Source organism: Halomonas sp. SCS19, from assembly GCF_040147015.1.
GTDB classification, from domain to species: Bacteria; Pseudomonadota; Gammaproteobacteria; order Pseudomonadales; family Halomonadaceae; genus Halomonas; species Halomonas litopenaei.
Genome location: NZ_JAMSHN010000001.1, coordinates 2,517,603 through 2,573,548 on the forward strand (window position 1 = coordinate 2,517,603; position 55,946 = coordinate 2,573,548).

Genomic DNA, 55,946 nt, shown 5'->3' on the forward strand with positions numbered 1-55,946 from the left:
CCATGGAAGCCGTCGATCGTGCCGACGGCGAGATCTTCGCCCAGACCGTGGCGGCCAACGGAGCCCCGGGCTACTGGAGTCTGATGATCACCCACAAGGACAGCGACATCGAAAGCGTCGATGACGTCCTGGCCAACGCCTCCGAGCTGGTGTTCGGCAACGGCGATCCCAACTCCACCTCCGGCTATCTGGTGCCGGGCTACTACGTCTTCGCCAAGAACGGTGTCGACGCCTCGTCAGCCTTCAAGCGCACCCTGAACTCCAGCCACGAGACCAACGCCCTGGCGGTGGCCAATCAGCAGGTCGACGTGGCCACCTTCAATACCGAAGGCATGGAGCGTCTGGAAGTGACCGCGCCGGACAAGGCCGAGCAGCTGCGGGTGATCTGGAAGTCGCCGCTGATCCCGTCCGACCCGCTGGTGTGGCGCGGCGACCTAGACGACGCCACCAAGGAAAAGCTGCGTGAGTTCTTCCTGAACTACGGCGATGACGCCGAAGAGCAGCAGATTCTCGAGCCGCTGCAGTGGTCTGGCTTCGATGCCTCCGACAACGACCAGCTGTTGCCGATCCGTCAGCTGGCGCTGTTCAAGGAGCGCTCCGAGGTGGCCAAGGACGAAAGCCTGGACGAAGGCGATCGCGAGGCCCGACTGGCCGAGATCGACAGCCAGCTCGACGATCTCGATGCGCGCATGAAGGAAGTGCAGGCCGCCGAGGCGATGCCCGAGGATGCCGCCACCAACGCCGGCTGATGTGACGCCAGGCCGCGCCGGGACGAAGGCCCGGCGCGGCCTGGACCGCTCACGCTGTCACCGCTTTCTCAAGTTCCCCCAGGAAAACGCATGACCACCCAGACACAACTTTCCGGCATCAGCCTGCCGCCCAAGCGTAGCTGGACCACCCTGGCGCTGTGGGGCGTCGGCCTGGCGGTGCTGGCCTGGTCCTGGCAGGGCGTCGAGATGCGCCCGAGCCTGCTGGTGACCAACGCCGACAATATGGCGACCCTGGCCGGCGACTTCTTTCCCCCGGCCTTCGGCAACCTCGGCCACTACATCGAGCAGATGCTGGTGACCATCCAGATCGCCATCTGGGGCACCCTGCTGGCCATCCTGGTCGCCATTCCTGCGAGCCTTCTGTGCTCCGAGAATCTGGTGCCCTGGTGGGTCTACCAGCCGGTGCGCCGACTGATGGACGCCACCCGTGCCATCAACGAGCTGGTATTCGCCATGCTGTTCGTGGTGGCGGTGGGGCTTGGGCCTTTCGCCGGAACCCTGGCGCTGTTCATCCACACCACCGGGGTGCTGGCCAAGCTGTTTTCCGAAGCGGTGGAAGCCGCCGAGGCCGGGCCCATGGAAGGCATTCGGGTCACCGGAGCAGGGCGCATCGAGGAGATCGTGTTCGGTCTGATTCCCCAGGTGCTGCCGCTGTGGATCTCGGTGAGCCTGTATCGCTTCGAGTCCAACATCCGCTCGGCCACGGTGCTCGGCATGGTCGGTGGCGGCGGTATCGGGGTGGCGCTGTGGGAGACCATGCGCGGATTCCAGTACGCCGAGACGGCCACCATCATGCTGGTGATCATCATCGCCGTGACGGCGCTGGACATGGCCTCGCAGTTCGTACGCAAGCGCTTCATCTAGGCTGACACAGCAGAGCCGAGTAAGCAGACCAGAACGGCTGGTCTGCCGGTGGCTTCGGCCACCACCCGATACCTTCTTTTTTGGAGCGAAGATGTCTAGACAAGTGACCGAGGCAGGCAGCCCGCCGCGCTATCGCCAGTTGGCCGATGTCCTCTCGCGCGAAGTCCGGGCGCAGTACTCTCCCGGCGATCTGCTGCCCAGCGAAGCGGCGCTGTCCAGGCGCTTCGGCGTCAACCGCCACACCGTACGCCGGGCGCTGGACGAACTGGTGGCCGCCGGCATGGTGACCCGTCACCAGGGCCGTGGCACCCAGGTGGTGGACCGCCGCCTGGACTATGCGGTCAACGCCGCCAGCAAGGTCACCCACAACCTGGCGGAACTGGGCCTGGCCACCGAGACCTGCTGCCTGACCCAGGGCCTGGCGGTGCCGCCGGAGGCCATCGCCCAGCGCTTTGCGCGTGGGCCGGGCGAGAGCCTTCTGTGTGTCGACACCATGCGCCATGTCGACCGGGCCCCGCTGTTGCGGCTGCGCCACTGGTTCGACCCCGAACGGGTGCCGGGCTGGCTAGATCGCTATCGCGGTGGTTCGACCCGGGCGCTGCTGGACCAGCACTACGGGCTGCGCCTGAGGCGCTCCCGGGTGCGCCTGGAAGCGGTCCAGGCCGACGCCGACGACAGCCGCATGCTGCAGTGCGCCCGCCTGGCGCCGCTGGTGGTGCTGACCAGTGACAACGTCGACGCCGATGGTCGTCTGGTGGAGATCTCCGTCAGTCGGGCACGGGCCGATCGGCTGGCCTATCACTTCGACTTTCCCGCGGACGAGCGTCCGCAGTCCCACGACGACGAGGGCTTCTCATGACACCGACCATGACCCCGACGCAACGTCATCGCCTGCTCGCGTTGACTCCTTTCGACCGTCTTGCGCAAGGCTGGCAGTCCCTGGGCATCCAGGCGAGCCACCGCTGCGTGCGTGGCCCCGAGACCGGCATGGCGATGGTCCGTGGCCGCATGGGCGGCAGTGGATCGGCCTTCAACCTGGGCGAGATGACCCTGACCCGGGCCAGCGTCGCCCTCGATGACGGCACCCTTGGCCATGGCTGGGTGCGTGGTCGCGACAAGGCCCACGCCGAGCTGATCGCCCTGGTCGACGCCTGCGCTCACCACGACCACTGGGCCAGGCGTATCGACAGCGAACTGATGGCACCGCTCGAGCAGGCACTCGATGAGCAGCGCAACCAGGCCTCGCAGACCGCCGCCGCCACCCGCGTCGACTTCTTCACCATGGTAAGGGGCGAATGAACATGACTCAGCAGACCTCCGAGGCCGTCCGGCCCCACGACTGGCCGGGACTCGCCGATCCCGTTCACGACAGCCAGCGGCTGTTTCGTCAGCTGCTCGGCGCCATGTCCGAGCCCGGCACCCTGACCGAGCTTGTCTTGCCGGAGCTGCCGGCCGGCGCGGCGATCTCGCCCGCCGCCTGGGGCGCGCTGCTGGCGCTGTGCGACCTCGATACCCGGGTGTGGGTGGACGAGGGGCTTGCGCGCGCCAACCTCGCCGCCGCCCTGGCCTTCCACACCGGGGCGCGACTGACCGACGACCCGGCCCAGGCCGACTTCGCCCTGGTGACCCCTGACACCCTGTCCCGCGAGGACGGCTTCGCGCTGGGCTCGGACGCCTGGCCCGATCGCAGCACCACCCTGATCGTGATGGTCGAGGCGCTGGCGCAGGGCGAGGACTGGTGGTTATCCGGTCCCGGGGTACCCGGTCAGCGCGGCCTTGCGCTGGGTAACGCCGAGCGCGTGCTGCCGTTGATGCGTGTGCTCGCCGCCAATCGTGCCCACTTCCCCCGGGGGCTGGACGCCTTTATCAGCAGCGGGACGCGACTCACTGCCATCGCCCGTAGTACCCGTCTGTCGGGAGCTGGCTTGTCCGGCGCAGGATTGTCCGGCGCAGGATTGGCGGGAACAGACGACGCCGAACGCCAAGAGGAGACCGCCTGATGTATGTCGCCGTGAAAGGAGGCGAGAAGGCCATCGCCAACGCCCATCGCTGGATGGCCGATCGTCGTCGTGGAGCGCGCGACCAGCGCGAACTCGAGGTGTCCCAGGTCCAGCAGCAGCTGGGGCTGGCGGTGGACCGGGTGATGGCCGAGGCCTCGCTGTACGATCCCGAGCTCGCCGCCCTGGCGCTCAAGCAGGCCAGCGGCGACACCGTCGAGGCGGTGTTTCTGCTGCGCGCCTATCGCACGACCTTGCCGAGGCTGGCCGAGACGCTGCCGGTGGATACCGGCGCCATGCGCATCGAGCGTCGCATCAGCGCCACCTTCAAGGACGTGCCCGGCGGCCAGGTGCTGGGCCCGACCTACGACTACACCCACCGGCTGCTCGACTTCATGCTGCTGGCCGGCGTGGAGGTCGAGACCGATACACCAGCGCCGCAGGGTGCCGAGGAAGGTCTCGAGGCCTGCCCCCAGATCCTTGACTGTCTCAACCATGAAGGCCTGATCGAGCGGGAAGAGGACGACGGCAGCGAGCCCTACGACATCACCCGCGATCCCCCCGACTTTCCGGTGGATCGCGCCACCCGGCTGCAGATGCTGGCGCGTGGCGACGAGGGCTACCTGCTGGCGCTGGGCTATTCGACCCAACGGGGCTACGGGCGCAACCACCCCTTCGCCGGCGAGATTCGCCAGGGTGCGGTGGAGGTCGAGATCGAGGTCGAGGGCTTCGACGGGCCGGTGTGCGTCGGCGAGATCGCCATGAGCGAGTGCCAGATGATCAACCAGTTCGCCGGCAGCGGTGACACCGCCCCCCAGTTCACCCGGGGCTACGGCCTGGCCTTCGGCCGCAACGAGCGCAAGACCATGGCCATGGCGCTGGTCGACCGCGCCCTGCGCGCCGAGGAGCTTGGCGAGCCGATCCAGAGCCCGGCCCAGCAGGCCGAGTTCGTGCTGGCCCACGCCGACAGCGTCGAGGCCTCGGGCTTCGTCTCGCACCTGAAGCTGCCGCACTACGTCGACTTCCAGTCGGAGCTTGAGCTGATTCGCCGCCTGCGTCGAGAGCACGCCGAGCGTACCGCCGCCACGGCCGAGGCCGTGTCCGACACCCAAGCCGCCAGCGCACGTCCTGCACCAGGCGATGGCGACAGTACCCGTTCTGAAAAAGCCCAGACCGCAAACGCCCAGGCCAAGAACGTCCAGGAGAACGTCCGATGAACACCGCCATCGACAGCGGCTACAACTTCGCCTACCTGGACGAGCAGACCAAGCGCATGATCCGTCGCGCCCTGCTCAAGGCGGTGGCGATCCCCGGCTACCAGGTGCCCTTCGGCGGGCGCGAGATGCCGATGCCCTACGGCTGGGGCACCGGCGGTATGCAGTTGACCGCCAGCGTGCTGGGCGCCGACGACACCCTCAAGGTGATCGACCAGGGCGCCGACGACACCACCAACGCGGTCAGCATCCGCGCCTTCTTCGAGCGCGTCGCCGGGGTCGAGACCACCACCGCCACGGCAGAGGCCAGCGTGATCCAGACCCGTCACCGGATTCCCGAGAAGACCCTGCGCGCCGACCAGATCCTGATCTTCCAGGTGCCGATTCCCGAGCCGCTGCGCTTTATCGAGCCCAGCGAGGAGGAGACCCGGGTCATGCACGCGCTTGAGGAGTACGGGGTGATGCACGTCAAGCTCTACGAGGACATCGCCCACCACGGCCATATCGCCACCACCTACGCCTACCCGGTGAAGGTCGACGGGCGCTACGTGATGGACCCCTCGCCGATTCCCAAGTTCGACAACCCCAAGCTGCACATGAGCGAGGCGCTGATGCTGTTCGGCGCCGGCCGCGAGAAGCGCCTGTACGCGATTCCGCCACACACCCGGGTGGAGAGCCTCGATTTCGAGGATCACCCCTTCGAGATCCAGGCCTGGGACGAGTCCTGCGCCATCTGCGGGGCCACCGACAGCTACCTGGACGAGGTCATCATCGATGATCAGGGCGCACGCATGTTCGTGTGCTCGGATACCGACTACTGCAACTCCCGCAGCGAGGAGAAGGCATGAAGCGCCCACAGCTTGAACGTCCCGCCCTGCTCGAGGCCCGCGCCATCCAGCGCCTGTACGGCCCCGGCAAGGGCTGCGAGGAGATCGATTTCACCCTGCACCAGGGCGAGGTGCTGGGCATCGTCGGCGAGTCCGGCTCGGGCAAGTCGACCCTGTTGCGGGTGCTCTCCGGGCTCGAGGCGCCGGATCGCGGTCAGGTGGTCTATCACGCCGGGGAGGCCGGCTCGGTCGGCGGCAGACCCGGCAAGGACGAAGCGCTCGACCTCTATGCCATCAGCGAGGCACGCCGCCGCGCCCTGCTGCGCATGGAGTGGGGCCTGGTCCATCAGAACCCCCGGGACGGCCTGCGCCTGGGGGTCTCCGCCGGGGCCAACGTCGGCGAGCGGCTGATGGCGCTGGGCCAGCGCCACTACGGCGAGCTGCGCGCCGCCGGCCAGGACTGGATGGGCCGGGTCGAGCTCGACCCGGCGCGCATCGACGACGCGCCCCAGACCTTTTCCGGCGGCATGCAGCAGCGCCTGCAGATCGCCCGCACACTGGTGACCCAGCCCAGGCTGGTGTTCATGGACGAGCCCACCGGCGGCCTCGACGTCTCGGTCCAGGCGCGGCTTCTGGACATGCTGCGCACCCTGACCCGGGAGCTCGGCCTGTCGGTGATCCTGGTCACCCACGACCTGGCAGTGGCCAGGCTGCTGGCCCACCGCCTGATGGTGATGCGCCGGGGCAGAGTGGTGGAGGCCGGGCTGACCGATCAGATCCTCGACGATCCGCAGCATCCCTACACCCAGCTGCTGGTGTCTTCGGTGCTGACGCCATGAATTCGCTTGCTCAGGAGTCCAAGATGACGTCCCCCTTTCTTACCGCCCGGCGGCTCGACAAGACCTTCGTGCTGCACGCCCAGGGCGGCCAGGCGCTGCCGGTGATGCGCGGTCTCGATCTGTCCCTGTCGCCGGGCGAGTGCCTAGTGCTGGCCGGGCGCAGTGGCATTGGCAAGAGCACTCTGTTGAAGATGGTCAACGGCAACTACCGGGTCAGCGGCGGGCAGCTGACGCTGCACTTCGAGGACGGCGAGCTCGAGCTGTCGGCGCTGCCGGCCCACGCCTGGCACCTGCTGCGGCGCGACGTGATCGGTTACGTCAGCCAGTTTCTGCGGGTGGTGCCCCGGGTCTCGGCCCGGGAGGTGGTGATGGAGCCGCTGCTGGCCCGGGGCTGTGAAGCCGGCGAGGCCCGCACCCGTGCCGAGGCCCTGCTGGCGCGGCTCAATCTGCCCGAGCGGCTGTGGGAGCTGGCGCCGGGCACCTTCTCCGGCGGTGAGCAGCAGCGGGTCAATATCGCCCGTGGCTTTATCGCCGAGCACCCGCTGTTGCTGCTCGACGAGCCCACGGCGTCGCTGGACGCCGCCAACCGCGAGGTGGTGGTGCAGTTGATCGAGGAGGCCAAGGCCCGTGGCACCGCCATGCTCGGCATCTTCCACGACGAGGAGGTGCGCGAGCGGGTCGCCGATCGCCTGCTTGAGCTGGAAGGGCATATGCTGCTTGGTGGCACCGACGCTGACCGCACCGCGTCAGACCATACCTCATTTCGTCAGACCGACTCCGGGGAGTCCCTTTCATGAACCAGGATCAGATTCTGACCAACGCCAGGCTGGTGCTCGACGACGAGGTGGTGCACGGCAGCCTGGTGATCAAGGACGGCGTGATCAAGGCGCTGGAACGCGGCCCGGTGTCGCTGCCGGGGGTGATCGACTGCCAGGGCGATATCCTGATGCCTGGCATGATCGAGCTGCACACCGACAATATGGAAAAGTACTTCCAGCCAAGGCCCAAGGTGTCCTGGCCGGGCCGCCAGGCGGCGCTGGCCCACGACGCCCAGATGGCCGCCAGCGGCATCACCACGGTGTTCGACGCGGTGTCGATCGGTGACGTCGACGAGCAGAGCATGCGCCACGGGGCCCTCGACGAGATGGTCTCGTCCCTGGCTGCGATCAACGACAACGGCATGGCCCGGGTCGACCACCGTCTGCACCTGCGCTGCGAGGTGTGCCACCCGGATACTCTGGCGCGTTTCAAGAGCTTCATGGACTCGCCGCTGCTGGGGCTGGTGTCGCTGATGGATCACTCGCCGGGCCAGCGCCAGTTCGCCAGCCTTGACGCCTACCGGGTCTACTACCAGGGCAAGTACGGCCTGGACGATGCCAGCCTCGAGGCCTTTATCGAGAAGCAGCTGGCCAACAGCGCCGCCTATTCCAGCGCCCACCGTCGCGCCATCGCCGAGCTGTGCAGCGAGCGCGGCCTGGCCCTGGCCAGCCATGACGACGCCACCGTCGCCCATGTGGCGGAAAGCCTCGAGTACGGCACCCGGGTAGCGGAGTTTCCCACCACCCGGGAGGCCGCCGAGGCCTCCCATCGTCACGGCATGGCGGTGATGATGGGCGCCCCCAACGTGGTCCGCGGCGGCTCCCACTCCGGCAATATCGCCGCGGCCGAGCTGGTGCGCCTGGGCGTGCTCGACATCCTGTCCTCCGACTACTACCCGGCGGCGCTGCTCGATGCGGTCTTCCGTATCGCCGCCATGGAGGACGGCTACGACCTGCCCCGCGCGGTGGCCACGGCCTCGCGTAGGCCGGCCGAGGCCGTGGGCCTGGACGATCGCGGACGCATCGCTCAGGGGCTGCGCGCCGACCTGGTGCGGGTGCGCGAGGTCGACGGCCATCCGCTGGTCCAGCGCGTGTGGTGCGCGGGCAGGCAGGTGCACTGATGCTGGTCTACCTGATCGGCGCCAGCGGCGTGGGCAAGGACAGCCTGCTCGACGCCGTGCGAAAGCGGCGCCCGGACCTGCTGGTGGCGCACCGCTACATCACCCGGCCAAGCGGCGTCGGCGAGGACTCGGTGGCGCTGTCGCCGGCCGAGTTCGAGGCCCGGCGGGCACGCGGCCTGTTCTGCCTTGACTGGGTCGCCCACGGGCTTCACTACGGCGTTGGCATCGAGGTGGAGGCCTGGCTGGCGGCCGGGGCCACGGTACTGCTCAACGGCAGTCGTCGCGAGCTCGCGGCCGCCCGTGCGCGCTTCGGCGAGCGCCTCACGCCGGTGGTGGTGACCGCCCCGCCCGGGGTGCTGCGTGAGCGGCTCGCCAGGCGCGGGCGCGAGAGCGACGATCAGATCGAGGCGCGCCTTGCGCGCCACGCCGAGGTGGAGGCCGAACTCGAGCGCTGCCATCCGGCGCTGGATCGCGTCGACAACGGTGGCAGCCTGGACGAGAGCGTCCGGGCGCTGGAGGCGATCATCGCCTCCCGCCTCTGACGGAGCCGGCGTCGAGTCTGTCGGCGCCGGCCTTGTGTCGATCGTCGACTACAGCGGCAGTGCGTACCACCTCATCAGCGCAAGCGGCTTGTGCCTCTTGCTTCAGCTCGGAGACTTCCATGGAGTTTCGCTTCAACGGCACCGGAGACAGCGCCCAGGTGCCTCGCTTCGGCTGCGACTGTCGCGCCTGCACTCGGGCCAGGGTGTTCACCAGCCATCAGCGTGGCCCCTGCTGCGCCGAGCTGAGCGTGGACGGCCGGCGCTACCTGCTCGACGCCGGGCGCATGGACCTGGCCCATAGCTGCGAGCTGGAGCGTCCCGCCGCCTTCTTCGTCACCCACTACCACGCCGACCATGTGCAGGGGCTGTTTCACCTGCGCTGGGGGACCGGCACGTCGATCCCGGTCTACGGTCCCAAGGATCCCAGCGGCTGCGCCGATCTCTATCGCAACAGCGGCATCCTCGACTTCCAGCCGGGGCTCAAGCCGTTCAAGCCGCTGGACTTCGATGGGCTGTCGGTGACCCCGGTGCCGCTCAATCACAGCAAGCCGACGCTCGGTTACTGCCTGGATGATGGCGGCACCCGCCTGGCCTACCTGACCGACACCCAGGGTCTGCCCGGCGCCACCGAGCGTTTTCTGCGCCAGTGGGACGCCGACGTCGTCGTGCTCGACGCCTGCCACCCGGCCAGCCAGCTCGAGACGCGCAACCACAACAGCATCACCCAGGCGCTGGAGATCATCACCCGGCTCGACCCGCCCCGGGCCTATCTCACCCACATCAGCCATGAACTGGACGCCGAGCGTCTGGACCAGCCGACCCCCTTGCCGCCCAAGGTGCGCATCGCCCGGGATGGCGAGACGTTGGAGGACTGGGATCGCCTGGACGCCGTCTGCTAGCCAGTTGCGGCCTTGGCTTCCTTCATGCTGACGTATCTGCGAGAGCACCCCTGATCATGTCCGATGTCCCCACGCCGTCTGTGTCTGACGGCTCCTTATCTTGTGAATCGCCCAGTGACTCGCCCAGTGGCTCATCCAGAGACTCATCCAGCGCGCTGGACCAGCCGACGTCCCCGCGTCTGTCCGAGCGGCCCAACGTCGCTACCGACGCTCGCCTGCACCACAGCGAGCTTGGGCGCTTCACCGAGGTTGGCAGTCGCTGCGTGTTCAACCATGTCAGTCTCGGCGACTACAGCTATATCGAGCGTGACGGCGACGTCATGTTCGCCACCATCGGCAAGTTCACCTCCATCGCTGCCAGCGTGCGCATCAATCCGAGCAACCACCCCTGGTGGCGGCCGACCCTGCACCACTTCAGCTATCGCCCCGGCAAGTTCGGCTTCAGCGACGAGGCCCTCGACGCCGAGGTATTCGCCTGGCGCGAGGCCGATCGGGTGGCTATCGGCCACGACGTCTGGATCGGCCACGGCGCCATCGTGCTGCCCGGCGTGACCATCGGTCATGGCGCCATCGTCGGCGCCGGCAGCGTGGTGACCAGAGACGTGCCGGCCTACCACATCGTGGTGGGCAACCCCGCCCGGGTGCTCAGGCCACGCTTCGATGATCCCGCCATCGCCGAACGGCTCGAACGACTGGCCTGGTGGGACTGGCCGGACGAGCGTATCAAGGCCCATCTGAAGGGCTTTCAAGGCAACGTCGAGGACTTTCTGGCCGAGGCGGAGCGGGGGACATCCAGGTAGGGACAAGAGGGGCTGGCGGTGTGGGGGAGGCTTCATGACCCCTAGTCGGTTGGACATTGACGTTATAGGGCGCCGACATACGCCAGCGACTTTGCTGAATTGAAACGATTGATGACGCTTTGATGGCAGCGTTGTGAATCGCCGCCTAGCTTTCCTGAATCGTCGGGGGGAGCGCTCGAGCAGTGGCCAGGGCTCGCAGATTCTCTCCGGCTCTGTCGGCGACCGACCCTGCTCAGGAGTGCCCCTTTTGATCCACCGCCTCTTTTCCCCAGTGCAGCGCCCCCCGACCCTGACGGAGGCGCTGGTATCGCTGATCGCCCTGGTGGTCGGCATCGGCGTATCCATCGTCGTCTACGGGCTCGACCCGCAGATTCCCATGTTGCTGGGGGTGATCGTGGCGAGTCTGGTGGCGCTGCGCTGCGGCTACCGCTGGGACGATATTCAGGAAGGTATGGTGCGAGGCATCCACAACGCCCTGCCGGCGCTGATCATCCTGATGGTGGTAGGGGTGCTGATCGGGGTGTGGATTCAGGCCGGGGTGGTGCCGACGCTGATTTCCTATGGCCTCAAGCTGCTGTCGCCGACGATCTTCCTGCCGGCGGCGGTGGTCATCTGCGCCATCTCGTCGCTGGCGACCGGGTCGAGCTGGGGCACCTCCGGCACCCTGGGGGTGGCGCTGATGGGGATCGGCGGCTCGCTGGGGATTCCGCTGCCGCTGGTGGCCGGGGCGGTGCTGTCCGGGGCCTACTTCGGCGACAAGATGTCGCCTCTGTCGGATACCACCAACCTGGCACCGGCCATGGCCGGTACCGACCTGTTCACCCATATCAAGCACATGTCCTACACCACCGGGGTCAGCATTGGCCTGACCCTGGTGATCGAGATGGCGCTGAGTCTTTACTACTCGGGCACGTCCGGCGGGCTCGAGCGGGTCGAGGTGATGCAGCAGACCCTGGCGGCGCACTACGTCATCAACCCGGTGCTGCTGCTGCCGCCCTTGCTGGTGCTATTCGTGTCCTACAAGCGGCTGCCGGCGATACCCGGCATCACCCTGGGGGTCATCGCCGGTGGTCTCTGTGCGCTGGGCATGCAGGGGGCCGATTACGCTGAACTGATGCAGGTGGCCTTTGGTGGCGTGACCTCCGATACCGGCGTCGAGGCGGTGGACAGCCTGCTTAGCCGCGGCGGCCTGAACTCGATGTTCTACACCATCAGTCTGGTCATCGTGGCGATGATGTTCGGCGGGGTCATGGAGCGCACCCAGCAGCTCAGGACCATCGCCGAGACCATTCTGAAGGCGGCAAGGACCCGGGGCTCGCTGATCCTGTCCACGGTGCTGACGTCGATCGGCGCCAATGTGGTGCTGTGCGATCAGTACATGGCCATCGTCATGGGCGCACGCACCTACGCCGAGGCCTACCGAGAGCGGGGACTGGCGCCGGAGAACCTGTCCCGGGCGGTGGAGGATTCGGCCACCGTCACCGCCAATCTGGTGCCCTGGAACTCCGGCGGCGCCTACCAGGCGGCGACGCTGGGGGTCGCGACGATTGCCTATCTGCCGTTCAACTTCTTCTGCTGGCTGTCGCCGCTGGTCACCGTGCTCTACGGCTACACCGGCTGGACGATCAAGCCGCTGGCAGCACCCGAGGACGACGCTTCACCAGAGGTACCAGGCGCCAATGAGTGAAGACAGCGCCAAGGGGGCGGTAGCGCCAAGGCGACACAGGAGCTACACCGGAAAGTCGTGCTGGCTGCCATCCGCTAGCTCGATGGTCAGGCTGACCTTTCCACCGATGGCTTCGACATAGCGCTTGATGGAGCTCAAACGCGCGTCCTGGCCGCCTTTTTCCAGTCCTGCGATGGTGGGTTGCTTGACTCCCAGCGCATCCGCCATCTCGCGCTGGGTCATTTCCGCCAGTTTGCGAATGTCAGCGATCTTGAGCTCGAGCAGCATGGCGTCGGCTTTCTTCCTGGCTCTTTCGACGAGCGCTGGATCTTCGCGGGAGATCAGCGTCTCCAACTCTGTAGCCATGGGGGTGCCTCTCTGAGGACTGACCAGATGGTCATGGTGCGCGTGCGACTTTGTGGTCGACCCGTGACTTCACTATCGGAAACGATCGCCCCGTGGGCCATAACACAGGCCATTTGCGCCTAGATTGTCAGACCCTGTGCCAAGACACCTGACACAAGAAGCGAAAAAAGCGCCACCGGCGGTGAACCGCAGGTGGCGCCTTGGGTCAGGTCTGATCGACGATCAGCCCATCAAGAGATCAGTGATGGCAGCGTCGGTCTGCCGGTCTACTGATCCCACTTCGGTGCGAAATCGGGGCTGGCGACACGCTCGCCCCTATCCAGCTTGGCGATGGCGTCCATGTCCTCCTGGGACAGCTCGAGCTTCAGCGCCTCGAGATTGCTCTTGAGGTTCTGCTCCTTGGTCGAGGAGGGGAAGGTCGGGATACCGAGCTGGTTGAGCCAGGCGATGGCGACCTGGGCCGGATTGGCGCCATGCTTCTCGGCGATGGCCTTGAGCGTCTCGTCCTCGAGCACCTTGCCCACGGCCAGCGGCATGAAGGCGGTGGGGATGATGCCGTGGCGTTCGCAGTGGGCGATCAGTTCGCGGTTCTGCAGGAAGGGGTGGACCTCGATCTGGTTGGTCAGGATCTCTCCCTTGCCGAGGATATCCACCGCCTGATCGATGTGCGCCTTGGTGAAGTTGGACACCCCAATGTGGCGCGCCTTGCCGGCGTCCTTCACTTCCTTGAGGGCGGTCAGGTAGTCGCGCATGGGGACTTCATCGTCCGGCGACGGCCAGTGGATCAGCAGCAGGTCGACGTAGCCGGTGCCCAGCTTGGACAGGCTCTCCTCGACGCTTGCCTTGAGTGATACCGGATCCAGACGATCCCACCACACCTTGGTGGTCAGGAAGATCTCGTCGCGGGGGACCGAACTCGCTTCGATGGCGGAGCCGACCTCGGCTTCGTTGCCGTAGAACTGGGCGGTATCGATATGCCGATAGCCAAGCTTCAGCGCGGTGGTGACCGCGTGACGCAGGGTGTCGCCCGTCAGGCGAAAGGTACCGAGACCGGGGTTGGGGATAGGCTGAGACATCTTGGCTCCATTGTCGTGGCGAGGCCCGCACAGCGGGACCCTGGATTCCTTTGTCACCGGCAGGCCGGTGTTTTGCCGATACGTGCTTCGATGTGTCGTTAATGACATGCGGGGAGACCCTTGCGACTTCAAGGGTTCGTCAAAAAAATTTAGCAGGCGAAGCAATAATGCGACAGCCACGAGGCTCTTCCGTTCGCTCTGTGGCTGTCGCGGGACGCGGGTCGCGGGTCGCGGGTCGCGGGCTTCAGGCGCTGGCCAGGCGAGCGGCGCGACGCTGATCGAGCCTGCCGGACAGCCGGGTCAGTACCAGCGCCGCCAGCACGATGATGGCGCCGATCCAGGCGGTGTCGGTCAGTGCGAGGTGCGTGACCACCTGGCCTCCGACCACCGAGCCCAGCGCGATGCCGATATTGAAGGCAGCGATATTGAGCCCTGAGGCCACGTCCACCGCTTCGGGCACATAGCGCTCGGCCAGCTTGACCACGTAGACCTGCAGGCCCGGCACGTTACCGAAGGCGAAGGCGCCCCACACCAGGATCGTCAGCACCGCGGCGACCGGGTGGACGGCGCTGACGCTGAGCACCAGCAGGATGGCGACGAGTCCGGCAAAGATCAGGGTCAGGGCGGGGATGGGGCCGAGACGGTCGGCCAGCCTGCCGCCGTAGAGGTTACCGATGGCCACCGAGGCGCCGTAGACCAGCATGATCAGGCTGACCATGGACGGCGCGAAGCCGGTGGTCTGCTCGAGGATCGGGGCGAGGAAGGTGAAGGCGGTGAAGGTGCCGCCGTAGCCAAGGATGGTGATGGCGTAGACCAGCAGCAGTCGCGGATGGGTCAGTACCTTGAGTTGCTGGCCCAGCGTCGCCGGAGCCGAGCGCTTGAGGTTGCCAGGAATCAGCAGGGCGCTGCCGATCAGGGCGAGCAGGCCGAGCGCCGAGACCACCAGGAAGGTCGCGCGCCAGCCGAAGGTCTGGCCGATCCAGGTGCCCAGCGGCACGCCGGTGACCAGTGCCACGGTCAGGCCGGTAAACATGATGGCGATGGCGCTGGCTTCCTTGTCCTTGGCGACCAGGCTGGTGGCAATGGTGGAGCCGATCGAGAAGAACACGCCGTGGGCGAGGCCGGTCAGTATGCGGGCGGTGATCAGCGAACCATACCCGGGGGCCTGCCAGGCCAGTAGATTGCCGGCGATGAACAGCATCATCAGGCCGAGCAGGACCCACTTGCGATTGAAACGGCCGGTCAGGGCGGTCAGTACCGGTGCCCCTACCGCGACACCGGCAGCGTAGAGGCTGACCAGCAGTCCCGCAGAGGGCAGGCTGACGCCCAGGTCCTGGGCGATGGTGGGCACCAGTCCGACGATGACGAACTCGGTGGTACCGATGGCGAAGGCGCTGAGGGTCAGCGCAAATAGCGCGATGGGCATCTGTTTCTCCTGTCGAGATGGCGTCGTCTCGTGAGACGACTTGACGACGCGGAGTCTGGGGGAGGAGACTTTTGCGATAAACGCGTCTAATCGAGAAACACCTTTGTCGCTATCGAGACAATTGCGCGCTAAACAGAAACGAACTCAGCAGCGCCGAACCGAACAGGAACCGCAACGATGAAGACCCGCTCAGAAGATCTGGAACTGCTGCTGGCGGTGGTCGATAGCGGCGGCTTCAGCGCCGCGGCGTCGCGTCTGGACGTCCCGGTGGCGCGGGTCTCCCGGGCGGTGCAGCGCCTGGAACAGCGCCTCGAGGTGCCGCTGTTGAACCGCACCACGCGAAGCGTCGCCCTGACCGATGAAGGCTGTCGCTTTATCGAGCAGGTGCGCGTCGGGCTCGAGCGCTTGATCGCCGCCGAAGAGTCGCTGGCACTGGGGCGCGGCGAGCCCAGCGGACGCCTGCGAGTGGACGCTGCCAGCCCCTTCGTGCTGCACCAGCTGGTACCTCTGGTGGGAGAATTCCGTCGTCGCTATCCCGGTATCGAGCTGGAGCTCTCCGCCAGCGACGGCATCATCAATCTGCTTGAGCAGCGTGCCGACGTGGCCATTCGCATCGGTGCCCTGGCGGACTCCACCCTGCACGCCCGGTTGCTGGGGCGCTCGCGGCTGTACCTGGTGGCGAGCCCCGCCTATCTCGAGCGGGCCGGACGGCCAGCCTCGGTGGCGGAGCTGGCCGATCATCAGCTGATCGGCTTTCTCGCCCCGACGGCACTTAATCGCTGGCCGGTGGAGGGCCTGGACGAGGAGATCACGCCCACGCTTGCGACCTCCAGTGGCGAGGTGATGCGAAACCTGTGCCTGGCCGGGGAGGGCATCGCCTGCCATTCGAACTTCATGGTGGGCGATGATATCGCCAGCGGACGCCTCGAGGTCATCCTGCCTGACGCCATGCGCCACGGCGGGCCCCGGGAACTGGTGCAGGCGGTGTACTACCGCAATACCGCCCTGTCGGCCCGCATTCAGGCGTTTCTTGATGTCATCCAGCCCAGACTGCGGCTGTAACGGGCGGTCCTTGCCACCGGGTTAGCCCAGCGGGTTCTTGCGTCGGGCCATTTCCCAGCGCTATTGCCAAGGGCTATTGCTAAGGGCTATGGCGTCGCTTCTGCCTGCACTTCGGCAAACCGACGCTGAAAGCGCTGAACAAACTCCTCGGCCAGCCGCGACAGCGGCTGGTCCCGGGGTGTCAGTAGGTAGAAGGTGTCGGTCAGGGGCTCTTGCAGCGGTAGCGCAATGCTGTCGCTGCCGCCCATGGCGCGGGCGTTGAGGGCGTCGACGATGGCGATGCCGGCGCCCTGGCCAACCAGACGGGTTGCCTGCAGCGCCAGCGACACCTCCAGCCGCGAGCGCGGCACGATGCCTTGCTCGGCCAGGGTGCGCTCCAGCGTCTGGCGACTGGGGTCTCCCGGTTCATAGTGGATCAGCGTCTGGCCATCGAGGTCCTCAAGGGCGATGCTCTCGCGCCCTGCCAGCGGGTGATCCCGGGGCAGCAGGCAGACGCTATCGAGGGTGAAGGCTGACGCACCGAGGCGCTCATCCTGGCCTCCCAGCAGGGAAAAACCGATCTCCGAGCGCTGGGTGACCACGTCTTCCACCACCTGCTCGGAGCGGTAGGTGGACAACCGCAGGTGCTGGTCTGGGTGATCCTTGGCCATCCCGGCGATGACGTCCGGGACAAAGGTCAGGCCGAGCAGCGGCATGGCGCTGATGCCGAGCCCGCCAAGCTCGCGCTGGCGAATCCGCCTGGCGCTGTCTCTGAGGTGCTCGAGTCCCTGCCACAGGCGCTGCTGCTCGCGATAGAACAGGCGCGCCTCCGGCGTCGGTACCAGACGTCCCTTGATCCGCGAGAACAGCGCAAAGCCGAGGTCGTGTTCGAGCTGCTTCAACAGCCGAGTGACGCCTGGCTGGGCGATGCGCATGCGGCTGGCGGCGGCGGTGACGCTGCCGCTGTCCATGGTGTGTTGAAAGGCCTGCAACTGGCGGTCACTGAGCCGGGGGCTGTCCATCGCTGTCCTCCATCGAAACCTCCACTGAACCCACCCATCAGCCCTGCATCCAGCCCTGCATCGAAAGGAGCCATAACATCAGGGCATGGGTTTGCCATTGATTGGTATTGGATCGTATGGGATGTGGCTTCTATCGTCGAGTCATCGGCAATCGACGGCTAGGGGTCCAAGGCTTCCATGGCACACGAGGTAATGATCATCGGCGGTGGTGTGGTCGGCATGGCGGTGGCCTACGGGCTTGCGCGCCGTGGCCGTCGCGTCTGCGTTCTCGATGAGCACGATACCGCCCTCAAGGCTTCCCGGGGCAACGCGGGCCTGGTCTGGGTCCAGGGCAAGGGCGCCGGTATGCCCGCCTATGCGGCGATGTCGTTGGCCTCGAGTCGAGCCTGGCCGAGATTCGCCGGCGAGCTTGGCGAGCGCACCGGGGTGGATCTGGAGTTCGAGCAGCCCGGAGGCGTCGATCTGTGTCTTGACGACGACGAGGTGCGTAAGCGTTGCGCCGAGTACCAGGCACTATACGACGCGCCCTGGGCCCGTGAGGCCGGCGTGCGCTGGGAGTACCTGGAGGGCGCGCGGCTTGAGCGACTGCTGCCGGGCCTTGGCGGCGACGTCCCGGGGGGCATCTGGACACCCCACGACGGCCACTGCAATCCGCTGTTTCTGCTGCGCGCACTCTACAGCGCCTGCCAGGCGCTTGGCGTGGACGTACGGCCTCATCATCCGGTCGCCTCGATCGACCCCGGCGAGGCGGGCTTTGTTGCCCACACCGCCCGTGGCGCCGTGCGTGCCGAACGGCTGGTACTGGCCTGCGGACTGGGGGCGGCGCGGCTGGCACCGCCGCTGGGTCTCTGCGGTCGGGTCACGCCGGTGCGTGGCCAGGTGCTGGTCAGCGAGCGGCTGCCCGCCGCCGGCCGCCTGCCGACACCGCAGATTCGCCAGACGGCGAGCGGCGGCTACCTGATCGGCGACGGGCTCGAGCACGTCGGCCACGACACCCGGGTCACCCTCGAAACCCTGCACGCCCTGGCGCGGCGGGCGGTGACCATCTATCCCGATCTGGCGTCGGCGCGGCTGGTGCGCAGCTGGGCGGCGCTGAGGATCATGACGCCGGACGGTTGCCCCGTCTACGAGGCTTCGCAGCGCTATCCCGGGGCCTACAACCTGAGCTGTCACAGCGGCATCACCCTGGCCGCCTTTCACGCCGATGAGCTGGCCGCAGCGCTGGACGATGATCGGCTCACCGAGCGCTATCCGCTCTTCTCGGGAGGACGCTTCGATGTTCAAGCGGCATAAAAGGGCCACGGCCACACCCGAGGTCACCATCACCATCGACGGCGCACCATACCAGGTGCCCTCGACGCTTAGCGTGGCGGCCGCGGTGCTGATGCACCAGGGCGCCGCCGGCTATCGCCGCCACGTCGCCAGTGGCCATCGCGCACCGCTGTGCATGATGGGGGTGTGCCACGACTGCCTGATCACCATCGACGGTGCCCCCAATCGACAGGGCTGTCTGGTCACGGTGGAGCAGGGCATGCGGGTACGCCGCCAGCTCGACGAAGAGACAGCGACGGCTTCCCGGTGGGACACCGCCAACCATGCCAGTGGTGACGAGCAGAGGGGGCGCGAAGATGCAGACCTGTGAGCCGAGGGAGACCGTCGGCACCGACGGCAGCAAGGACCGCGCCCGAGTGGTGGTACTCGGCGCCGGCCCTGCCGGCATGGCGGCGGCCCTGAGACTGGCCGAGGCCGGCCTGCGCTCGCTGGTACTGGATCAGGCCAGGGCGCCGGGCGGGCAGATCTATCGCGATCTCGACCAGCCCCAGCTCGACGCCGCAGTCATGGGCAAGGACTACCATCGCGGTCGGTCCCTGGTCGGCGCCTTCCTGGACGCCGCCAGACGGGGGGAGATCGACTATCGCCCAGGCACGCGGGTGTGGTGGATCGAGGCGCTGGACGACGCCCTGGACGACGCCCATCGCCTGGGCGTGCGGGGGCACGATGGCATCAGCCGGGAACTGGTTGCGGAGCGTCTGATCATCGCCACCGGCGCCATGGAGCGGGGCTGGCCCTTCCCCGGCTGGCAGCTACCTGGGGTGATGCAGGCCGGCGCCGCCCAGATCCTGATGAAGCAGGGCGCGCTGCTGACCGAGGGGCCGCCGGTGCTGGCGGGCAACGGGCCACTGCTGTACCTGCTGGCCTGGCAGTACCTCAACGCCGGCTGCCCGCCCCGGATGATCCTCGATACGGCGCCGAACCTGGGACTGGCGCGGACCCTGCGTCACCCGCTCAGGGCCTGGCGGGCTCGCGGCTACCTCGCCAAGGGCGCGCGCATGCTGGCGGCGTTGAGGCGCGCTGGGGTGCCGATCGTGCGTGGCGTCCAGTCGCTGGCTGCCGAGGGTGACCAGCGCTTGACCGGGGTGCGCTATCGCCGGCGTGGCGACAGCGACGAGCACAAGCTCAAGACCGATTGGCTGTTGACCCATATGGGGGTGGTGCCCGAGCCGCAGCTCCCCCAAGGGCTGGGCATCGAGCACCGTTGGCAGGAGGCGCAGCAGGCGTTCGTGCCCGATCGTCGCGACGACCTGTCGGTGCGCCCGGGGGTGTGGCTGGCCGGTGACGGCGGTGGCATCGGCGGCGCTGTGAATGCCGAGCGCGAAGGGCGACTGGCGGCGCTGGCCGTGCTGGACGACCTGATGGCTGACCCGCTGGACACGACAGCCGATGCAAAAGGCGCCGCGGCGCCGATACCAGACGCCGATAACCGCCGGGCGGTCGCCAGGGAAAGCGCCGCGCTGAGGCGTCGACGCCGCCAGGATCTGTCCGGTCGACGTCTGCTGGATGCACTGTTCACCCCACCGGCGGACTGGGTCGAGCGACAGCCCGGCGAGACCCTGATCTGTCGCTGCGAAGGGGTGAGCCGGGCCCAGCTCAAGGCGGCGCTGGAAGCGGGGCCTGCCGGGCCCAACCAGCTCAAGGCCTTCACCCGCTGTGGCATGGGCCCCTGCCAGGGACGGCTATGCGGCACCAATGTGTCACGGTTGATGGCCCGCGAGCAGGGCCGCGACATGGACGAGGTCGGCTACTACCGCATTCGCCCACCGTTGACCTCCATCACGCTGGGCGAGCTGGCACTGGCGCCCTCCGATCACCTGACCACACAATCACAATAGAGCGAGAAATGACCATGAAAGTTAACGCTTCTCTGTCTGCCTCCCTTGGCCTGGCGATGGCCCTTGCCGGCGCCGGCGCCGCTGTTGCCACCACCGCCCAGGCCGACGATCGCCCGCTGCGCATCGGTGTCGACGTGCCCTATCCGCCGTACCAGGAAAAGCTGCCCGACGGCAGCCTGACCGGCTTCGAGGTCGAGCTGGTCGAGGCCGCCTGCGAGCGCATGCAGCGCCAGTGCGAGTGGGTCGAGCAGGGCTGGGACGGCATCATCCCGGGGCTGCTGGCGCGCAAGTACGATCTGATCGCCTCGGCCATGAACATCACCGACGAACGCGCGAAACAGGTGCTGTTCTCCGATCCCTACTATCAGGTGCCCTCGGTGTGGGTCGGCCAGGCCGACGCGGAGATCGATCCCGAAGGGGACCTGTCGGAGATGACTATCGGTGTGCAGCAGGGCACCATCCAGGACGAGTACGTGACCACCTACCACGGCGAGGCGGACATTCGTCGCTACTCGGACTCCGGCGGCGTGGTCAACGACATGTTCACCGGTCGGCTGGACCTGGTCTTTACCGCCTTCCCGTTGGCCCAGGAGCGGCTGTTCAGCGATGAGCGTTTTGCGCGCAAGGGCGAGCTGGTGACCGGCCCCGAGTCGATCTACGGGCCCGGCGTCGGCGCCGCCTTCCGCCAGCGCGATCGCGAACTGGCCATCGCGTTCAGCGAGGCCATCCAGGGGCTCAAGGACGACGGCGACTACCAGGCGCTGTGGGCACGCTACTTCGAGAAATAGCACCGGCGGAGTCGACCTCCCGCGGGGGGAAGACGAGAGGCGTGACAGCTATGCGACGAGCCCACCATGCGACGAGCCCACCATGCGACGAGCCCTCCATCGGAGGGCTCGTTGGTGTCGGGGGTTCGGCCATTTACGCCGTCGGCGGCACGGTGCAATAGGCGGCTAGGCGCTGTCCGAAAAGTCGACGAGCGAAGGTTAGACAAGGCAAAAATCGGTGAGAAAGCGCAGTTTACGTGGTGTAAATGAGCATTTTGATCCGATTTTTAACGCCGTATTACCGAGCGCAGGCACTTTTCAGACAAGCCCTAGGGCGTCACAGGTAGCGCCGCGTAGGCCACCATCTCGACCAGCATCTCTTCCCGGGCGAAGCCGGAGACGATCACCGCCGCGCGGTTGGGGTAGGGCTCGCTGACGTACTCGGCGTAGACCCGGTTGACCGTAGCCAGGTCCTCGCGTCGGGTCACGTAGATCAATACCTGGGTCAGCGATTCAACGCCGCCACCGGCGCAGGCGAGGGTGTGCACCAGATTGTCCAGCGTCTGGCGGGTCTGGGCCTCGATGCCGCCGTCGACCACCTCGCCGCTCTTGTCGATGGGGATCTGGGCGGTGAACAGGATGCCGTTGCCGACGCTGGCCCAGGACAGTGGGGCGCGGGAGGCGAACAGCTCGGTCTTGACCGGGTGAACCATGGGGTATCCTCGAACGTTGGAAGTCGGGGGTAGTAGGGCAAAGAGAGTGCCAAGGGGTGAGGGTTGTGTGTCAGTCGTTGTCGTGGGTGCCGGCGCCGGCGCCGCTGCGTGAGGCCTCGGTAGATTCCACCAGCAGCCGGGTGGCCAGCGCCTTGAGCTGCGCCCACAGGCCGTCGTCGACCTCGATGCCTTGCTGCATGGCACGCTCGCGGCAAGCCAGCAGGTCGGACTCCTGGTGACGGGCCAGCAGGTCGAGCTGATACTCGGAGCGCAGCGACGGCAGCAGGTCCACGTGGTTGGCCATGATCAGCGTCACCCCGTCGTTGGGTTCGTTTTCCTCGGGCACCTCGTGCACCGCGTAGACGCGGATCTCCGGCACCGAACTTCCCGCACGAAAGCCCACCACCTGCTCGATCAGCGGGGTGGCTGCCGCCTGCTCTGCGCCAGCGGTCCGGGCCTCACCGTCAGGCGCCTGGGCATTGCGCCAGAAGGCGGTGACGTTCATCCCGCGCCCGGCCAGCCGCGCCAGGTAGCCCATGATCAACTGGCGGTTGTGGCAGTGGCGGATCTTGATCACCGCAAGGCCTCGCGCCCGGGCCTTGGCAAAGCCCAGCTCCAGTGCCAGGGTCGAGCTCTTGAGCACGCTGGCGCCGTGGCTGTCGAGCACCGCCAGGTCGCCGTCCGAGTAGACGAGTTCCGGGGGGCGCTCGCCCTGATCCGCGAGCAGAAAGTCGAGGCCTCGTCCCAGCGCCGCCAGTCCACCGAGCTCGTAGAGCTGCATCCAGGCCACCATGTCGGCGGCGTCGCTGGCGTCTCCGTCCTCGAAGCCCATGGCCTGGAAGGCTTTGCGGCAGAGTCCCTGGAGTTCGTTGTAAGACACCTTCATGAGTTGGCTCCGGCGTGCTGGCGGGGTTGGGCATCGGCTTCCTTGAGCGTGCCGGCGGCGTCCTGGTCGGGCTCCAGCGGGAAGCTCCAGTCGTCGAAGTCGATCAGGTCGCTGGGCTCGGCGTTGAGTTCTTCGACCAATGGCGCGCCCTGGAACAGGGTGATGCGCACCCAGCGATCGGACTTGGGATCGAAGCGACTGGCGCCGAAGAACGACAGCTTGGTGCGAAGCAGGTGCATCGGCTTCATCTCGCGGGCCCACAGGTTGGCGCGGATCTCGCCGAAGGGCGTCTCGGCCATGCTCTGGATGCGCCGGATGATGTCCTTGTGACGCGGGTGGTGAATCAGGAACTCCACCACCAGGGCGCGCGGATGGGCGCTGAGGAAGTCGTCGATGACCCCATGGGTATCGGCCACCCGAGGCGCGATGGCGAGCTTCAGTTCACGGTCGGCGCCGGGTTCGACGTCGCGCACGCCCAGGCGCGGCTCCTCCTTCTCGACCGATCGATACCAGAACCAGTAGCGCTCCTCGGGGTCGCCGAAGTCATGACGCAGGGCCCAATCGTAGTGGGTCTCGATCAACTGCTTGAGTCTGACCAGCGGCATGTCCGGGGTCAGCTCCAGGCCCTCCTCGACCCCCATCTGGTCCTCGAAGGGATCGACGATCTCCGGGTAGAGCTCAAGCAGCAGGGTGTGGATCAGCTCCTGGGCTTCCAGGCTCAGGGTCTGGCGGCTCCAGTCGATCAACTCCTGCCACAGCTCCTCGGCCAGTGGTACCTGCTCGAGCCAGGCGCGCACCGCCGGCAGGGCGCTGGCGGTCTCGCGGTTGCGCGCGCTCTGCTCGCTATCCTCGGTCACGGTCTGGGCCAGGTGGCGCTCGGCCCGGGCGACAAGCGCCACCAGGCGCTGTCGCTCCGGTTCACCAGGGACCTGACCACTGACCTGGGCCAGCGCCTTCTCGCGGCTCTCGACCCAGCGCTGGATCAGCTGCGGGTGGTTGATCAGAAAGGGCGCCATGCCCAGTCCGGTGGAATTGCCGATGCCCAGATAGCGGCGCAGCGGCGCTGCCATGGCGACGGCGCTGCCCGGCGCCCGGGCACGGGCCATATGCTCGATCTGCTCGATGGAGAAGTGGCGCAGCAGGTAGACCGCCAGCATCTGGGCCGAGAAGGGACGCTGAAAGTCCGGGTTGTGCTTGAGCCGATCGAAGTCGGCGATGCCGAACTTGCCGTTTCCGTAGACCGCGGTGGTGCGATACAGATAGCCGACCCGGGTCAGCCAGGCCGGGTCGGGCTGGCGCCCGGCGCACAGCGCGTCGAGAAAGGCGGCGAAGTTTCTGAGGCTGCGGTTGGCCCGGGACAGCACCAGCAGACGTGGATGCTGGCGCCCGGCCTCCTGCAGCGGCACATTGGCGGCCATCTGTTCGAGCAGCGAGTCGTCCACGTCGCCTTCGACCACGCCGAAGGTGACGTCCCAGGCCTCGGCGATGACCCGGTCGGAGCGGGCGGCGTCATCCAATGGCTGGGAAAAGATCACCCCGTGGTAACGGGCCTGGGGCGTCTGCAGACGATAGATGGCGACACCGTGGCCCTCGGCGTCGAGCTCGAAGCGGGTGGTGCTGATCTGCCAGCGCTGGCGCGCCATCTGGCGCACCAGGCTACGCACGAAACTCAGCCGGCTGGCGTGCAGGCTGCCCAGGCGATCGAGTTGCATCACCTCGTCGGGCGCGCGCAGACGCAGGCGCTGCTCGACGTCGGAAAGGCGGCTGGCGAGGTCTTCGCGTCTCATCTCAGGCCTCCCCTGTAGCGCTGGCTTTGTGGCTGGTGATGCCCTGGGCGCGGGCCATGGCGAGGGCGGCCTGGGGGCCGGTCCACAGCGACGGCAGCAGCACCAGCGACACCGGGATGGCGGTCAGCACGATGAACTGCTGCAGGGCGCTGATCTGCCCCGCGCCCATGTACAGGAGGATAGCCGCCATCAGCGCCATGGCGATGCCCCAGAAGGCGCGAACCAGCGGGCTCGGCTCGTCGTGACCGGCACCCACCACGGCGATGGCGTAGCTCATGGAGTCACCGGTGGTGGCGACGAAGATGGTGGTCAGCACCAGGATCGCCACCGCCATGACGGTACCGCCGGGCAGCGCCTGGGCCACGGTCAGCGTAGCCACGTCGAACTGGAAGTTGTTGAGCGCCTCGGTCAGGTCGATGGCTCCGGTCATCTGGTAGAAGATGCCGGAACCGCCCAGCAGGGTGAACCAGATGGCCGTGGCCACCGGTGCCAGCACCGCCACGGTGAGTACCATCTGGCGAATGGTGCGGCCCCTGGAGATGCGCGCGACGAAGATCGCCATCAGCGGGCCATAGCCGATGAACCAGGCGAAGAAGAACACCGTCCACCACTGCATCCACCAGTCCGGCGCGCTCTGGGCGGTCATCGTCGACATCGCGAAGAACGACGTCAGGTACTCGCCGAAGCCCTGGGTGAAGGCGTTGACCATGAACAGCGTCGGCCCGAACAGGAAGATCACCGCGGCGATGGCGAGCGCCAGGAAGACGTTGAAGCGCGACAGGATCTGGATGCCCTTGTCGATGCCGGTAACCGCCGAGGTGACGTAGACCGCGCCGAGGCCGATCAGGATGATCAACTGGGTCATGTAGGTGTTGGCCACGCCGAACAGCTCATGCAGACCGAAGCTGACCTGGGTGGCAAGAAAGCCGATGGGGCCGACGGTACCGGCCACCACCGCGATCACGCAGAGGGCGTCGACCACGCCGCCCAGCGGGCCCTTCATCATCCGTTCGCCGAGTACCGGATAGAGCAGGGTGCGCGGCTGCAAAGGCTGGCCCTTGTCATAGTGGGCGTGGGACAGCACCACCGCGGTCAGGCTGCCGAGCACCGCCCAGGCCAGAAAGCCCCAGTGCATGAACGACTGGGCCAGGGCCGGGGCGATGGCGGAGTCGCTGCCGGCCTCGATGGCCGCGCTGCCGGCAAAGGCCGGCGGCGTGACCACGAAGTGGTAGATCGGCTCGCCGGCGGCGAAGAACACCCCGCCCCCTGCCAGCAGGGTGCACATGATGATCGACACCCACTTGAAGGTGGACAGCTCCGGCGTGCGGGTGTTGCCAATGCGTGCACTCGCCGCCGGGGTGGCGATCAGCCCCATGGCGATAAAGAAGGTCAACAAAAGCAGGATCTGGAAGTAGCTGCCGAGCGCCTTGGCGGTCCAGGCGAAGCCCGTGCCAATGGCCCCCGCGACGCCGTCGATGTCGTACAGCGACAGGCCGACGAACAGCAGGATGAAACCGATGCTGAGACAGAGCACGACGGGGTCGCCCAGGCGATACTGGCCGGCGGGCAAGTCCGCGGTCGCTGGCGCCGAGCGATCGGCGGGTGACGAGGTGCCGGTGGTGGAGGTGGTCATGGCATGAACCTCTGGCGTGCGGCACCGTCGGGGCGGTGCCTGTTATGGTGATTGATGGCCGCAGGCATTCGGTTGTTGTTGAAATCTGGGATGCCGGCGGGTCGGTGGCTGACGGATGGCTGGTCCAGGGTTGGTCGAGGGCTGGTCGGTGGCTGGTCGGGGGCTGCTCCGACGGTCGCCTCAGGCGACCTTGGCGATACCCTGAGGCGTGGCGGCGCGCTCCAGCAGTGCCACCCAGTTGCGGCCCATGATGCCGGCCACTTCGTCCTCGTTCATGCCGACGTCGCGCAGGCCCTGTATCAGGTTGGGGAAGTCGCGGCTGTCCTTGAGCCAGGCCAGTGGCCGCGGCCAGCCGGCGTTGGAGGCGCTGCCCTCGCCGTAGTCCATGTCCTTGGACCAGCGGCCGTTGCGCATCCAGTCGAGCACCGAGGTGGGCTGGTTCTGACACAGGTCGGTGCCGATGCCCAGGTGTTCGACCCCCATCAGGTCGGCGGTGCGGGCGATCATCTCGCAGTACTCGGCAAGGGTGCAGTCCGGGCCGTTGCGCAGGTGGAAGGGGTAGGCCGAGAAGCCCAGCAGGCCGTTGCACTCGGCGATGGCCCTGAGTACCCGATCGGACTTGTTGCGCTTGGCCGGGTGGAAGCTCTCGGGGTTGGCGTGGGAGATGATCACCGGACGGCTCGACAGCTCGATGGCCTCGAGGGTCGAGCGCTCAGCGCTGTGGGACATGTCGATGACCATGCCGACCCGGTTCATCTCGCGGATCACCTGGCGCCCGAAGCGGGTGATGCCGCTGTCTTCTGCCTCGTAGCAGCCGCAGGCCAGCAGGCTCTGGTTGTTGTAGGTGAGCTGCATGATCAGGAGGCCGAGATCGCGCATCACCTCGACCATGTCGATGTCGTCCTCGATGGGCGAGCAGTTCTGGGCGCCGAGAAAGACCCCGATGCGCCCGCTGGCCTGGGCCCTGGCGATATCGCCTGGCCCGCGTACCGGCATGATCAGGTCCGCATGGGCCTCGAAGCGGCGGTTCCACTCGCCCAGGCGCGACAGCGTCTCGCGGGTGGTCTCGTGGTAGACCAGGGTGGCGTGGACGGCGTCCAGGCCGCCTTCGCGCATCTGCTCGAAGATCTCCCGCGACCAGTTGGAGTACTGCAGGCCGTCGACGGTCAGCATTTCTCGGGACATGACGTCTCTCCTCAGGCCTTGACGTAGCAGGTCTTGACCACGGTGTAGAACTCGCGGGCGTAGCGGCCCTGCTCGCGGGGGCCGAAGCTCGATGCCTTGCGGCCGCCGAAGGGCACGTGGTAGTCGGTGCCGGCGGTGGGCAGGTTGACCATCACGCAGCCGGTCTCGGCGCGGGCCTTGAACTCGCTGGCAAGCTTCAGCGAGTCGGTGATGATGCCGGCGGTCAGGCCGAAGTGGGTGTCGTTGAGCACCTCGATGGCCTCGTTGGCGTCGGCGACCTTGATCACGCAGGCGATCGGGCCGAACACCTCCTCGCGATTGATGGCCATGTCGTTGGTGGTATCCACCAGAAGCGCCGGCGCCATGAAGTAGCCGTCGCTTGCCGCGCTGACGCGCTCGCCGCCGAACACCAGGCGGGCGCCGTCGGCCTGGGCGCGTTCGACCCATGCCAGGTTGGAGGCAAGCTGGCGGGCGTCGGCCGCCGGGCCGATGTGCACGCCGTCTTCCAGGGCGGGGCCGACACGCACCTGCTTCAGGCGCTCGATCAGCCGCTCGACGAAGGCGTCGTGGACCTTTTCTGTGACGATCAAGCGCGACGAGGCGGTGCACTTCTGGCCGGTGCCGGAGTAGGCGCCGTTGAAGGCGGCCTCCACGGCGAGGTCGAGATCGGCGTCGTCGGCCACGATCAGCGCATTCTTCGAGCCCATCTCGAGCTGGCACTTGACCAGGTTGGCGGCGGTGGCGCCGGCCACCCGGCGACCGACCTCAAGCGACCCGGTAAAGGTCAGGGCGTTGATCTCGGGACTCGAGATCAGGGCGTCGCCGACGCTCGAGCCCGGCCCCATGATCAGGTTGAAGGTGCCGGCGGGCAGCGCCTGGCGGCTGAGGATCTCGGTCAGCGCCCAGGCGCTGGCGGGGACCAGGTTGGCCGGCTTGAACACCACGGCGTTGCCGAAGGCCAGCGCCGGGGCGATCTTCCACACCGCGGTGGCCATGGGAAAGTTCCAGGGGCTGATGACGCCGACCACCCCCACCGGCTCGCGGCGCACCTCCACTTCCACGCCGGGACGCACCGACTCGGCGCGCTCGTCGATCTGGCGCAGCACCTCGGCGGCGTAGTAGTGGAAGAACTGGGCGGAGCGGTGGACCTCGCCGACGGCCTCGACCAGGGTCTTGCCCTCTTCACGGGCCAGCAGCTCGCCGAGCTCGGCCTTGCGCGCCATCAGTTCGTCGCCCACCGCCATCAGCACGCCGTAGCGCTGCTCCAGGCCGCTCTTGGCCCATTCGCGGCCACCCCGGCGGGCGGCGGCGATGGCGTCCTTGACCTGCTCGGTCGAGGCCTGGGCGTAGACGCCGATCAGGTCGCTGGTATCCGACGGGCTGCGGTTCTCGATCTGGTCGACGCCGTCGATCCACTGGCCGTCGATATAGAGTGCGTAGGCTGACTGCTGAGACATGATGACCTCCTGTGACGAATGCGACACAGCCTAGGAGAGCCATCAAAATAAAGATAATCAATAATAACGAGCATATGATAAGTAAAGCTTACCGCCTGCCTGTGTGACGGCCCGTGTGAGGAAATGCCATGCTCCCCGACCTCAAGATCCAACCGCTGCGCTACGTGTTGGCGATCGTCGACCATGGCGGCTTTCACGCCGCAGCGCGCCAGCTTCACCGCAGCCAGCCGGCGGTGTCGATGGCGGTGCGCGAGCTGGAAGTGCGGCTTGGCGAGGCGCTGTTCGAGAAGGGTGCCCAGGCCAGCCTCACCCCCTTCGGCGCGTACTGCGTGCCGCGCTTTCGTGAGTTGATCCTCCAGCATGATCGCCTGAGCCGCGACCTGCTCGCCCAGGTCGAGCGCCAGGCGGGGCATCTGGACATGGCGGCGGTACCGTCGGTGGCCAGCCGCCTGATGCCGAGCTTGCTGTCGGAGTTCGTCGAGCGTTATCCGGGCATCCGCGTGGCGCTGCACGATGGCAACGCCGACTTCGTGCGCGAGCAGGTGCTGGGAGGTGAGGTGGATATCGGGCTTTCAAGCCTGTGGCAGCCTGACGACGCCCTGGCGTTCACCCCTTTGCTGCGCGACAAGGTAGGGGTGGTGTGTCGTGATGACCATCCCTTCGCTGATCGTGCGAGCCTGCACTGGCGCGAGCTTGCCGGCGAGACCCTGATCGGCAACGGCACCTCGCGGCTGCTCGAGGGCACCGAGGCCGAGGCGCTGCTGGCAAGTCCCACCTTCTTCATCTCCAACATGATCTCGCTGACCGCCAGCCTGGTGGCGGGGCTCGGCATCACCACCCTGCCGCGACTGGCGTTTGCCGAGGAGTACGAGCGGCTGAGGTTCGTTCCGCTGGAGTGCCCGGTGGTGGAGCGCCAGGTGGGCCTGGTGCGCCTGGCCGGTCGCAGCCTGTCGCCGGCCGCCGCTGCCATGGCGGCCTTTATCGTCGAGCGCCTGGAGGAGGGGCAGGGGCAGGATGGCCATGCGCCGAGCAGCCAATAGCCGTTCAGCCAATAGCCGATAACGCCAGGCGGGCTCGCCGTCCGTCAGCCGTTGCGGTCGAGTTCGCCGGCGTCCATGCCGTTGCGTCGCCGGACCTCGAGCAGCAGGGCGCTGTGGTCGAGGTCAGCACCACCTGCGTTGACCAGATCGCCGAACAGGCGGTCGGTCAACTCAAGCAGCGGCAAGTCGAGGCCGAGTTCCCGGGCGACGTCGCAGGCGGCGCGAGTGTCCTTCAGCTGATGCCTGGCCGGTCCGCCGGGTGCGAAGTCGCCGTCCAGCATGCGTTGGCCATGCTGGTCGAGAATCCGCGAGTAGGCGAAGCCCCCCAGCATGGCCTGGCGCACCTTGGCGGGGTCGGCGCCGCCGGCTTCGGCCAGCACCAGGGCTTCCGACACCGCCGCGATGGTGCTGGCCACCGTCAACTGATTGACCAGCTTGGCCAGGGCGCCGCTGCCTGCCGAGCCAATATGCAGGGGATGGCCCATGGCCTCGAGAATGGGCTTTGCCCTGTCGTAATCGACGGCGTCTGCTCCGGCCATGATCGAAAGAGATCCTTCGCGCGCGCCCTTTTCGCCGCCGGAGACCGGGGCGTCCACCCAGCCAAGGCCAAGCTCGCGACAGCGTTCGGCCAAGGCGATTGCTTCACTGTGGCCAATGGTCGACATCACGATGAGCAGGGTACCGGGAGACAACTGACGGGCGATGCCGTCGTCGCCGAACAGCAGCGTCTCGCATACCGCGCCCGAACTTACCATCATCACCACCGCCTGGGCGTTTGCCGCTGCCTCGATGGGTGTCTCGGCCAGAGTGGCGCCAAGTTCGCCCAGCGGGGCTGCCTTGTCGATGCTGCGATTCCAGGCACGCAGGGGGAAGCCTGCACGGATCAGATGACGGCCCATGGGCAGGCCCATGATACCGGTGCCCAGCAGGGCGATGGTGGCAGGAGAGGTCATACGGGCGGCTCGTTGTAGATTAGAAAGTAGGTAACAGCCTAACCTCTTCCGCCCGGTGCCTCCACGCTCAGTCGACCTGCCGCCACCACTGTACCGGCCAGCCGCGCTCGCGGGCGGTGGCGTCAAGCGTCGAGTCGGGGTTGATGGCGAAGGGACGGTCGACGAATTCCAGCAGGGGCAGGTCGTTACGCGAGTCGGAGTAGCCGAAGCTCTCCACCGGGGTGTGCTCGGCCAGCCACTCGCGCAGCGCCTCGAGCTTGCCGCCCTGGAAGGTGCGGATGCCCTCGGCCTTGCCGGTGTAGCGCCTGCGGGAGTCGAGTTCGAGAGCGGTGGCCAGCGCCTGATCGGCACCGAGGCGCTCGGCCAGCGGGCCGACCACGTGGATCGGCGAGGCCGAGATGATCACCACCCGATGGCCTTGGTCACGGTGCCAGGCCAGGCGTTCGTGGCCCTGAGGGAAGAGCCGGGGCACCACCTTGGCCTCGAGGAAGGCGTCGACCTGTTGCCTGACGTCGGCCTCGCTGCGGCCGGCCAGCGGCGTCAGCAACAGCGCCAGATGGGCTTCCATGTCGAGCGTTCCGGCGGCGTAGGCGGCCATGTGTTCGGCGAAGGCGGCGCGGTAGGCGTCGCCGTCCTCGATCCAGCCGAGATCGATCAGCCACTGACTCCATAGTCCGGTGATGTCGCCGTCGAGCAGGGTGTCATCGAGGTCGAACAGGGCCAGGGTCATGGGCGCGTCGGGGGCCTTGGCGGCATCGCCGTGGCAGGCGTCAGTGGTCATGGTGACAGGGCTCGTCAGGTCGTTCATGCATCCAGCTCCTGAACCTCGTCGAGATCGACGTGGATCGTCACCTCGCAGCCGGCGGGCAGCAGGCTGCGGGCGGAGCGATTGAGGGTATCGACGGCGAGGCTGGTGCCTTCGCAGTCGATGTCGTAGCGCACGATGTTACCGAGCAGGCGATGTCGACGCACACGACCGCTGACGCCCGGTCCCACCCGCGCCGGCCGCTCGCCACCCAAAGGGCGGCCCTGCACGCTGAGATAGAGCGCCTCGGGGCGCAGCGCGACACGACCGGCCTGGCTGCGAAAGCCCAGCAGTGGCGCGGCCTCGACGGCGTCGAGCAGACAGTAGTGGCCCATGAAGCCGGCGGCGTTTTCGTCCCGGGGCCGGGTGTAGAGCACCTCGGCGGTGTCCTTTTGCAGGATCCGCCCCTGGTGCATCAGGAACACCCGGTCGGACATCAACATGGCCTCTTCCTGGTCATGGGTCACGAACAGGGTGGTCAGGCCGAGGGTCTTCTGAATCTCGCGGATCTGGTCGCGCAGATGTCGACGAATGCGGGCGTCCAGCGCCGACAGCGGCTCGTCCATCAGCAGTACCTTGGGTTCCACCACCAGCGAGCGTGCCAGTGCCACCCGCTGGCATTGCCCGCCCGACAGCTGGTGGGGAAACTTGTGCGCCTGGTCCTGCATCTCGACCAGGCGCAGCACCTCGTCTACCCGGCGCGCGCGCTCGTCACCGGGGACCTTCTGCATGCGCAGGCCGAAGGCGACGTTGTCGGCGACCTTGAGGTTGGGAAACAGCGCATAGTGCTGAAACACCATGCCGACCCCGCGCCGCTGGGGCGGCAGGCGGGTGATGTCGTCACCGCCGATGTGGATGCTGCCGGCGTCCAGCGAGGTCAACCCAGCGATGGCCCGCAGCAGGGTCGACTTGCCGCAGCCGGACGGCCCCAGCAGGGTGATGAACTCGCCATGCTCGATATCGGCGTCGATGTCGGCGAACACCGAGGTTTCGCCGAAGCGCTTGGCCAGCCCCTTCAGCGAGACCGCGTTGCCGCTTTCCTGGCGGCCTGGCGCGGACGGGGTCGTGGTCTGGACCGAGGACGGGATAGTGGACGGGACCGTGGACGGGGCGGCGCGCTGGGTGGCAGGTGTAGTGGCAGCCATCATCGTGTGGCCTCCGTGATGGTGTGCTCGGCCTGGCGATTGCCCAGCCAGGTCAGGATCAGGGTAAAGGCGAACAGGGTGATCACCAGGGCGCTGGTGAAGTGGCCGCTGGCGCCGCGCATATTGTTGAGGTAGACCTGCAGCGTCTCGAAGCGGGTGCCCACCAGCATGTTGGCGAAGACGAATTCGCCGACCAGGAACGAAAACGACAGGAAGATGGCGATCTGCACCCCGCCACGCAGGTTGGGCAGGATGACCAGAAAGAAGGCTTTAAGCGGCCCGGCACCCAGCAGCTGGGCGGCGTCCATCAGGCTTTGCACGTCCACCGCACGCAGGCTGTTGGCAATGGCGCGGTACATGAACGGCAGCACGATGGTGAAGTAGGTGGGAATCAGGATCCAGGGGGTGCCCACCAGCGGCAGCGGGCCGCCAGCGTAGAGCTTGAGTAGCCCCACCGAGGACACCACCGGGGGCACCGCGAAGGGCATCAGGATCAGGGTGTTCATCCAGCGGTCCAGCCACGGATAGCGGGTGTGGGCCAGCAAAGCCACCGGCATCACCAGCACCAGCGACAGCGCCAGGGCACCCACGGCGACAGCCAGCGACCGGGCGAAGGCCGCCACAAAGCGCGGGGTGGTCCATAGCTCCACGAACCAGGCCAGGGTCAGGCCATCGGGGACCAGGGTCGCGCCCCAGCGGGTGGCCAGGGCGTAACCCAGGGTCGCCACCAGCGGCAGGGCCAGCACCGCGAAGACGCTGCCGACGATCCAGGCGTAGGGGTTGAAGGTCGCCGACAGCGGCGCTGCGGTCGGGCTCTTGTGAGCCGGCAGGGTTTCAGCGTGAGCCATGCTGTGCACTCCGTCTCAACAGCCACTGCTGGACCAGGGTGACCAGCACCAGCAGCATCACCAGAATCAGCGCCAGGGCGCTTGCCAGATTGGGCTCGAGGAACAGGTCGCCGGCCACCAGGTTGGCAATACGAATGGTCATCAGGTTGTAGCTGGTGTTGACCAGCGCGTAGACGGTGGCGTAGGCGCCCATGGCGTTGGCGAACAGTACCGTGAAGGTGCCGGCCAGGGCCGGCCACAGCACCGGCAGGCCGATGCGCTGCCAGTAGGCGATGCGCCCGGCGCCGAGCAGGCTGGCGGCATCACGCCATTCGGCCTTGAGGCCGGCGAAGGCCGGGAACAGCAGCAGGATGCCCAGCGGAATCTGGAACCAGGTGTAGATGACGATCAGCCCGCCGGTGGAGTAAAGACGCACGTCCTCGATGATGCCGAGTCGTTGAAGCGCCAGGGTCAGCACGCCGTTGGCCCCCAGCAGGATGATGAAGGCGAAGGCCAGCGGCACGCCGGCAAAGTTGGAGGTCATGTTGGTGAAGGCGATCATCGCTCGCCTCAGGCGTCCGCCGGAACGCACCAGGGCGTGGCAGGTCAGGGTGGCGATGACCAGGCCGATGGCGCTGGACACCAGCGAGATGGTCAGGCTCTTCCAGATCGCCTGGCGGAAGAACGCCGACTGGGCGATCTCCTGAAAGTGGCCAAGGCCCCAGTCGCCGTTGACGTTGAAGGCACTGATCGCGACCCAGGCCATCGGCGCCAGCTGGAAGGCGGTGAATATCACGGCGAAAGGCACAAGCCACAGCCAGGCCGGTAGGGGCGCCTTCACGAGCCGGCCTCCTCGTTGCAGGTGGCGTTCGCGGTGGATGCGACGCCTGCGCTGCTGGACGCGGCCAGCAACTCGGGATGCCAGGGCTTGTCGTGGGAGAGCCCGAGGACGCTTGCCAGGGTGCCGCACAGGTGGGTCTGGCGGATGACCCGTCCGGCGGGGTCGGCAAAGGCGTCGCCGAACAGCCACAGCGGCACCCGGCGTTCTTCTTCCAGCAGGCCCGAGTGGGAGCGATCGGCGTTCATGCCGTGGTCGGCGGTGATCATCACCTGGCAGCCGTCGGCCAGCCAGCCTGGCAGGTAGTCGGCCAGGGCGATGTCGGCGTGGCGGGCGGCGTTTCTGTACTGGGGCGAGTCGCCGCCGTGACGGTGGCCGGTATCGTCGATGTTCATGCTGTGAACCAGCAGGAAGTCCGGCGCGTGGCGTTGCCTCAGGGCCTCGGCGTCGCTGAACAGGTGATCATCCGGATAGTGGTCCTGCCAGTAGAAGATGCCGGCCTGGATGGCCGCCGCAGGGTCGTCGAGAAAACGGTCGCGGGTGCGCTCGAAGGGCGCCTTGACGTAGAGCTCACTGACCCAGTGATAGGCCGCCGCAGCGGTGGCAAGGCCCTGGCCGCGGGCCAGGTCGAACAGGCTGATGCCATGGGACCGGCGCACGATGTCGTTGTGCACTACCCCGGAGTCCACCGGGCGATCGCCGGTCAGCAGGCACTCGTAGAGCGGCCGAGACATGGCCGGCAGCTCGCAGTCGAGGTGGGTGGTGTAGCCGCGTCCGGCCTCTACCAGGGCGCTCAAGTGGCCCATGGCGTGATGGCCGACGGCGTGATTGAGGCCGTCCAGCACCACCAGTATGACGGGTCTGGTCATGATGACTCCCGGCCGCGCGGCAATACAGGGCGCGGCGCTGTCGCGATAAGACGTGGAATGCGCTGAAGACAGGCCACTTGGGCACTGTCTTCAGCGGTCGATCGACGTAGCGGCGCTGTCCTCAGCGCTTGATCACTGCTGGTGGATCAGCACCTCGGACTGCCACTGGCGCGGCAGCACCTTGGCGCTCTGTTCCCAGGCGGCAAAGTCCTGGATCGGACGGGCGCTGGCGTACTGCTCGTTGGGCAGCAGCTTGGCGGCGATGTCGTCGGGCAGGGTCAGGTGCTCGGCGCGGATCGGGCGAGCGTAGCCCTCGGCCAGGTTGAACTGCCCTTCGTCGGACAGGATGTACTCACGGGCCAGCTTGGCGGCGTTGGGGTGCTGGGCGTGGGTGTTGATGATGGTGGCATAGCCGGAGGTCACCGAAGCGTCCGAGGGGATCACCACCTCGAAGGCGTCACGGTCGATCTGGTCGCGGTAGTTCAAGGCGTTGAAGTCCCACAGCAGGGCCACTTCCACTTCGCCCTTCTCCAGGTTGGCGATGGACACGTCGGCCAGCGACAGTCGGCCCTGCTCGGCCAGTTCGGCGAACAGCTCGAGGCCCGGGGCCAGATTGCCCTCGTCGCCACCGGCGGCGTAGGCGGCGGCGAGTACCGCATTGTTGGCCTGGGAAGCCTGGCCCACGGCGCCCACCGATACCGAGTAGTCACCCTCGCGCAGGTCGGTGAAGGAACTCGGGCGCTGGTCCTCTTCCACCAGGTTCTTGTTGATCATCAGCGCAATGGTGCCAGTGTAGCCGAGCATCCAATGGCCATCGTCGTCCTTGGCCCAGTCGGGGATCTCGTCCCAGGTGGTGGGCTTGTAGGGCTGAGTCACCCCCTGCTGCACCGCGATCGGACCAAAGGCGAAGCCGACGTCGCCGATATCGGCGGTGGCGTTCTCGCCCTCGGCCTTGAACTTGGCGACTTCCTCGGCGGAGCTCATGTCGGTATCGGTGTGCGCCAGGCTGTAGACGCTTTCCAGGTCGGCCCAGGTGTCCTTCCAGTTGGCCCAGGTGTCGGGCATGCCGACGCTGTCGACGCGGCCTTCCTGCTTGGCGGCCTCGATCAGTGACTCAAGCTCGGCGGTGTTTGCCTGGGCGGCGGTGGACAGCAGGCCAACGCAGGCCAGGGCGGTCAGGGTCGGGTAACGCAGAGAAGTGACGATCACGAGAGGGTCTCCGGGTCAGGGGCGAGAAGTCGACGGAAACCGATGCGCCTTTCTGGTCTAGATCAGTTCCCGTTGACGATCACCCTAAGGAGCTAGCGTGACAGCCTCGTGTCAGTTGCGTGGCAGTCTCGTCTCAGTCCATATGAGCTAGGTAAAGGACGAAAAACCCGACTCGTTCGAGCACTGTCATCGCGTTGTCACCGGCTTGCCACTAGACTGCTGAAATTACGTTGAACCTTCTTTGGTCTATACCAGAAAGCTGGACGCCGCCGGATACTGCCCGGCGGCGATCCTGGTCAGAGCTTCGAGAGTCCGCCTTGCCTACTGTCCCTGACGACACCTCGCACGACGCCTCCCCCTCCCATCGCCTGCGCGAGCGTCTTGCGCCCTTGCTGAGTCTGGCCTCGACACGGGGCGATCGCCGTCTGCCCAGCGAGCGAGACATGATGGCGCGCCTCCAGACCACCCGCATCACCCTGCGCGAGGCACTCAATGAGCTGGAGGCGGAGGGCTGCGTGTATCGCGAGAATCGGCGCGGCTGGTTCGTGTCGCCGCCACGGCTACGCTATGACCTGTTGGCCTGCCTGCCGTTTCACGAGATGGTGCGATCCCAGCAGCGCAGCGCCCGCACCCTGTTGCTCAGTGCCGAGGAAGTGATCGCGCCCGTCACGGTCGCCCGCCGGCTGGGACTCGCCGAAGGCGAGCGCGTCTACCGCATCTGTCGTGCCCGGCTGGTGGACGAACGCCGGGTGCTCTACGTGGAACACCATCTGTTGCCGCGCTGCTTTCCCGCCATTCTGGAGTTCGATCTGGCGCGGGAATCGCTGACCGAGCTCTACCGCCGCGAGTACGGCATCCGGGTCGGGCGGGTCAGCTACGAGCTCGGCACCTGTGTACTTTCCAGCGACGCCGCCAGCGCGCTCAACGCGGTACGCGGCAGCCCCGCCCAGCGCATCACCCGCATCAACCACGACCAGAACGGCCGTGCCATCGACTGTGATGATGAGTACTGGCGCCACGACGCCATCGAGCTGACGCTTTCCGCCGCCCCTCAGGGAGTTTGAGGTGCGAGATCGAGGGGCTTCGAACTGCAGGGGAGTGCTAGACCGCGGGAGGGCGTTCTTCCAGCAGGTGCCACAGGGGGGCTGCCACTGCCGCTTCGTCGCGATGGCGATAGCAGGCCACTTCCAGAGAGGGGCCGCCGAGGATTTCCTGCAAGGAAATCAGCTTGCCGCTCTCGAGGTCTTCCTCGATCAACCCGTGGGGTAGCCAGCCGATGCCGAGACCGGCCAGGGCGAGTTGGCGAATGCCGATGGTGAAGGCGGTCTCGCAGACCAGTTCGATCTCGTAGTGGCGTTGGGCATCGAGCAGGTAAGGCGTCGCCAGGGCCTGGCCAAGAAAGCTGTCCGGATCGTAGCCGATCAAGGGCAGTCGTTGACCTTCCTCGAGTTCGTGCATGAGACCACCGTGATGATCCGATGCGCACACCGGCAACAGCCGTTCAACGCCCAGTGACAGCCGCTCGACGCTGTCGCTGCCGCTGAACAGGGGGGCGCCCTCCAGCTCCGAACACAGCAACAGGTCGGCCTTGCCTTGCTCGAAGTCGTGGATGCACTGGCTGCGGTCGGACGAGGTGATCTGCAGTCCCACCTCAGGCGCGTGATGACGCAGGTGGCGCAACAGGCGCGGCAGGTAGCTGACGGTCAGGGTGTGCTGGGTGGTCAGAATGGCCCTGGGCCCCTGGCGGGCATCGCTTCTGAGACGACTGCGCATGGCGTAAAGGCGTGCCAGCCACTCTCGTAATTGGGGCTCGTACGCCCGCGCGTGGGCGGTCAACTCCAGGCGCGAGGCGCTGCGATCGATCAGCGCCACCCCCAGCCATTCTTCCAGCTGGCGGATACGGCGCGAGAATGCCGGCTGGGTGACGTGGCGCCGTTCGGCCGCCTGGGAAAAGGTGCCCGCTTCGATAAGCTCGAGAAAATCCTCTATCCATTCGATCTTCATTGGTGTTTTGGTCTGCCTTAGTGGGTGGCGGCCGGGGCTAAGCAGTGGCTATGCAAAAATTTAACAGCTGGCGAGCAACTTGGCATTGGTCTCATGTTCCAGGCGAGGCTTAACTTGGAAGCGATCGCTCGAGGGCAGGCCTTCAGGCCTGCTGTGTCTTTCGACGTAGGTCGTCAAGAGAGCACGCCAATGCCAACAATGACTCGCCTGGAGGCCCGTATGCACCTGTCCCGTTTTCCCCGTGTCCGTCTCGGCCATATGCCCACTCCGCTGGAGCCCATGGACAACCTGAGCAAGCTGCTCGGCGGTCCGCGGCTGTGGATCAAACGCGACGACTGCACCGGCCTGTCCACCGGGGGCAACAAGACCCGCAAGCTTGAATTCCTGATGGCCGACGCCCTGGAACAGGGCGCCGACACCATCATCACCCAGGGCGCCACCCAGTCCAACCACGCCCGCCAGACCGTGGCCGCCGCCTGCAAGCTGGGGCTCGAGTGCCACATCCTGCTGGAAGACCGCACCGGCAGCGAGGACCCCAACTACAACTACAACGGCAACGTCTTCCTTGATCAGCTCCACGGCGCCAGCGTCGAGAAGCGCCCGGGCGGTGCCGACATGGCCGCCGAGATGGAAGGCCTGGCCGATCGTCTGAAGAGTGAAGGCAAGAAGCCCTACATCATCCCCGGCGGCGGCTCCAACGAGATCGGTGCCCTGGGCTACGTCAATGCCGCCCTGGAACTTCTGGCCCAGGCCAACGACATGGGTCTGCGCATCGATCATCTGGTCCACGCCACCGGCAGCGCCGGCACCCAGGCGGGCCTGGTCACCGGCCTCAGCGCCTGCAACGCCGGTATCCCGGTGCTCGGCATCGGCGTTCGCGCGCCGAAGGACAAGCAGGAAGCCAACGTCTTTGCCCTGGCCCAGAAGACCGAAGCCAAGCTCGGCCTGTCCGGCGTCGTCAGCCGCGACCAGGTGGTCGCCAACTGCGACTACGTGGGTGAGGGCTACGGTGTGCCCACCGACAGCATGATCGAGGCGGTCACCCTGCTGGCCCGTCACGAAGGCATCCTTCTGGACCCGGTGTACTCCGGCAAGGGCATGGCAGGGCTGATCGACCTGATCCGCCAGGGCCACTTCAAGCAGGACGAGAACGTCGTCTTCCTGCACACCGGCGGCGCCGTTGCGCTGTTCGGCTATCCCGATACCTTCGGTTTCCCCGACTACAAGGGCTAGGCCCAGGGCGCTTCAGGGCAGGCGCCCGCTGAGTTCGGGCGCCCTCGACGACGTTATTCGGAGACAACAATGACCATTCGTCATCTCAAGACGGCGGAGGCCGCCGCTGGCGTTGCCGCCGAAGACCAGCGCGTGACGGAAGCGGTGCGTGGCATGCTCGAGGATATTCGTGCCCGCGGCGAGGCGGCCGTGCGCGAATACGCCGAGAAGTTTGACGGCTGGACCGGCGACTTTGTGTTGAGCGACGACAAGCGGCGTCAGTTGATCGACAGCGTGCCCCAGTCGGTCAAGGACGACATCGACTTCGCCCACCGCCAGATCCGCCGTTTTGCCGAGGCCCAGCGTGACAGCCTGACCTCCTTCGAGATCGAGACCGAAGAGGGCGTGCTGCTCGGTCAGCGTGTGCTGCCGGTACACAGCGCCGGCTGCTATGTGCCGGGCGGCCGCTACGCTCACGCCGCCTCGGCGCTGATGAGCGTGGCCACCGCCAAGGCCGCCGGTGTCGAACACGTGGTGGCCTGTTCGCCGCCCCGGGGCGACAGCATCAACCCGGCGGTGGCCTACGCCATGCATGTGGCCGGCGCCGACATGATCCTCGAGATGGGCGGCGTCCACGCCATGGCCAGCATGGCCTTCGGTCTGTTCGGTGGCCGCGAGGCCGACATCCTGGTCGGTCCCGGCAACGCCTACGTGGCCGAAGCCAAGCGCCTGCTGTTCGGTGAAGTGGGTATCGATGTGTTTGCCGGCCCCACCGAGTCGGCGATCATCGCCGACGAATCCGCCGACCCGATGACCATCGCCGTCGACCTGGTGTCCCAGGCCGAGCACGGCCCGAATTCACCGGTGTGGCTGTTCAGCACCAGCGAAGCGATCGCCCGCGAAGTGATGGAGATTCTGCCGAAAGTCGCTGACGACATGCCCAACGCGGATATCGTTCACGCTGCCTGGCGCGACTTCGGTGAGGTCATCGTGGGCGACAGCCGCGAGGAGATCGTCGCGATCAGCGATCAGTACGCCTGCGAGCATCTGCAGGTGCTGTGCGAGGATCTGGACTGGTGGAAGCAGCATTTGAGCAACTATGGCTCGCTGTTTCTGGGGGAGGGCAGCACCGTCACCCACGGTGACAAGTGCTCCGGTACCAACCATATCCTGCCGACCAAGCGCGCCGGGCGTTACTCCGGTGGACTCAATGTCCACAAGTTCATGAAGGTGCTGACCACCCAGCAGTTGAGCGTCGAGGCCAATCTGACCTTCAGCGCGGTGGGATCCCGGATTTCCCGCACCGAGGGCATGGAAGGCCACGCCCGGGCCTGTGACTGGCGCCTGGCCAAGTACTTCCCCGAGCAGGAGTGGGATTTCCCTGTTCACCGTCAGGCTCGTTACTGAGTCGCAAGCGAAGGAGCCTGCCATGCGCCGTTTTGCCAAATCCTTCACCCAGCAGGAAGCCATCTCTGACGACGCCATCGCCTCGGCGGTGGCCGTGCTCCAGAGCGGTCGCCTGCATCGCTACAACCTGGCCGAAGGCGAGGCCGGTGAGACCGCCCTGCTGGAGTCCGAGTTCGCCGCGAGCCTGGGTGTCGACTACGCACTGGCCTGCGCCTCCGGCGGTTATGCGTTGCAGCTGGCGCTGCGCGCCTGCGGACTCGAGGCCGGCGACAAGGTGCTGTGCAACGCCTTCACCCTGTCGCCGGTGCCCGGCAGTATCGTCGCGGCAGGGGGCGAGGCGGTACTGGTGGACATCCTGGACGATACCACCGTCGATCCCGGCGACCTGGATCGCGCCGCTCGCGAGAGCGGTGCCGGCTTCTTTGTGCTGTCGCACATGCGCGGCCATATCGGCGACATGAACGCCATCGTCGCGGTGTGCGAGTCCCACGGCATCGTGCTGATCGAAGACTGTGCCCACACCATGGGGGCGGCCTACGATGGCCGACCCAGCGGCACCTTCGGCAAGGCAGGCTGCTTCAGCACCCAGACCTACAAGCACATCAATTCCGGAGAGGGCGGACTTCTGGCCACAGCCGATGCCGAGGTCATGCGGCGTGCGGTGATCCTGTCCGGCTCCTACATGCTGTTCGATCGGCACCTGGCCGCACCCGCGCCCGAAAGCTTCGCCGAGACGCGTCTGATGACACCCAACATGAGTGGCCGCATGGACAATCTGCGGGCGGCCATCCTGCGTCCTCAGCTGGCCGAGATGGAGCACCGCAAGACGCGCTGGAATTCGCTGTATCGGCGCATGGAGCAGCGTCTTGGAGATATCGCCGAGGTGTGCCTGATTGACCGGCCCGCCAGGGAGGACTTCGTCGGCAGCTCCATCCAGTTCCGCCTGCCGGCGCTGGGCGCCGACACCATTGCGCGCTTTGTCGAGGGCTGCGAGGCCCGCGGCATTCCGTTGAAGTGGTATGGCAAACCCTTGCCGGAGGACTACACCAGCCGCTACGACAGCTGGGGTTATCTGGCCGGCACACGTGCGCTGCCGATCGCCGACAGAGTACTCGCCACCCTGTGTGACCTGCGCCTGCCGCTGACCTTCGATCAAGCAGACTGCGACGACATCGTCGCGCTGATGAGCGCCGCCATGGATGAGGCGGTGCAGCCCCCCGAGGCAACACCCGACAAGGCGCTCGGCTCTCGCTGAGCCACGTCTGACGACGCAATAACAAGACATCCGGAGTGACAATAATGTTCAAGAAGACTCTACTTACCGCCGCCATCGTCATGGCAGCCACTGCCACCGCCGCAGAGGCCAAGACCTTCAAGGTCGGCATGGGCGATCCCATGGACTCCGACCAGGGGGCCCTGGCCCAGCGCTTCGAGGAGTTGGTCGAATCGCTGTCCGACGGCGAGATGCAGGTCGAGTTGTTCCCCGGCGGCCAGCTCGGTTCCGAGACCGGCATGATCCAGGACACCCGCATCGGCAAGCTGGACTTTGCGCTGGTCGGTGTCGGCAACCTGACGCCCTACGCAGCGCGTCTGGGCGCCTTGACCATGCCCTATGCCCTGCGTAGCCACGCCGATGCGGTCAAGGCCACCACCGGCCCCCTGGCCGATCGGTGGAACACCATCGCCGAGGAAGAGGCCGGTGTGCACATCGTCAGCTGGCTGTACTCCAACTTCCGTCACCTGACCAACTCCCAGCGGCCGGTGACGACCCTCGCCGACGTCGAGGGACTCAAGGTTCGCGTGCCGCAGAACGAGATCATGCTGGCCAGCTACGAGGCCTGGGGCGCCAGCCCCATCAGCATGTCCTGGCCGGAGGTCTTCACCGGCCTGCAGCAGGGCGTGATCGATGGCCAGGACAACCCCTACATCGTCAACAGCACCATGAAGTTTCACGAGGTGCAGGACCACCTCACCGAACTTCACGCCCAGTACTCGCTGCAGCCCATCGTGATGGGGGTGCGCAGCTACGAGCGTCTGTCCGACGAGGAGCGAGCGATCATCGATCGCGCCGGCCTGGAGGCGCAGCTGTACGCGCTGCAGTTCCAGCTGACCAAGGCCTCCGAGGCGCGCGCTGCCATGGAAGCCGAAGGGGTCGAGGTGGCCACCCTGGAAGATGAGGATGAATGGATCCGCATCGCCCAGGAAGAGGTGTGGCCGCAGTTCTACGAGGACATCGGTGGCCAGGAAGCCTTCGAGGAAATGCAGGCGGCGCTCGGTCACTGATCGTTGTCGCCGCGGGCGGCGGTCGCTGACCGCCGCCCGGGTCTTGTTGTCATCGCTGCTGCATTCCCGTCGGGAAGGAGGCCTCCATGCTGGCCAAACTCAACTATATCGAAGACTACGCCTGCCGCTTTCTGCTCGGGCTCTTTGTCATTCTGCTGTTCGTTCAGGTGGTGATGCGCGTCACCCTGGGCATCGGCATGGCCTGGATCGAAGAGCTCGCGCGCTACGCCTTCGTCTGGTTCGTCTTTCTGGGCGCCGCCCACGCCGCCCACTTGAGCGCGCATAACCGTCTGCAGACCCATATCAAGCTGATGCCACGCAAGGTGGCCAATACCCTCTTGTTGCTGGTGGATCTGATCTGGGTCGCCTTCTGTCTGGTGCTGGCCTACAAGAGCCTGGATCTGATCGGGCTGTTGCTGGAATTCCCCTATGACTCGCCGGCCCTGGGCTGGTCGCTGGCCTACGTTTACTTCGTCTTCCCCATCGCCTTTACCTTGATGGCCTTTCGCGTGCTGCAGGTGCAGTACCTGAAGCTGTTCAAGGGCATCGAGCCAGGTGACGTGGACGCTCAGGAAGTGTCCAGGATCACCGAGGAAACGAGCCACTACAGCGACGGCAAGACGTCGTCCAAGGCGGAGGGCTAAGCCATGGCCGCAACCGTACTGTTTTCCATGTTTGCCGGGCTGTTGTTCTTCGGCACCCCTATCGTCGTCTCTCTCGGTGTGGCCTCGATGGCCGTCTATGTGCTCAACGGCGACGATCTCAGTTCGCTGATCGAGCTGGCCTTTTCGGCCATCAACTCGTTTCCGCTGATGGCCTTGCCGTCGTTCATCCTGGCTGGCGCACTGATGGGGGATGCCGGTATCGCCAGACGCCTGATCCTGATCGCCGAGGAGCTGGCCGGTCCCGCCGCTGGTGGGCTAGGCGCCGCTGCGGTGATGGCCTGCATGTTCTTTGGCGCGATCTCGGGCTCGGGACCTGCTACTACCGCAGCGGTGGGGATGCTGGTGATACCGGCGATGATCGAGCGCGGCTACGGCAGAAGCTACCCGGCGGCGATCACCGCCACCGCTGGTGGTCTCGGGGTGGTCATTCCGCCCAGCATGCCGCTGGTGATCTATGGCGTCACCGCCAACGAGTCGATTTCTGCACTGTTCATGGCCGGCGTCATCCCCGGCGTGATGCTGGGGGCGGGCCTGATGGTGGCCAACTACATCACCGCCAAGCGCAACGGCTACCAGACCGAGGGAACTTCCTACGATCGCAAGCGGGTGGTCGCGGTGCTCAAGGATGGTTTCTGGTCGCTGATGGCGCCGGTGGTGATCCTGGGCGGCATCTATTCGGGCATGTTCACGCCCACCGAGGCGGCCGTGGTCTCGATCTTCTACGCCCTGTTCGTCGGTGTCTTCATCCACAAGGAGTCGTCGCTGCGCGGGCTCAACGAGGCCTTCCAGAGCACCACCTGGCTGACCGGGCGTGTGTTGATCATCATGTTCACCGCCACCGCCTTCGGCCGCATCCTGGTCGAGAATCACATTCCGGCGATGATCGCCCAGGGCATCCTGGATATCACCAACAGCCTGTGGCTGGTGTGGATTCTGGTGATCGGCTTTCTCCTGATCGTCGGCATGTTCATCGAGATCCTGGCAACCATCATGATCGTCACGCCGGTGCTGTTGCCGGTGATGGTGGAGCTCGGCGTCGATCCCGTGCACTTCGGCATCGTGCTGGTGGTCAGCCTGGGCATCGGTTTCTCGACGCCGCCGCTGGGCGAGAACATGTTCATCAGCTCGTCGATCGCCAATGTCTCCATCGAGAAGATTTCGGTGCGCGCCTTGCCGCTGGTGGGTTCCATGGTGGTCATCGCCTTGCTGCTGGCCTTCTTCCCGCAGCTCAGCCTGTGGTTGCCCAACCTTCTCGGCTTCTGATACCGGTCATCACTCGTCAAAGGACCCGCTATGACGCTTTCCACCGATAACTCCGCAACAATCGCCGACCATACGATGGTCGGCGTGCTGGGCGGCATGGGACCGGACGCCACGGTGGCCTTCATGCAGAAGGTCATCGAGGTGACGCCCGGCGAGGACGATATCGACCACGTGCATATGCTGGTCGACAACAATCCCAAGGTGCCATCACGGATCAAGGCGCTGATCGACGGTGACGGCGAGTCACCGGCGCCTGCCATTGCTGCCATGGCCAGACGACTCGAGCAGGCAGGCTGCGATTTTCTGGTCATGCCCTGCAATACCGCCCACTACTACTGGTCGGCCGCCCAGCAGGCGGTGGACATTCCGGTGTGGCATATCGTCGAGCGCACCCTGGACCGGGTCGCCGCCGAGATGCCGGGGGCCAGGGTGGGCATGCTGTGCTCGCCGGCGCTTCGCAAGATTGGTCTTTACGAGGGATTCATCGAGCCAAGGGGGCTGTCGTTGGTCTATCCCGACAACGAGGATCGCGTGCTCGACGTGATCCGAGCGGTCAAGCGTGGTGCCGGGCGCGCGCCCGCCACCCGTGCCGCCTTCATCGAGGCCGCCCATGATGTCCAGGCGCGTGGTGCCGACGTGCTGGTCCTGGCCTGTACTGAGCTTTCGGTGATCCGCGATGCGCTCGATGGTCGCGTGCCGATCATCGATACCGTACAGGTGCTGGCCGAAGACGTGGTCGCCGAGGCCACCGGAAAGGCACCGCGCGGTTGATTCGGAGAACCGAGTCGAGCGCTGAAGCGAGAGTACTGTAACGAGAGCGCTGTAACGAGAGCACTGCACAGAGGTTGAAACAGGGCGGCGTCGAGCGCCGCCAGCACGTCGATCTTCCTGTCCCGTTCACCAAAGAGACGCCTTCGTCCGCCGGCCTCATCCGGCAGGACCGGGGTCGCTCGTTTTCACGATCCGGAGTCGTCCCATGACCTCACCCTCTTCTTCCCCCTCGACGGCGACCTCGCGACAGCGGCTAAGCCGTCGACTGGCGTCCCTGAGCCCGATCGGGCGAGGACTGCTGGTGTGCGTGACCATTGCCCTGGCCACCACCTTTATCGCCGATCACTACGGTGGGCCGACCCTGCTCTACGCCTTGCTGTTTGGCATGTCGCTGCACTTCTTGAGCGAAGAGGGACGCTGCCTGCCGGGGATCGAGTTTGCCGCGCGCACCGTGCTGCGCCTTGGCGTGGCGCTGCTGGGCGCACGCATGACCCTCGAGCAAGTCGGTGACCTGGGGCTTGGACCGGTGCTGACGGTGCTCGCCGCGGTGGGACTGGTGATCTGCGCAGGGGGGCTGCTGGCCCGGGCGCTTGGCCTGCACCGTGATCTGGGCCTGCTGACCGGTGGTGCCGTGGCGATCTGCGGGGCCTCGGCGGCGCTGGCGCTGTCGGCGGTGATGCCGAAAAACGACACCAGCGAGCGCAACACCATCCTCACAGTGGTGGGCGTGACCACGCTGTCGACGGTGGCCATGGTGACCTACCCGCTGCTGGTGGGGGTGCTCGACCTTGCCAATACCCAGGCCGGCATCTTCCTGGGGGGCACCATCCACGACGTGGCCCAGGTGGTCGGGGCGGGGTACATCATCTCGGAGGAGACCGGCGACGTCTCGACCCTGGTCAAGCTGGTGCGTGTGGCCATGCTGGTGCCGGTGGTGATGATCTTCAGCTGGCTCTATCGCGCCTCGCGCAACAGCGAGGGAAAGCGCCAGGTGCCGATGCTGCCTGGCTTCCTGGTGGGGTTCGTGGCGCTGGTGCTGATCAACAGCCTGGGGCTGATTCCCGACAGCGTGAACGAAGGACTGTCGACGCTGTCGCGCTGGTGTCTTGTCACCGCCATCGCCGCCCTGGGCATCAAGACCTCCTTTCAGAAGCTCGCGGTGGTCGGCTGGAAGCCGGTCATCCTGATGGTGCTGGAGACCCTGCTGCTGCTGGCCATCGTGCTGGGGGTGGTGGTCTTCGGTGGGCTGGGTAGCTGAGCGGCGATGAAACGCTGTTCTCGCTAATACACCAATAAAACACAATAAGGTCCCTGATAATGACAACACAAACCGCAACACCTTCACTGTCCTTTCGTGGGGGCACCCTGGGTGCCTTGACGCCCCTGATCCTGCTGGTGCTAGGCCTTATCTATCTGTCGGTGTTCGAGCGTGCCGGCACCAAGCCATTCTGGGCCTGCGCCTGGGTGGCCATGGGCGTGGGACTCTTTCTTTGTCGGCAACGCACGGCGTACTGTGACAGCCTGCTCAAGGGGATGGGCAATTCCACCGCGACGGCCATCATCGCACTGTGGCTGCTGGCCGGTGTCTTCGGCAAGTTGATGGCCGCCGGCGGCCTGATCGATGGCTTGATGTGGTTGGGAGCAGCGGTGGGCGCCGAGGGTGCGGCCTTCACCCTGCTGGCCTTTGCCATGGCCATGGTGTTTGCCCTGGGGACCGGCACCAGTACCGGTACCGTCATCGGGCTGTCGCCGGTGCTGTACCCGGCGGGCGTCCTGTTGGGGGCGGATCCGTCCATGCTGGCGGTGGCGATCCTGTCCGGTGCGGCCTTCGGTGACAACCTGTCCCCGGTGTCGGATACCACCATCGTGTCCTCCTATACCCAAGGGGCGGAAATCGCCGACGTGATCCGCACCCGTCTACCGCTGGCGCTGTCGGCTGCGGCGATCTCGATGCTGATCTTCCTGTTGTTCGGTGCCAGCGGCGAGGCCTCGGCGTCAGCCGTGGAGGTGCCTTCCGGTCATGCTTCCGGCCTGGTCATGCTGATTCCGCTCGCGGCGGTGGTGTTCTTTGCGCTGAAGCGCCGACACATCGTCGAAGCCATGTTTATCGGCAATCTGGTGGCCATGCTGTGCGCCCTGGCGATCGGTGCCATTGGCCTGGGTGATCTGTTCTCGTTGCCCGAAGCCAGAGGCGAGAGCACCGGCCTGATCGAAAATGGTATTGCTTCGGTAACCGGCGCCGTGCTGTTTGCGCTGATGGTGCTGGCGCTGACCCAGGTGATTCTCGATACCGGTCTGATGGAAAAACTGCTGGACGGCGCCAGGAAGCGCCTGGTCAAGGACCGGGCCAGCGCCGAGACCAGCATCGTGGCAGTGACGATTGCCGCATCTACTCCGCTGTCGGCCAACGCCCCGGCGCTGCTGCTGGTGGGGCCGGGATTGGTACGAAGCTTGGCTCAGCAGTTCGGCATCTCGCCGGCCAGGGCCGCCAACCTGATGGACTGCGCGGTCTGCACGGTGTTCTTTCTGCTTCCCTGGCACATCGTGGTGGCGGTCTGGCAGGAGGTCATCGCTTCCACCGCGGTGCAGAACGAGGTCGCCGCGCCGTCAGCCTTTGCCTCCTTCCTGACCCCGTACCCCTGGGCCATGCTGGTGGTGCTGGCCGTCTCGATCCTGCTTCGGCGGCGCAAGCAGGGCACCACCGAGGTCGCAGCCGTCTGACCGGCCTCCGCTCACCTGGCAGTAAAAAAACAGCCCCGCCATGCTGGCGGGGCTGTGGCGCTCTTGTGGTTGTCGTTGTTGGTAGTAGCGCAGGGAATGTTTTTTTAGAGCGTTAGAGAGGCCAGCGCTACGCAAGCAACGACCGACAGTCCGGTCAGGAACCAGAACAGGGTCATCTCATTAGAAGTGAGGGGGGAAGGTTCAGCACCGAAGCGGTTGTCACCATCACTCCCCTTGATGAAGGTCACCATGATAAATGGGATGAGGTTTATAAGGGGGATAAAGAAAAGTAGCATGAGCCAGCCTGACTTGTTCAGGTCATTTAGCCTGCGCTTTCCCTGGATTAGCGCAAAGATAGTCAATGGAATTCCAAGCACGAATTGGCTGATGGTAAAGGCGCTGGCGGCTGTCTCTGCAGCGGCCGGTGTTGCCGTCAGACTATAGTAGATAAGTATCCCGTGTACGGCATAGACGAACAATACCGGCAAGGTTAAGCGATTAAAGTATCTTACTCTACCGATACGACCATTGGTCGACCATAGTCCAGGGTTTTTATTTGCTGCCTGGCGGTCGTTTGCATCACCTTGCGTGTTGGAGATTTCTGTATCTGAAGGGAAGTTGATTTCATTTGAGTTATCTAACGTAGTGCTTTCGTTTGTCATCTTGCTGCTTCCTTCCTTGGGGTAAGAGTTCCGGCGATCCTTTCGCCGAGTCGGTTAATATCTATGCTTTTAGCAGTCCACTGGGAGGGTCTAAAGACCCAGGTGAAACTGTAGTGGTCCATAGCAGATGGCCGCTGACGCCACGGCAATGTTAAGAATGAGCAAGCACCAGAAGCGCTTCGTTTCCGATGAAGTCGATGGAGAAGGTGGTGGTCCGAAGGGGTTGCTTCCTGGTGTGCCACGAGAGAAGACCAGGGTGATGACCAGCCATACGTTGATCAGGGGAATCAGTCCAAGAAGCAGTACCCACCCAGAACGCCCCTGATCGTTAAGGCGACGTTTTGCCTGAAGAATGGCGAAAAGGGTGAAGACTGAGTACAGGCCTGCGTAGGCGTAGATCAGGATGGTAAAGGTGCTCTGGGTGAGTGTCGCAGGGTACAGGTAGTCGAGATAAAGTGGGAGAAAGAGCGCGAGGTTATAGATGAGTCCTACTGCGGCAAGTCGGCTACAGTAGCGAATGCGCCCGATACGGCCACGAGTTGACCAGAGTCTGCTGCTTCTACCGGGTACGCTATACAGCGGCAGCGGCAAGGTGACGGAAGATGAGGTGGCTGACGACATGGAGTTGAGTCTCATCTTCTTCTCCTGTTTCCTTCTTTAAATCGGTCTTCGATTCATCAAAGGTGTCAAGGCGTTGTCGGATTTTCCCATGCCTTGATGGATGGTCAGTCGTCATGGCAATGGTTGGCGGTGGCGCATGTTGTCCTTGCATGAGGAACGCATCATTGGTGCCTGCAGCGAAGGCTTCACTGCGACTCTAGAAAGCCATTTCGTCAGGGGATATGGGGGATGTCCTACATCCTTTCTCTTTTTAAGAATTTTCTAATTATTTGACCTCGGGTTGGCCGAACTGGCACGAAATTGCGTCGCTGCGACAAAAAAACACCCCGATGGCCGGGCGCCTTGCCCTGCCATCGGGGTGATGTTGTTGAGATATTGCCGCAGTGGTGCTGAGTCGTCGCTGAGGCGATGGTCCGGAAACAGGACCGGGAGAGGTTGGGGAGGCGCTGAAGAAATGTCGCGAGCGATGACAGGTCGGACGCCGCCGGAGCGGAAAGGCCGGAGTTTACGTGGGGTTAAATGAGGACCTTGAGCACCGCCGGCGACCGAGATGTCGAGTGCAGCAATTTATACAGTGCTTCCCCGGGCGGCAGGGCCAATCAGATGCTTTACCTCAAGATAACCGGACAGTCCCCAGGGGCCGAGTTCACGTCCGATGCCGCTGGCGCCGAAGCCGCCCCAGCTGGCCTCGGGCATCACCAGCTGTTCGGAGTTGAACCAGATGCTGCCTGCACGCAGGGCGCGGCCAACACGCCTGGCGCGCTCGGCGTCACCAGAGATCACGGTGGCGGCGAGGCCAAAGGCGCTATCGTTGGCCAGGGCGATGGCCTCGGCTTCGCTCTCTGCGCTGCGCGCACACAGCACCGGGCCGAAGATTTCCTCGCGCCACAGACGGCTTGAGGTGGGCACATCGCGGTACAGGGTCGGGGCGACGAACTCGCCCTGGGCCGGCAGGTCACGATGGCGGCCGTCACGCACCGGCGTCAGACCTTCCTCCTTGGCGATCTCGAGGTAGCGCTCCACGGCTTCGCGCTGACGGGCGCTGGTCATCGGGCCCATGTCGGTGCCCTCGGCCAGCGGGTCACCCAGGGTGAGGCCGTCGATACGGTCGGCCAGCGCCTGGTAGAGCGGTTCGGCCAGCGTCTGATGCACGATCAGTCGCGAGGTGGCGGAGCAGATCTGCCCGGAGTTGAAGTAGATGCCGGCCATCACCCAGTCGGCGGCGGCTTCGACCTCGGCGTCATCGAGCACCAGGATCGGCGATTTGCCGCCGAGCTCCAGTGATACGCCGCGCACGCCGTTGGCGGCGGCCCGCATGACCTTCTCGCCGACCCCATTGCTGCCGGTGAAGGACAATTTATCCACACCCTGATGGGCGGACAGAGGGGCACCGATGCCTTCGCCGTCACCCAGCAAGAGGTTCAGCACACCGGCAGGCAGGCCGATCTCCACGGCGATGTCGGCCAACGCCACCTCGGGCAGCGGGGTGACCTCGGAGGGCTTGAACACCAGGGTGCAGCCGGCGGCCAGTGCCGGTGCGATCTTCCAGGCGCTGGTGACCAGCGGGAAGTTCCAGGGGGTGATCAGTCCGACCACGCCGGCGGGGTCTTCGAACACCCGCGCCTCGACGCCGTCCATGCCGTGCTCGAGCAGGCGACCCTGACGCTGCTCCAGAGCGCGGGCCTGGCCGGCGTAGTAGCGGTAGCAGGCGATGGCGTCGTCCAGGTCGATGGCGGCCTCGGCCAGGGCCTTGCCGTTGTTGGTGGAGGACAGCCGTTCGAGATCGCCGCGGCGGGTTTCGAGGGCCGTGGCGAAGGCTTCGAGAAAGTCGCCCCGACGCTGTCCGCCCAGCGCCTGCCAGGCGGGCAGGGCGGCACGCGCGCTGGCCACGGCGGCGTCGACGTCGCTGGCATCGCCGGCGGTGATCTCGGCGATCTGGGTCTGGCGGTAGGGATCGGTCACCGCCAGGCGCCGGCGGCTGTGGCTATCGACCCAGCGGTTGTCGATAAACTGTTGTGTCAGCTGTTGCACGGAGGGACTCCAGGGGCAAAGACATTAGAGGGAATAAGCGAATGAAATGATCGGCGAGATGAGGGGGTGTCCCGCGTTCACGCCTGGTGGCGCTTGAGCCAGTCATCGATCATGGCGTGGCAGTGACGGCCCGAGAAGCTCGGGAAGTGGCCGCCGTGCACCGTGGCGATAGGCAACCGCCGCAGGCGCTCGAGGCTCGCCGCGTAGTCGTCCAGGTCGCTGTGATAGGCGTCCTCGATCAGCTCACCGTCGTAGATGATGTCGCCGCTGATCAGGGTGGCGCTGGCGGCCTCCCACAGGGCGATGCCGCCGGGCGAATGGCCGGGGGTGTGGATCACCTCGAAATGGCGATCGCCCAGCTCGATGACGTCGCCGTCCTCCAGCGTCTCGATACGCGGCGGCGCCGCAATGCGATAGCCGCTGTGGGCGTAGGGCAGCGGTGGCAGGGCGTCGAACATGGCGTCGTCGAGAAAGGCCTCGGCCAGGGTGCGACGGTTGTCGGGGCTTGCCAGGATATCGGCCTCGGCGCGATGAACGTGGCAGCAGTCGAACTCGTGAGCGGCGCCGATATGATCGAAGTGGGTGTGGCTTGCCACCGCCACGATCTCGCGTTCGGCCAGCAGTGCCACGCGCTCGCGCAGTGGCACCGCGCCCAGGCCGAAGTCCACCACCAGATCGCGCTCGCGGCCGCGAACGTGCCAGATATTGCAGCGGTAGAACGGCTTGATGGCCGGTTCGTCGATCAGGGTGATGCCGTCGGCCAGGCGCTGGGTGCGATACCAGCTGGCGGCGTCACCCCGGGGCAGGGTGAAGGTGCTCACGTGTTGCCTCCCGGCAGGGCGCGCAGGTCCTTCAGGTAGTCCTGGTGGCTGCGGCTCTCGTCGATACGCGAGTGTTCGATGTCCACCACCAGCACCCCGGCGTCGTTGCCAAGGCGCCCCAGCACCTCGCCGTCCGGTCCCGCCACCAGGCTGTTGCCACAGTAGTGCAGCTCGCCCTCGATGCCGGCGCGGTTGATGCAGGCGACGAAGCGCTGGTTGTCCAGCGCCCGGGCGCGGATCTGCAACTGCTGGCGTTCGGCGTTGGGCACCATGTTGGCGGTGGGCGAGAGGATCACCTCGGCGCCGGCCTGGGCCAGCGCTCTGGCTATCTCCGGGAACTCGTTGTCGTAGCAGATCATCAGGCCCAGGCGGCCGAGCCGGGTGTCGACCACGCACAGCTCGTCACCGGGGATGAAGTACTGATGTTCACGATCCCATAGCTGGCGCTTGTGGTAGCAGGCCAGGGTGGTGCCGGCATCGTCGATCAGCACCGCCGAGTTGGTCAGGCGGCCGTCGGCCTGGCGCTGGGCCAGGCCGAACAGCAGGTGCAGGCGATACTGGTGCGCCAATCGGGCGACCTGATCGATCAACTCGCCTTCGTCGGCCAGCTCATCGAGCCGTTCGAACACGTTGTAGCCGGTCAGCGCCAGTTCCGGCAGGGCCAGCAGCTGGGCGCCGGCGGCCACCGCCTGCTGGCACAGGCCATCGAGAGCATCGAGGTTGGCGGCGACATCCGCGTGGACGGGGTCGGTCTGGGCCAGCATCAGGCGCATGGATCAGTCTCCTTGGGCAGCGAGGCTGGAACGGGTGAACAGGGCACAGCCCAGCCAGTAGAGTCCGCCGGTGATGACGAACACCGGCAGCGAGGCACCGATGGACAGCGGTGCCACCAGGGTCCAGTAGGCCGCCAGGGCCGCACCGATCAGGTAGGCGCCGATGGCGATACCGGCGGTGGGCCGACCGAGCTGGTGCGGCGAGCGCAGCAGCTCGGCGCTATAGCCGTCACGGCCAACCAGGTAGTAGTCGACGATCATCACCGAGAAGGCCGGAATGAACAAGGCGCCGATCAGCAACAGGAAGTTCTGGAACTGGTCGAGGATACCGGGGATCAGGGCGCCAAAGACCGTCACCACGCCGATCACCAGCGCCGGCTTCCAGAAGGCCATGCCGGGGGACACGTTCATGCACGACAGGGTGGCGCTGTAGACCGCCATCACGTTGGTGGTCATCACCGAGAAGAAGATCACCAGCGCAGCGGGCAGACCAAAGCCGAAGCCGGACAGCAGCCGGGTCGGGTCGTAGGTCTGTTCCATGCCGCCGAGCACCGACAGGCCGGATACCGCGGCACCCAGCCCCATGGCGATCATCGAGGCGCAGACGTAGCCGCCGTAGGTGCCGAGTACCGCGATGCGTCCGCTCTTGCAGTTGCGGTTGTAGTCGGCGGAGGTGGAAATCCACGAGAAGGCGGTGGCGACGACGATGTCGAAGGCGATGCCCAGGGTGATGCCGTTGCGGGATTCGGCGGGCATCTCGAACAGCGCACCGACCTCGTAGTGGCGGTTGAGCTGGTAGACCACGCCGGCCGCCAGCACCATCATGGCCGCCGCCGCCCAGCGCTCGATGCGCTCGATACCCAGGTGGCCGCGCAGCACGATCAGCACCACGATGGTCTCGCACAGGATCGTCATCAGCGGCAGGTTGGAGTAGCCGGTGGTGGCCTCGATGGCGTAGTCCAGGCTCATGCCGGCCAGCAGCGCCTGGATCCAGCTCCAGGCGATCAGCACCGCCATGTTGACCAGCGAAATGATCTTCGAGCCGGTGGGGCCATAGGCGCGGCGGGTCAGGGCCATCGAGGGCAGGCCGGTGCGCTGGCCCATCAGTCCTACCAGCAGCAGCGGAATGGCGCCGATCAGCGAGCCGATCAGGACCCAGGTCATGGCGACCGGGAAGCGCAGATCGGGCACCAGCAGCATGCCGGTGAGGATGGTGGTGACGACCACGTTGGCGCCGAGCCACAGGGCAAAGGTGGCCATGCCTCCCATGCTCTTGTGCTGGTGTTCATCCAGGGTGTCGTGGCCGATCAGCCGCTTGAGTGAAATCATCTAGGAAACCTTTGTGGTTATGGTTGGTAGGTACCGCAGGGGCGCGAAATTGGGAGCGCAAAACGGAGCAGATAAAAGGGGCGGACAAAAGGAGCAAAAGGGCCGGCGCCGTGGCGCCGGCAAAGGGGTCGTTGCTCGATCAGGCCACCGCGGCGTTCCATGCCGTGGCGTCGATTTCGATCAGCATCGGGCCGTCTTCGGGGCGATGGGCGATTGCCCGGGCGAGGCCGGCGGGGTTGCCGACCCGGGTCGCCGCACAGCCGAAGCCGGCCGCCAGGGTCTGGAAGTCCGGTGCTTGGATGTCCACGCCGAGGCGGGTGACGCCGGCGTTGTCCATGAAGCGGCGGATTTCCTCGTAGCCCTGGTTGTGCCACAGCAGCACGATGACCGGCAGCCTTTCCTCCACCGCACAGGCAAGCTCGGTCAGGGTGAACATCACCCCACCGTCGCCCACCAGCGCCACCACCGGCAGGTCCGGCTGGCCGAGGCTCGCGCCCATGGCCGCGGGCAGGCCGTAGCCGAGAGTGCCGTAGCCGGTGGACGCGTTGAAGAAACGGCGCGGCGCGTCCTGGCTGACCAGATGGTTGGCGGCGTAGGTGGTGGCGCAGGAATCGCCCACCAGGATCGCCCCCGGCAGGCTCTCGCGCAGGGTGTCGAACAGCGGCACATAGGGGCGGAAGGCCGGATCATCGGCCAGCGCCAGGGCGCTCAGCGCATCATGTGTACGCTTGCGGCCATCGCGCGAAAGCTGCTCACCGCCGAGGCGCTGGTCGCAGCCGGTGGCCAGCGCTTCGAGGCTGGAGGCAGCGTC

The 55,946-nt window shown here is 66.1% G+C and carries 55 protein-coding genes (2 of these 55 cut by a window edge); 30 read left to right on the forward strand and 25 right to left on the reverse strand.

The annotated features are described in order from the left end of the window. From phnD to nhaC, 14 genes are all read left to right on the forward strand, one after another. A protein-coding gene (gene phnD, locus NFH97_RS11025) for a phosphonate ABC transporter substrate-binding protein (protein WP_045994225.1) crosses the window boundary here: on the forward strand, positions 1-749 show its 3' portion. Its footprint begins 283 nt before the window's first position; the window shows 749 of its 1,032 coding nt (coding positions 284-1,032); its start codon lies beyond the left edge, outside the window; it ends in the stop codon at positions 747-749. Between the two features lie 90 nt (positions 750-839). Then, positions 840-1,634, forward strand: a complete 795-nt coding sequence (gene phnE / locus NFH97_RS11030; RefSeq protein WP_045994226.1) for a phosphonate ABC transporter, permease protein PhnE — start codon at positions 840-842, stop codon at positions 1,632-1,634. A 91-nt stretch (positions 1,635-1,725) separates the two neighbouring features. Then, on the forward strand, positions 1,726-2,493 hold the full coding sequence (phnF, locus tag NFH97_RS11035) for a phosphonate metabolism transcriptional regulator PhnF (RefSeq protein ID WP_083970561.1): 768 nt from the start codon (positions 1,726-1,728) through the stop codon (positions 2,491-2,493). Continuing rightward, complete coding sequence (phnG, locus tag NFH97_RS11040) at positions 2,490-2,933, forward strand: phosphonate C-P lyase system protein PhnG (RefSeq protein ID WP_239452594.1); 444 nt, start codon at positions 2,490-2,492, stop codon at positions 2,931-2,933. Before phnF ends, phnG begins: the two co-directional genes overlap by 4 nt. Positions 2,934-2,935: 2 nt before the next feature. Then, positions 2,936-3,634 (forward strand): phosphonate C-P lyase system protein PhnH, encoded by a 699-nt coding sequence (gene phnH, locus NFH97_RS11045; protein WP_287165690.1) that lies wholly within the window; start codon positions 2,936-2,938, stop codon positions 3,632-3,634. Then, entirely contained in the window at positions 3,634-4,848 is a 1,215-nt protein-coding gene (locus tag NFH97_RS11050; protein ID WP_287165689.1) for a carbon-phosphorus lyase complex subunit, read from the forward strand. Before phnH ends, NFH97_RS11050 begins: the two co-directional genes overlap by 1 nt. Continuing rightward, complete coding sequence (locus NFH97_RS11055; protein WP_287165688.1) at positions 4,845-5,693, forward strand: alpha-D-ribose 1-methylphosphonate 5-phosphate C-P-lyase PhnJ; 849 nt, start codon at positions 4,845-4,847, stop codon at positions 5,691-5,693. The genes NFH97_RS11050 and NFH97_RS11055 overlap by 4 nt, the downstream gene beginning before the upstream one ends. Beyond that, positions 5,690-6,511, forward strand: coding sequence for a phosphonate C-P lyase system protein PhnK (phnK, locus tag NFH97_RS11060; protein WP_287165687.1), 822 nt, complete (start codon positions 5,690-5,692; stop codon positions 6,509-6,511). The genes NFH97_RS11055 and phnK overlap by 4 nt, the downstream gene beginning before the upstream one ends. Positions 6,512-6,534: 23 nt before the next feature. Further along, positions 6,535-7,308 carry a phosphonate C-P lyase system protein PhnL gene (gene phnL, locus NFH97_RS11065; RefSeq protein WP_287165686.1) on the forward strand — a complete coding sequence of 258 codons (774 nt, stop codon included), beginning with the start codon at positions 6,535-6,537 and terminating at the stop codon, positions 7,306-7,308. After that, complete coding sequence (locus tag NFH97_RS11070; RefSeq protein WP_287165685.1) at positions 7,305-8,450, forward strand: alpha-D-ribose 1-methylphosphonate 5-triphosphate diphosphatase; 1,146 nt, start codon at positions 7,305-7,307, stop codon at positions 8,448-8,450. The genes phnL and NFH97_RS11070 overlap by 4 nt, the downstream gene beginning before the upstream one ends. Further along, positions 8,450-8,992, forward strand: a complete 543-nt coding sequence (phnN, locus tag NFH97_RS11075; RefSeq protein WP_124805165.1) for a ribose 1,5-bisphosphokinase — start codon at positions 8,450-8,452, stop codon at positions 8,990-8,992. The genes NFH97_RS11070 and phnN overlap by 1 nt, the downstream gene beginning before the upstream one ends. A gap of 119 nt (positions 8,993-9,111) precedes the next feature. Then, positions 9,112-9,891, forward strand: coding sequence for a phosphonate metabolism protein PhnP (phnP, locus tag NFH97_RS11080; protein WP_124805164.1), 780 nt, complete (start codon positions 9,112-9,114; stop codon positions 9,889-9,891). A 56-nt stretch (positions 9,892-9,947) separates the two neighbouring features. Beyond that, the gene (locus NFH97_RS11085; protein ID WP_349624808.1) at positions 9,948-10,691 is read left to right on the forward strand and encodes a DapH/DapD/GlmU-related protein; all 744 of its coding nucleotides are present in this window, start codon (positions 9,948-9,950) and stop codon (positions 10,689-10,691) included. Between the two features lie 247 nt (positions 10,692-10,938). Continuing rightward, positions 10,939-12,378, forward strand: coding sequence for a Na+/H+ antiporter NhaC (gene nhaC, locus NFH97_RS11090; RefSeq protein ID WP_287165682.1), 1,440 nt, complete (start codon positions 10,939-10,941; stop codon positions 12,376-12,378). A gap of 42 nt (positions 12,379-12,420) precedes the next feature. Here the strand turns inward: nhaC and NFH97_RS11095 are convergent, their stop codons facing one another. The 3 genes from NFH97_RS11095 to NFH97_RS11105 form a co-directional block, all read right to left on the reverse strand. Further along, on the reverse strand, positions 12,421-12,723 hold the full coding sequence (locus NFH97_RS11095) for a helix-turn-helix domain-containing protein (RefSeq protein WP_287165681.1): 303 nt from the start codon (positions 12,721-12,723) through the stop codon (positions 12,421-12,423). 266 nt (positions 12,724-12,989) lie between these two features. After that, positions 12,990-13,799: a 2,5-didehydrogluconate reductase DkgB gene (dkgB, locus tag NFH97_RS11100; protein WP_045993672.1), complete on the reverse strand. Its 810-nt coding sequence runs from the start codon at positions 13,797-13,799 to the stop codon at positions 12,990-12,992. Between the two features lie 244 nt (positions 13,800-14,043). Then, positions 14,044-15,225, reverse strand: coding sequence for an MFS transporter (locus NFH97_RS11105; protein ID WP_348827170.1), 1,182 nt, complete (start codon positions 15,223-15,225; stop codon positions 14,044-14,046). Positions 15,226-15,402: 177 nt separating this feature from the next. Between NFH97_RS11105 and NFH97_RS11110 the strand changes: the two genes are divergently transcribed. Continuing rightward, positions 15,403-16,287, forward strand: a complete 885-nt coding sequence (locus tag NFH97_RS11110) for a LysR family transcriptional regulator (RefSeq protein WP_287165679.1) — start codon at positions 15,403-15,405, stop codon at positions 16,285-16,287. A gap of 86 nt (positions 16,288-16,373) precedes the next feature. Here NFH97_RS11110 and NFH97_RS11115 read toward each other — a convergent pair whose 3' ends face one another. Continuing rightward, the gene (locus NFH97_RS11115) at positions 16,374-17,288 is read right to left on the reverse strand and encodes a LysR substrate-binding domain-containing protein (protein WP_287165678.1); all 915 of its coding nucleotides are present in this window, start codon (positions 17,286-17,288) and stop codon (positions 16,374-16,376) included. 177 nt (positions 17,289-17,465) lie between these two features. On the opposite strand from NFH97_RS11115, the gene NFH97_RS11120 reads away from it, so the two are divergent. The 4 genes from NFH97_RS11120 to NFH97_RS11135 are packed head-to-tail and all read left to right on the forward strand — an operon-like array spanning position 17,466 to position 21,246. After that, entirely contained in the window at positions 17,466-18,581 is a 1,116-nt protein-coding gene (locus tag NFH97_RS11120; protein WP_349624809.1) for an NAD(P)/FAD-dependent oxidoreductase, read from the forward strand. Beyond that, positions 18,565-18,930 (forward strand): (2Fe-2S)-binding protein, encoded by a 366-nt coding sequence (locus NFH97_RS11125; RefSeq protein WP_287165676.1) that lies wholly within the window; start codon positions 18,565-18,567, stop codon positions 18,928-18,930. The genes NFH97_RS11120 and NFH97_RS11125 overlap by 17 nt, the downstream gene beginning before the upstream one ends. After that, a complete protein-coding gene (locus NFH97_RS11130; protein WP_348827169.1) occupies positions 18,917-20,458 on the forward strand; it encodes an FAD-dependent oxidoreductase in 1,542 nt (513 codons plus the stop codon). Before NFH97_RS11125 ends, NFH97_RS11130 begins: the two co-directional genes overlap by 14 nt. 14 nt (positions 20,459-20,472) lie before the next feature. Further along, positions 20,473-21,246 (forward strand): transporter substrate-binding domain-containing protein, encoded by a 774-nt coding sequence (locus NFH97_RS11135; RefSeq protein WP_287165674.1) that lies wholly within the window; start codon positions 20,473-20,475, stop codon positions 21,244-21,246. Between the two features lie 308 nt (positions 21,247-21,554). Here NFH97_RS11135 and NFH97_RS11140 read toward each other — a convergent pair whose 3' ends face one another. From NFH97_RS11140 to NFH97_RS11165, 6 genes are all read right to left on the reverse strand, one after another. Next, positions 21,555-21,938, reverse strand: coding sequence for a RidA family protein (locus NFH97_RS11140; protein ID WP_108449213.1), 384 nt, complete (start codon positions 21,936-21,938; stop codon positions 21,555-21,557). 70 nt (positions 21,939-22,008) lie between these two features. Then, on the reverse strand, positions 22,009-22,824 hold the full coding sequence (locus NFH97_RS11145) for a DUF3726 domain-containing protein (protein ID WP_045993663.1): 816 nt from the start codon (positions 22,822-22,824) through the stop codon (positions 22,009-22,011). Next, complete coding sequence (locus tag NFH97_RS11150; RefSeq protein ID WP_045993662.1) at positions 22,821-24,611, reverse strand: hypothetical protein; 1,791 nt, start codon at positions 24,609-24,611, stop codon at positions 22,821-22,823. Before NFH97_RS11150 ends, NFH97_RS11145 begins: the two co-directional genes overlap by 4 nt. 1 nt (position 24,612) lies before the next feature. Beyond that, on the reverse strand, positions 24,613-26,244 hold the full coding sequence (locus NFH97_RS11155; protein WP_349624810.1) for a BCCT family transporter: 1,632 nt from the start codon (positions 26,242-26,244) through the stop codon (positions 24,613-24,615). Between the two features lie 180 nt (positions 26,245-26,424). After that, positions 26,425-27,429 carry a dipeptidase gene (locus NFH97_RS11160; RefSeq protein WP_349624811.1) on the reverse strand — a complete coding sequence of 335 codons (1,005 nt, stop codon included), beginning with the start codon at positions 27,427-27,429 and terminating at the stop codon, positions 26,425-26,427. A gap of 11 nt (positions 27,430-27,440) precedes the next feature. Then, entirely contained in the window at positions 27,441-28,886 is a 1,446-nt protein-coding gene (locus NFH97_RS11165) for an aldehyde dehydrogenase family protein (protein ID WP_349624812.1), read from the reverse strand. Positions 28,887-29,014: 128 nt separating this feature from the next. Here NFH97_RS11165 and NFH97_RS11170 point away from each other — a divergent pair, with 128 nt between their 5' ends. Continuing rightward, positions 29,015-29,926: a LysR family transcriptional regulator gene (locus NFH97_RS11170; protein WP_349624813.1), complete on the forward strand. Its 912-nt coding sequence runs from the start codon at positions 29,015-29,017 to the stop codon at positions 29,924-29,926. Positions 29,927-29,970: 44 nt separating this feature from the next. On the opposite strand, the gene NFH97_RS11175 is transcribed toward NFH97_RS11170, so the two are convergent. From NFH97_RS11175 to NFH97_RS11205, 7 genes are all read right to left on the reverse strand, one after another. Then, entirely contained in the window at positions 29,971-30,879 is a 909-nt protein-coding gene (locus NFH97_RS11175) for an NAD(P)-dependent oxidoreductase (protein WP_349623014.1), read from the reverse strand. A 67-nt stretch (positions 30,880-30,946) separates the two neighbouring features. Next, positions 30,947-31,687 (reverse strand): HAD family hydrolase, encoded by a 741-nt coding sequence (locus NFH97_RS11180; protein ID WP_349624814.1) that lies wholly within the window; start codon positions 31,685-31,687, stop codon positions 30,947-30,949. Continuing rightward, positions 31,684-32,832: an ABC transporter ATP-binding protein gene (locus NFH97_RS11185; protein ID WP_349623012.1), complete on the reverse strand. Its 1,149-nt coding sequence runs from the start codon at positions 32,830-32,832 to the stop codon at positions 31,684-31,686. Before NFH97_RS11185 ends, NFH97_RS11180 begins: the two co-directional genes overlap by 4 nt. After that, positions 32,829-33,677: an ABC transporter permease gene (locus NFH97_RS11190; RefSeq protein ID WP_108133473.1), complete on the reverse strand. Its 849-nt coding sequence runs from the start codon at positions 33,675-33,677 to the stop codon at positions 32,829-32,831. Before NFH97_RS11190 ends, NFH97_RS11185 begins: the two co-directional genes overlap by 4 nt. Then, positions 33,664-34,497: an ABC transporter permease gene (locus tag NFH97_RS11195; RefSeq protein WP_349623011.1), complete on the reverse strand. Its 834-nt coding sequence runs from the start codon at positions 34,495-34,497 to the stop codon at positions 33,664-33,666. The genes NFH97_RS11190 and NFH97_RS11195 overlap by 14 nt, the downstream gene beginning before the upstream one ends. Beyond that, positions 34,494-35,363, reverse strand: coding sequence for an alkaline phosphatase family protein (locus NFH97_RS11200; protein WP_108133475.1), 870 nt, complete (start codon positions 35,361-35,363; stop codon positions 34,494-34,496). The genes NFH97_RS11195 and NFH97_RS11200 overlap by 4 nt, the downstream gene beginning before the upstream one ends. Positions 35,364-35,495: 132 nt before the next feature. Then, a complete protein-coding gene (locus NFH97_RS11205) occupies positions 35,496-36,572 on the reverse strand; it encodes an ABC transporter substrate-binding protein (protein ID WP_349623010.1) in 1,077 nt (358 codons plus the stop codon). Between the two features lie 317 nt (positions 36,573-36,889). Here NFH97_RS11205 and NFH97_RS11210 point away from each other — a divergent pair, with 317 nt between their 5' ends. Continuing rightward, a complete protein-coding gene (locus tag NFH97_RS11210; RefSeq protein ID WP_231498696.1) occupies positions 36,890-37,636 on the forward strand; it encodes a UTRA domain-containing protein in 747 nt (248 codons plus the stop codon). A gap of 37 nt (positions 37,637-37,673) precedes the next feature. Here the strand turns inward: NFH97_RS11210 and NFH97_RS11215 are convergent, their stop codons facing one another. Further along, positions 37,674-38,576 (reverse strand): LysR family transcriptional regulator, encoded by a 903-nt coding sequence (locus tag NFH97_RS11215; protein ID WP_108133476.1) that lies wholly within the window; start codon positions 38,574-38,576, stop codon positions 37,674-37,676. A gap of 189 nt (positions 38,577-38,765) precedes the next feature. Here NFH97_RS11215 and cuyA point away from each other — a divergent pair, with 189 nt between their 5' ends. From cuyA to NFH97_RS11260, 9 genes are all read left to right on the forward strand, one after another. Then, positions 38,766-39,809 (forward strand): D-cysteate sulfo-lyase, encoded by a 1,044-nt coding sequence (gene cuyA / locus NFH97_RS11220; RefSeq protein WP_261395581.1) that lies wholly within the window; start codon positions 38,766-38,768, stop codon positions 39,807-39,809. A 69-nt stretch (positions 39,810-39,878) separates the two neighbouring features. After that, positions 39,879-41,195 carry a histidinol dehydrogenase gene (gene hisD, locus NFH97_RS11225; RefSeq protein WP_348814922.1) on the forward strand — a complete coding sequence of 439 codons (1,317 nt, stop codon included), beginning with the start codon at positions 39,879-39,881 and terminating at the stop codon, positions 41,193-41,195. Between the two features lie 22 nt (positions 41,196-41,217). Continuing rightward, positions 41,218-42,450 (forward strand): DegT/DnrJ/EryC1/StrS family aminotransferase, encoded by a 1,233-nt coding sequence (locus NFH97_RS11230; protein WP_222517097.1) that lies wholly within the window; start codon positions 41,218-41,220, stop codon positions 42,448-42,450. 44 nt (positions 42,451-42,494) lie between these two features. Next, on the forward strand, positions 42,495-43,478 hold the full coding sequence (locus NFH97_RS11235; RefSeq protein WP_052704426.1) for a TRAP transporter substrate-binding protein: 984 nt from the start codon (positions 42,495-42,497) through the stop codon (positions 43,476-43,478). An 86-nt stretch (positions 43,479-43,564) separates the two neighbouring features. Further along, positions 43,565-44,122 (forward strand): TRAP transporter small permease, encoded by a 558-nt coding sequence (locus NFH97_RS11240; RefSeq protein WP_108133479.1) that lies wholly within the window; start codon positions 43,565-43,567, stop codon positions 44,120-44,122. 3 nt (positions 44,123-44,125) lie between these two features. Next, positions 44,126-45,406, forward strand: coding sequence for a TRAP transporter large permease (locus NFH97_RS11245; RefSeq protein ID WP_222517096.1), 1,281 nt, complete (start codon positions 44,126-44,128; stop codon positions 45,404-45,406). Between the two features lie 30 nt (positions 45,407-45,436). Next, the gene (gene cuyB / locus NFH97_RS11250) at positions 45,437-46,177 is read left to right on the forward strand and encodes a cysteate racemase (protein WP_222517095.1); all 741 of its coding nucleotides are present in this window, start codon (positions 45,437-45,439) and stop codon (positions 46,175-46,177) included. 205 nt (positions 46,178-46,382) lie between these two features. Then, a complete protein-coding gene (locus tag NFH97_RS11255) occupies positions 46,383-47,435 on the forward strand; it encodes a YeiH family protein (RefSeq protein WP_108449223.1) in 1,053 nt (350 codons plus the stop codon). A gap of 59 nt (positions 47,436-47,494) precedes the next feature. Next, on the forward strand, positions 47,495-48,898 hold the full coding sequence (locus NFH97_RS11260) for a Na+/H+ antiporter NhaC family protein (protein WP_108133481.1): 1,404 nt from the start codon (positions 47,495-47,497) through the stop codon (positions 48,896-48,898). Positions 48,899-49,002: 104 nt separating this feature from the next. Here the strand turns inward: NFH97_RS11260 and NFH97_RS11265 are convergent, their stop codons facing one another. The 7 genes from NFH97_RS11265 to NFH97_RS11295 form a co-directional block, all read right to left on the reverse strand. Then, positions 49,003-49,560, reverse strand: coding sequence for a DUF805 domain-containing protein (locus tag NFH97_RS11265; protein ID WP_222517094.1), 558 nt, complete (start codon positions 49,558-49,560; stop codon positions 49,003-49,005). A 90-nt stretch (positions 49,561-49,650) separates the two neighbouring features. Then, a complete protein-coding gene (locus tag NFH97_RS11270) occupies positions 49,651-50,196 on the reverse strand; it encodes a DUF805 domain-containing protein (protein ID WP_222517093.1) in 546 nt (181 codons plus the stop codon). 552 nt (positions 50,197-50,748) lie between these two features. Beyond that, positions 50,749-52,212 (reverse strand): aldehyde dehydrogenase family protein, encoded by a 1,464-nt coding sequence (locus tag NFH97_RS11275; RefSeq protein WP_349624815.1) that lies wholly within the window; start codon positions 52,210-52,212, stop codon positions 50,749-50,751. 77 nt (positions 52,213-52,289) lie between these two features. Beyond that, positions 52,290-53,033, reverse strand: a complete 744-nt coding sequence (locus NFH97_RS11280; RefSeq protein ID WP_108133485.1) for an MBL fold metallo-hydrolase — start codon at positions 53,031-53,033, stop codon at positions 52,290-52,292. After that, complete coding sequence (locus NFH97_RS11285; protein WP_108133486.1) at positions 53,030-53,806, reverse strand: carbon-nitrogen hydrolase family protein; 777 nt, start codon at positions 53,804-53,806, stop codon at positions 53,030-53,032. The genes NFH97_RS11280 and NFH97_RS11285 overlap by 4 nt, the downstream gene beginning before the upstream one ends. 3 nt (positions 53,807-53,809) lie before the next feature. Continuing rightward, on the reverse strand, positions 53,810-55,135 hold the full coding sequence (locus NFH97_RS11290) for a purine-cytosine permease family protein (protein WP_045993648.1): 1,326 nt from the start codon (positions 55,133-55,135) through the stop codon (positions 53,810-53,812). Between the two features lie 139 nt (positions 55,136-55,274). Then, positions 55,275-55,946, reverse strand: the end of a protein-coding gene (locus tag NFH97_RS11295; protein ID WP_222517091.1) for a 5-guanidino-2-oxopentanoate decarboxylase. Its footprint extends 969 nt past the window's final position; 672 of the gene's 1,641 nt are visible here — the last part of the coding sequence; its start codon lies off the right edge, out of view; the stop codon is at positions 55,275-55,277.

Excerpts from the sequence above, each read along its gene's own strand:
- NFH97_RS11115 (WP_287165678.1), bottom strand. The coding sequence starts at position 17,288 with ATGGACAGCCCCCGGCTCAGTGACCGCCAGTTGCAGGCCTTTCAACAC.
- cuyB (WP_222517095.1), top strand. The coding sequence starts at position 45,437 with ATGACGCTTTCCACCGATAACTCCGCAACAATCGCCGACCATACGATG.
- NFH97_RS11150 (WP_045993662.1), bottom strand. The coding sequence starts at position 24,611 with ATGAGACGCGAAGACCTCGCCAGCCGCCTTTCCGACGTCGAGCAGCGC.
- NFH97_RS11230 (WP_222517097.1), top strand. The coding sequence starts at position 41,218 with ATGCGCCGTTTTGCCAAATCCTTCACCCAGCAGGAAGCCATCTCTGAC.
- NFH97_RS11140 (WP_108449213.1), bottom strand. The coding sequence starts at position 21,938 with ATGGTTCACCCGGTCAAGACCGAGCTGTTCGCCTCCCGCGCCCCACTG.
- NFH97_RS11070 (WP_287165685.1), top strand. The coding sequence starts at position 7,305 with ATGAACCAGGATCAGATTCTGACCAACGCCAGGCTGGTGCTCGACGAC.
- phnE (WP_045994226.1), top strand. The coding sequence starts at position 840 with ATGACCACCCAGACACAACTTTCCGGCATCAGCCTGCCGCCCAAGCGT.
- NFH97_RS11200 (WP_108133475.1), bottom strand. The coding sequence starts at position 35,363 with ATGACCAGACCCGTCATACTGGTGGTGCTGGACGGCCTCAATCACGCC.
- NFH97_RS11270 (WP_222517093.1), bottom strand. The coding sequence starts at position 50,196 with ATGAGACTCAACTCCATGTCGTCAGCCACCTCATCTTCCGTCACCTTG.
- NFH97_RS11240 (WP_108133479.1), top strand. The coding sequence starts at position 43,565 with ATGCTGGCCAAACTCAACTATATCGAAGACTACGCCTGCCGCTTTCTG.
- dkgB (WP_045993672.1), bottom strand. The coding sequence starts at position 13,799 with ATGTCTCAGCCTATCCCCAACCCCGGTCTCGGTACCTTTCGCCTGACG.
- phnN (WP_124805165.1), top strand. The coding sequence starts at position 8,450 with ATGCTGGTCTACCTGATCGGCGCCAGCGGCGTGGGCAAGGACAGCCTG.
- NFH97_RS11245 (WP_222517096.1), top strand. The coding sequence starts at position 44,126 with ATGGCCGCAACCGTACTGTTTTCCATGTTTGCCGGGCTGTTGTTCTTC.
- NFH97_RS11055 (WP_287165688.1), top strand. The coding sequence starts at position 4,845 with ATGAACACCGCCATCGACAGCGGCTACAACTTCGCCTACCTGGACGAG.
- phnF (WP_083970561.1), top strand. The coding sequence starts at position 1,726 with ATGTCTAGACAAGTGACCGAGGCAGGCAGCCCGCCGCGCTATCGCCAG.
- NFH97_RS11155 (WP_349624810.1), bottom strand. The coding sequence starts at position 26,244 with ATGACCACCTCCACCACCGGCACCTCGTCACCCGCCGATCGCTCGGCG.
- NFH97_RS11110 (WP_287165679.1), top strand. The coding sequence starts at position 15,403 with ATGAAGACCCGCTCAGAAGATCTGGAACTGCTGCTGGCGGTGGTCGAT.
- NFH97_RS11180 (WP_349624814.1), bottom strand. The coding sequence starts at position 31,687 with ATGAACGACCTGACGAGCCCTGTCACCATGACCACTGACGCCTGCCAC.
- NFH97_RS11190 (WP_108133473.1), bottom strand. The coding sequence starts at position 33,677 with ATGGCTCACGCTGAAACCCTGCCGGCTCACAAGAGCCCGACCGCAGCG.
- NFH97_RS11135 (WP_287165674.1), top strand. The coding sequence starts at position 20,473 with ATGAAAGTTAACGCTTCTCTGTCTGCCTCCCTTGGCCTGGCGATGGCC.
- NFH97_RS11050 (WP_287165689.1), top strand. The coding sequence starts at position 3,634 with ATGTATGTCGCCGTGAAAGGAGGCGAGAAGGCCATCGCCAACGCCCAT.
- NFH97_RS11235 (WP_052704426.1), top strand. The coding sequence starts at position 42,495 with ATGTTCAAGAAGACTCTACTTACCGCCGCCATCGTCATGGCAGCCACT.
- NFH97_RS11290 (WP_045993648.1), bottom strand. The coding sequence starts at position 55,135 with ATGATTTCACTCAAGCGGCTGATCGGCCACGACACCCTGGATGAACAC.
- NFH97_RS11215 (WP_108133476.1), bottom strand. The coding sequence starts at position 38,576 with ATGAAGATCGAATGGATAGAGGATTTTCTCGAGCTTATCGAAGCGGGC.
- NFH97_RS11085 (WP_349624808.1), top strand. The coding sequence starts at position 9,948 with ATGTCCGATGTCCCCACGCCGTCTGTGTCTGACGGCTCCTTATCTTGT.
- NFH97_RS11285 (WP_108133486.1), bottom strand. The coding sequence starts at position 53,806 with ATGCGCCTGATGCTGGCCCAGACCGACCCCGTCCACGCGGATGTCGCC.
- NFH97_RS11095 (WP_287165681.1), bottom strand. The coding sequence starts at position 12,723 with ATGGCTACAGAGTTGGAGACGCTGATCTCCCGCGAAGATCCAGCGCTC.
- phnK (WP_287165687.1), top strand. The coding sequence starts at position 5,690 with ATGAAGCGCCCACAGCTTGAACGTCCCGCCCTGCTCGAGGCCCGCGCC.
- NFH97_RS11105 (WP_348827170.1), bottom strand. The coding sequence starts at position 15,225 with ATGCCCATCGCGCTATTTGCGCTGACCCTCAGCGCCTTCGCCATCGGT.
- phnP (WP_124805164.1), top strand. The coding sequence starts at position 9,112 with ATGGAGTTTCGCTTCAACGGCACCGGAGACAGCGCCCAGGTGCCTCGC.
- hisD (WP_348814922.1), top strand. The coding sequence starts at position 39,879 with ATGACCATTCGTCATCTCAAGACGGCGGAGGCCGCCGCTGGCGTTGCC.
- NFH97_RS11170 (WP_349624813.1), top strand. The coding sequence starts at position 29,015 with ATGCTCCCCGACCTCAAGATCCAACCGCTGCGCTACGTGTTGGCGATC.
- cuyA (WP_261395581.1), top strand. The coding sequence starts at position 38,766 with ATGCCAACAATGACTCGCCTGGAGGCCCGTATGCACCTGTCCCGTTTT.
- phnL (WP_287165686.1), top strand. The coding sequence starts at position 6,535 with ATGACGTCCCCCTTTCTTACCGCCCGGCGGCTCGACAAGACCTTCGTG.
- NFH97_RS11185 (WP_349623012.1), bottom strand. The coding sequence starts at position 32,832 with ATGATGGCTGCCACTACACCTGCCACCCAGCGCGCCGCCCCGTCCACG.
- NFH97_RS11160 (WP_349624811.1), bottom strand. The coding sequence starts at position 27,429 with ATGTCCCGAGAAATGCTGACCGTCGACGGCCTGCAGTACTCCAACTGG.
- NFH97_RS11130 (WP_348827169.1), top strand. The coding sequence starts at position 18,917 with ATGCAGACCTGTGAGCCGAGGGAGACCGTCGGCACCGACGGCAGCAAG.
- NFH97_RS11120 (WP_349624809.1), top strand. The coding sequence starts at position 17,466 with ATGGCACACGAGGTAATGATCATCGGCGGTGGTGTGGTCGGCATGGCG.
- NFH97_RS11255 (WP_108449223.1), top strand. The coding sequence starts at position 46,383 with ATGACCTCACCCTCTTCTTCCCCCTCGACGGCGACCTCGCGACAGCGG.
- NFH97_RS11260 (WP_108133481.1), top strand. The coding sequence starts at position 47,495 with ATGACAACACAAACCGCAACACCTTCACTGTCCTTTCGTGGGGGCACC.
- phnG (WP_239452594.1), top strand. The coding sequence starts at position 2,490 with ATGACACCGACCATGACCCCGACGCAACGTCATCGCCTGCTCGCGTTG.
- phnH (WP_287165690.1), top strand. The coding sequence starts at position 2,936 with ATGACTCAGCAGACCTCCGAGGCCGTCCGGCCCCACGACTGGCCGGGA.
- NFH97_RS11145 (WP_045993663.1), bottom strand. The coding sequence starts at position 22,824 with ATGAAGGTGTCTTACAACGAACTCCAGGGACTCTGCCGCAAAGCCTTC.
- NFH97_RS11165 (WP_349624812.1), bottom strand. The coding sequence starts at position 28,886 with ATGTCTCAGCAGTCAGCCTACGCACTCTATATCGACGGCCAGTGGATC.
- NFH97_RS11265 (WP_222517094.1), bottom strand. The coding sequence starts at position 49,560 with ATGACAAACGAAAGCACTACGTTAGATAACTCAAATGAAATCAACTTC.
- NFH97_RS11175 (WP_349623014.1), bottom strand. The coding sequence starts at position 30,879 with ATGACCTCTCCTGCCACCATCGCCCTGCTGGGCACCGGTATCATGGGC.
- NFH97_RS11125 (WP_287165676.1), top strand. The coding sequence starts at position 18,565 with ATGTTCAAGCGGCATAAAAGGGCCACGGCCACACCCGAGGTCACCATC.